Genomic DNA, 55337 nt, shown 5'->3' with positions numbered 1-55337 from the left:
GCCGTTTCCAGAGCAGGAATGATGCCTTCGGTACGGCACGTAACATGGAAGGCCGCCAAGGCTTCTTCGTCGGTGATGCTGACGTATTCGACACGCTTGATCTCATGCAGCCAGGCATGTTCCGGGCCGATGCCAGGGTAATCCAGCCCGGCGGAAATCGAATGCGCGTCGTTGATCTGGCCGTCTTGGTCTTGCAGCAGGTAGGTGCGGTTGCCGTGCAGCACGCCCGGCACACCGCCATTGAGGCTTGCCGCGTGCTGCTTGGTGGTCACGCCATGGCCGCCAGCTTCCACGCCGATGATCCTTACACTGCTGTCGTCCAGGAAGGGGTGGAACAGGCCCATGGCGTTGGAACCGCCGCCCACGCAGGCCACCAGGCTATCAGGCAGGCGACCTTCCTTCTCAAGCAGTTGCTCACGGGTTTCCTTGCCAATGATGGACTGGAAATCCCGCACCATGGCCGGGTAGGGGTGAGGGCCGGCAACGGTCCCGATCAGGTAGAAGGTGTCTTCCACGTTAGTAACCCAGTCGCGCAGTGCTTCGTTCATGGCGTCTTTAAGGGTACCGGTGCCTGAAGTAACCGGCACGATCTCGGCGCCCAGTAGCCGCATGCGGAATACATTGGCCTGCTGGCGCTCAATGTCGGTAGCGCCCATGTAAATCACGCACGGCAGCCCGAAGCGGGCCGCCACGGTAGCGGTTGCCACGCCATGCATGCCCGCGCCGGTTTCAGCGATCAGCCGCTTTTTACCCATGCGCTTGGCCAACAGCACCTGGCCAATGCAGTTGTTTACCTTGTGAGCACCGGTATGGTTAAGCTCTTCGCGCTTGAAATAAATCTTCGCGCCACCGCAGTACTCAGTAAGCCGTTCGGCGAAGTACAAAGGGTTGGGGCGGCCAATGTAATCACGCTGGAAGTACGCCAGTTCTTCCAGGAAAGCTGGGTCCTGCTTGGCCGCCTCGTACTCGCGGGCCAAGTCCAGGATCAGCGGCATCAGCGTTTCAGCGACATAGCGGCCGCCGAAACTGCCAAATAAGCCATTGGCGTCGGGGCCGTTGCGCAGGGTGTGAGCGTTCATGGCAAGCTTCCAGGCAAATGTCAGATGGGTAGACTTTAACCACGACAGTAGCGATTGAAAACCGATAAGATCGCATCAACCTGTAAGGAAAACTCACAGATCATGAGTCGCGACCTCCCCTCGCTCAATGCCTTGCGCGCATTCGAAGCCACTGCCCGCCTGGGTAGCCTAAGCCAGGCCGCACGGCAGCTGAACGTTACCCATGGCGCCATTAGCCGACAGCTCAAGGCCTTGGAAGCTGAATTGGGGATCGCCTTGTTTAACAAGGAAGGCCGTGGCCTTAAGCTCACAGACGCAGGCCTTCGTTTGCGTGATGCCAGCACTGAGGCATTCGATGGCCTGCGTGAGGTGTGCGCCGAATTGGCCGTGGATGAGGCCAGCGCGCCTTTTGTGTTGGGGTGTTCCGGTAGCCTGCTGGCGCGTTGGTTTATTCCCAGGCTCGGGCGCTTGAACGCAGACCTGCCGGATTTACGCTTGCACCTATCAGCGGGAGAAGGCGACCTGGACCCTAAAAGCCCCGGGATTGACGCCCTACTGGTGTTCGCAGAGCCGCCTTGGCCAGCGGATGTACTGGTTTACACATTGTTGCCCGAATATGTAGGCCCGGTACTCAGCCCTCATTACCGGGGGAGCGCCGCGCTAACGGATGCATCGGCAAATGCGTTGATGAACGAGACGTTGCTACAAACCGCGTCTCGACCGCAGGCATGGCCTAATTGGGCGCGCGCCCAAGGGCTTGAAAGCGATGAGCTGGTGTTCAGCCAGAGTTTCGAGCATTTGTACTATTTGCTTGAGGCTGCGGTCGCGGGGCTTGGCGTGGCCATTGCCCCGCGCGCCTTGGTGGCTGATGACCTGCAGGCCGGGCGGCTGGTGGCGCCTTGGGGTTTTTCGCAAACCCCAGCCAGCCTGGCCCTGTGGGTGCCACGCCGCCGAGCTGGGCGCCGCGCCGAGCGCCTGGCTGGATGGTTACAGCTGGAACTGGCGCGTCAGGCCGCTCAGTTGGAGCGCTTGCACATCAGGTAGGCAGCCAGCAGACCCGCGGCGCCAACGGCGATGCCAGCGGTGGTCAGCGGGTGCTCTTGAGCATATTCCTTGGTGGCAATGCTGGTTTCACGGGTCTTGACCTTCACGTCTTCATACACGTCAGCTAACAGGCTGCGGGAATGCTTGAGCGCGGTTTCAGCGTTGGCTTTGAGCGCCTTCAAGGTTTTGCGGGACTCTTCCGAGGTGTCGCCCTTGAGGCCTTCCAGCGAACGAAGCAGGCTTTCGATTTCTGTTTCCATGCTTTGCAGCGACGCTTTACGCAGCGAATTATTAGCCATGTCTTACACTCCTGCTTGGTAGTTGCGGTGTAAAGGTCCGACTACGCCGCTTCGTAAAAGTGCGGCCGTCGTGAACTTTTGCCTGTGTTGAGCGAACAGATGTAAACGTAGCCATCAGCCCTTGCCGGTGGCAATGCTACTGACCTAGGAGCCGCATATGAGTGATCATCACACCTACAAGAAGGTCGACATTGTTGGGTCGTCCACCACCAGCATTGACAACGCCATCCAAAATGCGATTGCAGAAGCGTCCAAAACCATTGAGAACATGCAGTGGTTTGAAGTGACCGAAACACGCGGCCACATTGAGGACGGGAAAGTGGCACATTTCCAAGTCACCATGAAGGTGGGCTTCAAGATCGAAAACAGCTGATGGGTACCGGCGCAGCCGGCTTTGTTCAAATCGATTGAAGGATCATGACGATGAAAAAAGTATTGTTGGCAGCAGTGATGTTCAGCCTGACTGGCAGCGCCTTGGCCGCGGGCAAATCGTGCGATGAGCTAAAAGGCGAAATCGACGCGAAGATCCAGGCCAAGGGGGCCTCGGGCTATTCCCTGGAAGTCGTCGACAAGGGCAGCGCAGCCGATGGCAAGGTAGTTGGCAGCTGTGAAGGCGGTACTAAAGAGATCGTCTACAAGCGCTAATGTGCTAGCCGCCGTTATGCCCGGGTTAGGGCTAACGGCGGCGGTCGTCTTAACCCCGCATTACGTTGGCGAGTAGCTCATAGGACTTCACACGGTCTGCATGCTCGTACAGGTCACAGGTAAAGATCAGCTCGTCTGCCTGGGTTTGCTCTAGCAGCACATCAAGCTTGGCGCGGATTTTTTGTGGGCTACCGATCATTGCCATCCCTAAGAAGCTTCCTACCGCATCCTTTTCGTGTGGCAACCACAGGCCCTGCATCGTCTCGACTGGAGGTTGCAGCATCAGCGTCTCGCCACGGATCAGGTTCAGGATGCGCTGATACACTGAAGTGGCCAGGTAATCCGCGCGTTCGTCCGACTCCGCCGCCACCAAAGGGATGCCCAGCATTACGTAGGGCCTATCCAGCACGGCGGATGGCGTGAAATGGTCTCGATAGACCCGGATAGCTTCATGCATCATTCGCGGCGCAAAATGCGAAGCAAAGGCATAGGGCAAGCCGCGCATACCAGCCAGTTGAGCGCTGAACAAGCTTGAACCCAGCAGCCAGACCGGCACATGGGTACCAACGCCCGGTACTGCTACTACCCGTTGGCCAGGCGTGCGCTCCCCCAGGTAATGCATCAGCTCTTCGACATCCTGTGGAAAGTCATCGGCACTGCCGCTGCGCTCGCGGCGCAATGCCCGAGCCGTTAGCTGATCGGAACCTGGCGCGCGCCCTAGGCCCAGGTCGATTCGGCCAGGATAGAGGCTTTCCAGCGTGCCAAATTGTTCGGCGATCACCAGTGGCGCGTGGTTGGGCAGCATCACACCCCCGGAACCGATACGAATGCGGCTGGTACCACCGGCAAGATAGCCCAGTAGTACAGAGGTAGCTGAACTGGCGATACCGTCCATGTTGTGGTGCTCGGCTACCCAGAAACGGTTGTAGCCAAGGCGTTCGGCGTGTTGCGCCAAATCCAGTGAATTACGCAACGCTTGGGCAGGCCCGGTCTCTTTGCGAACGGGTACCAGGTCCAGCGCAGAATATTTAACCTCGGATAATGCTTTCATAACGACTCCAAAAAGAGACACCCCCGCGCCTTTTCTTGTCTGATAACACAGTGAACGTTTTGATCCGCTTTCGCAAATCCGCGCTGAACTTGCCCAGGCCGTTCCCCTCTGAAAATGAGACAGCTCTAAATAGCGAGGATTCTAAGCATGACCATCAAGAAAGCATCAGCGGTGTGGAAAGGCGACCTGAAGACGGGCCAGGGTGAAATCTCGACTGAAACCGGTGTACTGAAAAGTGCCCCGTATGGCTTTAAGGCTCGTTTCGAAAACGGCCCTGGCACCAACCCTGAAGAACTGATCGGTGCAGCCCATGCGGGTTGTTTCTCCATGGCGTTGTCGATGATCCTGGGTGAAGCAGGCTTGACCGCAGATGAGATTAAAACGAGCGCTGACGTGACCCTGGATAAGCAAGCAGACGGCTTTGCAATCACCAAGGTTCACTTGACCCTTGTTGCTACCGTACCCGGCGCAACCGAAGAGCAATTCCTTGAATTGGCTAACAAGGCTAAGGAAGGTTGCCCGGTATCCAAGGTACTCAAAGGCGCGGAGATTACCCTCGATGCCAAACTGGCCTAAGGGTAACGAACCGGGCACCCTTGCCAAGGCCTTGATAGCTGGGGCGTTCGCCCTGGCTGCTACCAGCGCTATGGCAGCGCCCAAGGACTGCACCGAGTTGAAGGCTGAGATCGAAGCGAAGATCCAGGCCCAGGGCGTGGTGGCCTATACCCTGGAAGTAGTCCCCGCCGCCGAGGCAAAAGACCCCAGTATGGTGGTAGGTAGCTGCGATAACGGCACACAACGGATTCTTTATCAGAAGAACGATATCTAGGGCGGCTGTCTGTGATCCAGCCCATCCCGCTTAGGGATTTCTAGAACAGACAGTTCACATTGTCTTCTGTTGCCACCTTTTTGCCCTGTGGGTCATAGAGATACGCATAGGTCTGGAACGCCATGTTGCGTGCCTCCAAGCGGTAACGCTGGCCGGCCTGGAAACCATCGTAGTGCAGCGTGATATAGCAGACGCGCTCTGATGGTTGTCCCAGGGGCAACATGGACTGAATCACCTCATAATCGAAGCGCACCATCAGTTCGTGGGGCCCAGGGGCCACCTGAAAGTAGCGCCCATCGTTCAAGCGCTGGCCATCCAGCCGCTCGGCCATAACCAGCTTGCCCGTTCGAGTGAAAAACTCGATCCAGGCCTTGCCAGGGTCGTGGGCGGGTAGAGGGGTGTTAGCGCACCCAGTGAGTAACATAAGTGCGCCGATCAGGGCATATGGGTACATAGAACGGCCTCCTTGGAGGCATGGATGATACCCCGCCCCTTTGCCTTAGGCGCCCTGACAACCTGCAGGTTGCGCCCGGCCTACCAAGCGGCGTTGCTGATCATACAGTTTGGCCCATGGGGTGAAGCCAAGGCTGCCGGCTTCTAGTTGATAGCGTTCACCGGCATTGAAATTAGCGTATTTGATGTTCAGTTGGCAGTCCCGAGATAGCGGCGGCGCCTGCGGACCGATGTTGTCGGGCGCCACAGTGAACTGATAACGCACGGTCAGCTCATGACTACCTGGCTGCACTTCGAAGTAACGTGGGTCATCCTGGGCTTGCGCGTCTACCTGCTGTGCGTGCAAGGCATTGGTTTCCGGCACCTGCAGGTCAACCCAGGCTTGGCTTGGGTCGGGTTTGGGCAAGCCCATGCAGCCAGACAGCGTTAACAAGGCGGCGAGTACTAAGATTTTACGCATTTAGGAGGCTCCAGCAGGCATGATAGGCCCTTGCGAAACCCCTCCCTGGGCGACTCGAAGACGGCCTGCCATATGTTCGCGATTGTTGTCAGGCGTTCACGCCACGGCTCACTCGACCGCTTTTATCGGGTGTTGGTTCCCCTGCTCAGTGCCTTTCTGCTCAGTGGTTGTACCACGGTTGAGTACTATCAGCAGCTCGCCGCGGGGCAATTATCCTTGCTCCGTGCCCGCGAGCCTGTGGCCCAAGTGATCGCCGACCCCCGCCGCGATCCAAGCCTGCGAGCTCGCCTTGCTGAGGCAGAGCGTGCAAGGGCATTTGCCAGTGAACACTTGGCCTTGCCAGATAACCGCAGCTATCGGCTGTACGCAGACCTTCATCGTCCCTTCGTGGTATGGAACCTCTTTGCCACGACGGAATTTTCCCTTGTCCCGATCCAGCAGTGCTTTCCCATCGCTGGCTGCGTGGCCTACCGTGGTTATTATCAGCCAGGCCGTGCCCGTGGCGCCGCCGCGCTTTTGCGCCAGCAAGGGCTGGACGTTTATATCGGGGGGGTAGAGGCTTACTCCACCCTGGGTTGGTTCGACGACCCTATTCTCAGCACCATGCTGGGCTGGGGTAGCGAGCGCCTGGCAACGCTGATCTTCCATGAGTTGGCTCACCAACGCTTTTACCTGGCCGGGGATACACCCTTCAATGAGTCCTTCGCCACCTTCGTGGAGCAGGAAGGCACCCGCCAATGGCGTGCCGCGCGGGGCTTGCCACCTCTGGGTGAAGCCCAGAACGGCCGCCGGAAAGCCTTTGTGCAATTGGTGCTTGGCCTGCGTCAGCGCCTTGAAGCCCTGTACGCCCAGCCTCTGGCGCCGGAGGTCATGCGCCAGGCCAAGGCCGAGCAGATCGAGCGCTTGCGTCGGGATTATCGCCAACTTCGTGATAGCCAGTGGGGGGGCGAGGGGCCGTTCGATGCGTGGGTTCAAGGCCCTATCAATAACGCCAAGCTACTGCCTTTCGGCCTTTACGAGCAGTGGGTACCCGCCTTCGCCGCCCTCTATAACCAAGCCGGGCGCGATTGGCCCAGGTTTTATCAGGCAGTACGAGCGCTGGGCAAGTTGCCCGCGCCTGAGCGTCAACAAGCCTTACAAGCGCTGCTCGATAAAGGCCCTGTTTAGCCCGGCCAGGGTGTGAAAATAAAACGCCGGCGCCTCGGCGTTCAACGCCTCGAAGTTGCCCAACCCCTGGGTGGTGCCGTCGCGTGGGCCGGTCAGGGTACCGTCCAGGTCGAACAGGATTGTGTTGTAGCGCATAAAGGGCTCAGGCGAGGGGTTGATCGAAGCCTTCGGCCAAGTGCTGTCCCTTGAGCTTGACGTAGTTACTCGCGGTATAGCTGAAGAAACCGCGTTCTTTATCGGTCAGCGGCCGCGCCTGTTTGACTGGGCTACCGATATATAAAAACCCACTTTGCAACACCTTACCAGGCGGTACCAGGCTGCCCGCGCCAATGATCACGTCGTCTTCGACTACCGCGCCATCCATGACCGTACTGCCCATGCCCACTAGAATCCGGTTGCCCAGGGTACAGCCGTGGAGGATGACCTTATGGCCGATGGTCACCTCATCACCGATGATCAGCGGGAAACCACCCTCGTTGTAGGGCCCGGCATGGGTGATATGCAGTACGCTGCCATCCTGCACGCTGGTCCGCTTACCGATGCGGATCTTGTGCATATCGCCACGAATCACGGTCAGAGGCCAGACGGAGCTATCCTCGCCGATGTGCACGTTTCCAATGACCACCGCGCTGGCGTCGACAAAGGCGCGTGGGCCTAAAAGGGGGCTGGCCCCAGCGAATGTGCGAATCACGATAGTCTCCCTCTCTGCTCATGATAGTACCCACCGGTGCTGCGGAGGGCGGTGTTTGTAATAAGATGACCGGTGTTTCCTTTCAAGCCAAGGTGTGTGACCGTGACCGAGACCAATCCGCTGCTTCAGCCTTACGACCTGGCGCCGTTTTCGGCGATCCTTCCTGAGCACGTGCAGCCGGCGATCGAGCGTATTCTTGCGGACAACCGCGCGGCGGTTGGCGCCCTGCTTGAACAGCAAGGCCGCGAGCCCACGTGGGAAGGCCTGGTCCTGGCCATGGACGAACTCAACGACCGCCTCGGTGCCGCGTGGAGCCCGGTGAGCCACCTCAATGCCGTCTGCAACAGCCCCGAGCTGCGCCAGGCGTATGAAGCCTGCCTGCCGGCCTTGAGTGCCTACTCCACCGAGCTTGGCCAGAACCGCGCGCTGTTCGATGCTTTCCAGGCGCTGGCCAATAGCCCAGCCAGCCGGCACTTTGACGTTGCGCAAAAAACCATCATCGAGCATTCCCTGCGAGACTTCCGCCTGTCAGGCATCGACCTCCCGCCAGAGCAGCAAAAACGCTATGCCGAGGTGCAGAGCAAGCTGTCCGAGTTGGGCAGCAAGTTCTCCAACCAGTTGTTGGACGCTACCCAGGCCTGGACCAAGCACGTAACGAACGAAAGCACGCTGGCTGGCCTGACGGCCTCTGCCAAGGCCCAGATGGCTGCCGCGGCCCAGGCCAAGGCGCTTGACGGGTGGTTGATCACCCTGGAGTTTCCTAGCTATTACGCGGTCATGACTTACGCTGAAGATCGCGCCCTGCGTGAAGAGGTGTACACCGCCTATTGCACGCGCGCCTCCGACCAAGGGCCCAATGCTGGCCAGAACGACAATGGCCCGGTGATGGAAGCGATCCTCAGCCTGCGCCAAGAGCTGGCCCACCTGCTGGGCTTCGCCAACTTCGCGGAACTGAGCCTGGCTACCAAGATGGCGGAATCCAGTGACCATGTGCTGGGCTTCTTGCGTGACCTGGCTCAGCGTAGCAAACCCTACGCAGCCAAAGACCTGGAGCAGCTCAAGGCCTATGCCGCCGAACAAGGCTGCCCAGACCTGCAAAGTTGGGACAGTGGCTTTTACGGCGAAAAGCTGCGTGAGCAGCGCTATAGCGTGTCCCAAGAAGCCCTGAGGGCTTACTTCCCGGTGGATAAGGTTCTGGGTGGGCTGTTCGCCATCGTCCAGCGCTTGTATGGAATCGAGATCGCTGAAGTCACTGGCTTCGATAAGTGGCACCCAGACGTACGCCTGTTCGAGATTAAAGAAAACGGCGAGCATGTGGGCCGTTTCTTCTTTGACCTCTACGCACGCGCTAACAAGCGTGGTGGTGCCTGGATGGACGGTGCCAAAGACCGCCGCCGTACCGCCAGTGGCCAGTTGCAAAGCCCCGTGGCCAACCTGGTGTGCAACTTCACGCCGGCCGCGCCGGGCAAGCCTGCATTGCTGACGCACGATGAAGTGACCACCCTCTTCCATGAGTTTGGCCATGGCTTGCACCACCTGCTGACCCGTATCGAACACGCTGGGGTGTCAGGCATCAATGGTGTGGCGTGGGACGCGGTAGAGCTGCCGAGCCAGTTCATGGAAAACTGGTGCTGGGAGCCTGAGGGCTTGGCGTTGATGTCCGGGCACTATGAAACTGGCGAGCCCCTGCCTCAAGACCTGCTGCAGAAAATGCTCGCGGCCAAGAATTTCCAGTCGGGCCTGATGATGGTACGCCAACTGGAGTTTTCGCTGTTCGACTTCGAGCTGCACGCGACCCATGGTGATGGACGTAGCCCGCTGCAAGTGCTTGAGCAGATTCGCGACCAGGTTTCGGTCATGCGCCCGCCTGCGTATAACCGTTTTCCTAACAGCTTTGCGCATATCTTCGCTGGGGGCTATGCGGCCGGCTACTACAGCTATAAATGGGCTGAAGTACTGTCCGCCGATGCGTTCTCCCGCTTCGAAGAAGAAGGCGTGCTCAACCCGGAAACGGGCCGTGCGTTTCGTGAAGCCATCCTCGCTCGGGGCGGGTCCCAGGCACCCTTGGTGCTGTTCACGGACTTCCGCGGTCGGGAGCCTTCCATCGATGCCTTGCTTCGCCACAGTGGGCTGGTGGAAGGCGAGGCGGCGTGATGGAGGGTGTGGTGAAAACCCAGAAGCGGTTTATCGCTGGGGCGGTATGCCCGGCGTGCAGCGAAATGGACAAACTCATGATGTGGAGCGAAGACGACGTTCCGCACCGTGAGTGCGTGGCCTGTGGTTATGCCGACACCTTAAATGCCCAAGGCCAGTCCATTCCCAAGGAGTTGGGTACCCGGGTTAACCAGGGGCAGCCCAAGCCTCCGCAGCCCAAGGTGCAGACCGTGCAGTTCTTTCCGAATCCGAAGCTGAAAAAGCCCTAGCCAGTACTCTCAAGCGGGATTGTAGGAGCCGTCCCGCCGCCAAGGCGCCGCGCTGTCGTTGCCCTGGCGCCGCTCGCCCGCCATCCCTGGCGGACGCCCAACTACGCCGCACCTGCACTCGGCCGATCCGAGGCGCAGGCTGCGGTGCCTGCGAGCCTTGTGTACTGGGACGGCTTCGCCGTCCAACGCGCATAGCGCTAGTTAAGCAGTATGATTTTAGCTCTTTAAAATCAAATGGTTATTTTTTGTTTGATGAGAGCCCAGCGACAGCTGGCAAACAAGGCGTCATTGGTTGCCATGTCGTATGTTCGCGAGCTTGCGCTCATTCCTACAGGCCATAGGCGGCCCGATATGCTGCAACGGATTGCAATTGATATCTGGCTCTCTATACTGGTTGCACATACAGTATCGAGGTTTCGTGTATGCAACCAAAAGCCCCTGAGCGCGGGCGAGGTACCGTCAGCAATCCGCACAACCGGTTCCACGGTCGGCACTCAACGGTAGAGGACGACGGCTGGTATCGGGACGTACTTCCCAGTGTGCATACCGAGGTGCGGATAGAAGCCGCCAAAAGCATCATCACTCGCAATACGTCCCCAGACATCCCCTTCGACCGCTCCATCAACCCCTATCGGGGCTGCGAGCACGGCTGTATCTATTGCTTCGCACGCCCAACTCACGCGTACTGGGACATGTCCCCAGGGTTGGATTTCGAAACCCGCCTGATCGCCAAAACCAACGCTGCGCAGCGCTTGGCCGAAACCCTCGACAAGCCCGGTTACCAGTGCGCGCCTATTGCCTTGGGGGCCAATACCGACCCTTACCAGCCTATCGAGCAACAGTACCGCATCACTCGAGCGTTGCTGGCCGTACTGCTGCGCTATCGTCACCCGGTGACTATTACTACCAAGGGTGCCATGGTGCTGCGCGATCTGGACGTGCTTCAGGCCCTAGCCAAGGAGCGCTTGGTACGGGTAATGATCAGCCTCACCACCTTGGATAACGAACTCAAGCGTACCCTGGAGCCCAGAGCCGCGGCACCTAATGCACGATTGAGGGCTGTGAAAGTATTGGCCGAAGCAGGGGTGCCTGTGGGGATTATTTGCGCGCCAATAATTCCGATGATCAACGACCATGAATTAGAAACAATGATCCAATCGGCCAGCGAAGCCGGTGCCACTAGTGCGCACTACGTGCTACTACGCTTACCACTGGAAGTGGCTCCATTATTCGAAGAGTGGTTAAACGTCCATTATCCACAACGGGCAGCCCATGTACTGAGCCTGATCCGTCAGAGCCGGGGCGGTGAATTGTATAACGCCAACTTTGGTGAGCGCATGAAAGGCGAAGGGGTTTTCGCTCAGCTTATTGCCCGTCGCTTCGCTGCCGCGGTCAAGCGCGCGGGCCTTGGCGACCGTGAGCGAAGCGCCCTGGACTGTTCCAGGTTCTGCCCGCCGGGGCGGCAGTTGTCATTGCTGTAATGGAACGATAGTCACAGATACTATTTAGTCAGCCTGTTTGAAATATAAACCAAGAAATCATACTGCCATTAATGGCCAGCAACTAATGGCAGTTAGCCGCTTGTCAGCCTTCTGGGTTAAGGGTCAGCGTTCAGCTTTAATTAAGGGGCGCCCTCTACGTTAAGAATTGTCTTATCTGGTCACAGTTTCCCTAACGCAAGACTTAAAGCTTTCGGTGTAGGATTTTTCGCCTAACCACGTGGGACTTCCCCTACCGTTAAGAGGATCGAATATGAATTCAAAGGACCAACCCCTAGCGGACACTACCCCTGAACCGGGCAGCACCGAGGAGTCGCTCAAGTACATCGTCGATGGCTTCCGGCATTTCAACCAGGAGGTATTCCCTCAGCAGAAAGAGCTGTTCAAGAAGCTGGCGACCGCCCAGCGCCCACGGGCGATGTTCATTACCTGTGCCGACTCCCGGATCGTGCCGGAGCTGATCACCAACAGCTCACCAGGTGACCTGTTTGTAACCCGCAACGTAGGCAACGTGGTGCCACCTTATGGCCAAATGAACGGCGGTGTGTCCACGGCCTTGGAATATGCGGTCATGGCCTTGGGCGTGCAGCACGTGATCATCTGTGGCCATTCGGACTGCGGCGCCATGCGCGCGGTGCTCAACCCTGACACCCTGGAAAACATGCCTACGGTCAAAGCCTGGCTACGCCACGCGGAAGTGGCAAAAACCGTGGTACATCAAAACTGCAACTGCGCCACCGAAGGCGAAACCATGGCGGTACTCACGGAAGAAAACGTGATCGCCCAGCTTCAGCACCTGCGTACCCACCCCTCCGTGGCCGCGCGTTTGGCCAACGGTCAATTGTGTATCCATGGTTGGGTCTACAACATCGAGACCAGTGAAATCAAAGCGTACGACGCCGAGCGTGACTGCTTCCTACCGCTCGATGGCCCGCAGCCTACGCCCAGCGCAACCCCAAGGGGCCGCTTCTAAGCCGCGTGGGTCCAAACGTTACAAGGCCTCTATAGGCTACGCCTTCGTGTAGTCAGGCCGTTTCCGTTTTCAATAAAAACAATCATAAACGGGCTCATATGTACCTCTGAACAACGGGTAGTCTCTGGCTGCGCGTCAATAAGGTACAGGATGCCTGTTGCAACGGTGCGGCCGCGGCCTGTTCACTTTCAGGAGGAAGCGACGTGAATATTTCGCAGATCAAAGCGGCTTTGCCCCGTGAGTTGATGGCTTCGGTCGTTGTGTTTCTGGTTGCGCTGCCGTTGTGCATGGGCATCGCTATCGCGTCGGGCGTACCCCCTGCCAAGGGTCTGGTAACGGGCATCATTGGCGGCTTGGTGGTGGGCTTCCTTGCGGGTTCCCCGCTGCAAGTCAGCGGGCCGGCGGCAGGCTTGGCGGTCTTGGTATTCGAACTGGTGCGCCAGCATGGCTTGGCCATGTTAGGCCCCATTTTGCTGTTAGCCGGCTTGCTACAGTTCGTAGCCGGGCGCTTCAAGCTGGGGTGCTGGTTTCGGGTAACCGCCCCTGCGGTGGTCTATGGCATGTTGGCCGGTATTGGCGTGCTGATTGTGCTGTCGCAAATCCATGTAATGCTTGACCAGTCTCCCCAACCTTCAGGGGTCAGTAATCTGTTGGAGTTTCCCGGCGCCGTAGGTGAGGCCCTGCCGGCGCTCGGTGGCGGTTTAGGCTGGCAGGCCGGGCTTCTCGGGTTATTGACCATTGGCATTATGTGGGCCTGGGAGAAACTGCGCCCTGCCCGCTTGCGCTTCATTCCGGGCGCGCTGCTTGGCGTAACGGTTGCTACCACCCTCAGCTTGCTACTGCCGTTGCAGGTCAAGCGGGTGCAGGTGCCAGCCAACCTTACAGACGCCATTGACCTGCTCAAGCCAGCAGACCTTATGGCCTTGGCCGACCCGACCCTGCTGATCGCCGCCGTTGCTTTGGCTTTTATTGCGAGCGCGGAAACCTTGCTGTCTGCCGCCGCGGTTGACCGTATGCATAACGGCGTACGTTCGGATTTCGACCGGGAACTGTCTGCTCAAGGCGTAGGCAATATGCTGTGCGGCTTGCTAGGCGCGCTGCCCATGACGGGGGTAATCGTACGCAGCTCGGCCAACGTACAGGCCGGTGCTCAAACCCGCGCCTCGGCTATCTTCCATGGGGTATGGCTGCTCGGGTTCGTGGTGTTGCTCTCCAGTGTGCTGCAGAGCATTCCGGTCGCCAGCCTTGCTGGTGTACTGGTGTACACAGGTATCAAGCTGGTGGACTTCAAAGCCTTCCGCGGCCTGGGGCGCTATGGACGCATGCCGATGTTCACCTACGCGGCCACGGCGCTGGCGATCATCTTTACCGACCTGCTGACCGGCGTGCTGCTAGGCTTTGCCCTGACCCTGCTCAAGCTAGCCTTCAAGGCCGCGCGGTTGAAAATCGCCTTGGTGTCAACAGGTGAAAAACAGGTGGAGCTGCGCCTGACAGGCGCCGCAACGTTCCTCAAGGTGCCAGCCCTTACCAAGGCACTGGGAAGCATCGCACCTGGCACTGAGGTGCATGTGCCGCTCAATGGATTGAGTTATATCGATCATGCGTGCCTTGAACTGTTGGAAGATTGGGGCCGCGCCAACCAGGCCAGTGGCTCGCGGTTGATCATTGAAAGCCACGGCCTCAAGCGCCGTACCGAAGGCCGCTTACGGACTAGCAGCGGCCTGGGAGCCAGTTCTTAACGCTAGGTCATGCTAATGCCGATACCCAGCTGCCGGGACATACAAGGCCAACGCTTCCACAGCGCGCCTGTCTCGGGGCTGGTAAGGCGATCTTTGTAGGTTTGCACGGTTTCCTGCTCAAAGGCTTCATCGTCCAGCAATTGGTCGATGGAATGATGCACCACCTCGTCCAATTCATTAGCGAAGGTTTCGCCGATCAGGTTATGGGCGATCAGGTTAGCCATGGTGGTGTCTTGGGGGATCAGCGGCTGGGCGAAGTGGCGGATGTATAAGTCATTCACCTCTTCCACCAGCCGGTGCGCCAGGTAGGCTTCATCCAGCAAGCAATCCAGCCCCTCATGGCCCTCCATGATCTTGGGCGGGTGAATAAAATACTCCAGGGCGATATTCAAGACGGGTTGAATCTGCTGAGCAATACCCGCCTCGCGCGCAACTTCAGCAGCGGCGTCTATTACGTCAGGCACTTGCCTAATGTAGGCATCAACGAACCGATGCAGGCTGCCTTGGGGGTCGCCTTCGCCGTCGGGTAACGTGATGGAGCGGTGCAGGTTGGCAAGCCGTCCAGCCAAGGCGGCAGCCAGCTGCCCGCTTTGGGTTTCATGCAGATGAGCACGGTCGATCAGCTCGCGTAGTGCGGCGGTATTCATGTTGACTCCAGCTAATCCAGTCACGCAAAGCCCCTACGCTAGCTGCCGCTGCGTAAAGGGCCGGATGAAAACCTCATAACGAGAGTTGGCTTATCGCCTGAGGTTATGCCAAGAGGCCATTATGCGGCTTCTTTCAGGGTAGCTCAGTGGAGAGCGGGCTGCTTGCGCCAAGCGGGATCTGCTTTTACTTTGTGAAGCCGTGATTCGAGTGAGCCTGATGACCCGTACCTTCAAACTTGCCGCTGCCTTGGTGACTGTCGCTGCCCTAGGGGTGGGCTGGATGCTGCCGAGGCTATTAAAGCAAAGCGACTTGGCCCAACAGCCGGAACTGCTCGAAGCGGGGATCGTATTCCTACAGCAAGGCAGGCCAATGCCTGCACTGAGCCTAACCAACCAAGACGGCCAAGCCTTAGCCATGGATACACTCAAGGGGCGGTGGAGCCTGCTGTTCTTTGGCTATACCTTTTGCCCTGATATTTGCCCAACGACCCTGGCGCAGTTACGGGAAATTCAGCGTCAGCTGCCGACAGCCGCTGCTCAGCGGTTACAGGTGTATTTCGTAAGCGTGGACCCACACCGGGACACGCCCGCGCAATTGAAGGACTATCTAAGCTATTTCAACAAAAGCTTTATCGGCCTTACAGCCCCCGAGGCGGTGTTATTACAGCTGTCCACCGCCATAGGCGTGCCCTACTTGCCACCGGATACCAGTAAGCCCAACTATACCGTTCAACACAGTGGCAACCTGGCGATCGTGGGCCCTGAGGGGCAACTGCGCGGGTTTATCCGCGCGCCTTTTAATACCACTACGCTGTTGAAGCAGTTGCCAACGGTGTTGAATAGCCCGTAAGGCTTAAGCTATGCAAGAGCCTAGAAAGCGGGCAATACCGCGCCTTTGTACTTCTCCAGAATGAACTGCTTCAGTTCTGGGCTATGCAAGGCTGCAGCCAGTTTCTGCATGGCAGGGGCGTCTTTATTATCAGGGCGGGCCACCAGAATGTTGACGTAGGGCGAGTCGTTACCCTCGATCACCAGCGCGTCCTTGGACGGGTCCAGCTTAGCGTCCAGCGCATAGTTGGTATTGATCACCGCCAGGTCTACCTGGGTGAGTACACGAGGCAAGGTAGCAGCTTCCAACGCACGGATTTTCAGGTCTTTCGGGTTTTCCACGATGTCTTTAGGCGTGGCCAGAATGTCCCGAGGGTTCTGAAGCTTGATCAGCCCAGCGGCTTGCAGCAGCAGCAAGGCGCGGCCACCGTTGGTGGCATCGTTGGGAATCACCACATTGGCGCCGCCAGGTAGCTCGGCGAGCGTCTTGTACTTGTTGGAGTAGGCGGCCAGAGGCTCCAAGTGAACGCCGGTAACCGCGACCAGGTCCGTGCCTTTGCCGTTGTTGAACTCATTCAGGTACGGTTGGTGCTGGAAGAAGTTCGCGTCCAGGCGCTTCTCGGCCACCTGTACGTTGGGCTGCACGTAATCAGTGAACACTTTCACTTGCAGGTCTACGCCTTCGGCAGCCAAGGCCGGTTTGACGAATTCCAGGATCTCTGCGTGAGGCACCGCGGAGGCGGCCACGGTCAGGGTATCGTTGGCCTGGGCGGTCAGTGCGAATACGGCAGCAAAGGCCACCAACAGTTGTTTCATGGACAAGCTCCTATGGGCCGCGGATAGAGGCGGCCCTACTACTTATTTACGGGAAAAATGTACAACCAGGCGGTCGCCGACGCTTTGCAATATCTGCACCAGCACCAACAGCAATACCACGGTGACGACCATCACGTTGGTTTGGAACCGCTGGTAGCCAAAGCGGATCGCCAGGTCACCCAGGCCGCCAGCCCCGACCAGGCCTGCCATCGCGGTATAGGACACCAAGGTAATCGCGGTGACGGTGATGGCCGCGAAAATACCTGGCCTCGCCTCAGGCAATAAGGCATTGAGGATGATCTGCCGAGTGGTGGCGCCCATAGCCTGGGTTGCCTCGATGATGCCCCGGTCCACTTCACGCAGGGCGGTTTCAACCAGGCGCGCAAAGAACGGCGTGGCCCCCACCACCAGCGGTGGAATGGCGCCGGCGATGCCCAAGGACGTACCGGTCAGCAGTATCGTCAGGGGGATCATTACGATCAGCAGAATGATGAACGGCAGTGAGCGCAACACGTTTACCAGGAACGACAGCAAGGCATACAGGCCCCGTTGCTCGAACAACTGGCGTGGCCCGCACAAGAACAGCAGCACCCCCAAGGGCAGCCCGAGCAACACAGTGAACAATAGCGAACCGCCCAGCATCACCAAAGTATCCAGGGTGGCGAGCCAGATTTCACTCCAGTCGATAGTGGCGAAAAATTCCATCAGCGCAGAATCTCCATATGAACGTCGGCTGCGGTGAAGCGCGCGAACGCAGCGTCCAGGTCGCCACCGGTGATGGCCAGGGTCAGTTGCCCATAGGGGGCATCCTTGATGCGGTCGATACGACCCGCCAGGATGCTGTAATCCACGCCGGTTTCGCGGGCCACGGTCCCTAGCAGAGGCGCGTAGGTGGCTTCGCCCTGGAAGGTCAGGCGCACGATACGGCCTGGCACATGGGCAAAATCGTCATGCTGTTCGTGTTCGTCCACCTGTTCGTCTTCTTGCACGAACCGCTTGGTGGTCGGGTGTGTGGGGTGCAGAAACACTTGGGCTACAGGCCCCTGCTCGACGATACGCCCGGCGTCCATGACCGCCACTTGGTCGCAGACCCGGCGGATCACGTCCATTTCATGAGTGATCAGCACGATGGTGAGGTTTAGCTCGCGGTTGATCTCCGCCAGCAGGCGCAGCACCGATGCGGTGGTCTGAGGGTCCAGGGCACTGGTGGCCTCGTCACACAACAGGATTTTGGGCTGGGTAGCCAGGGCGCGGGCAATGCCGACCCGCTGCTTCTGCCCGCCAGACAACTGCGCCGGGTATTTGCGCGCATGCTCGCTCAGGCCTACCCGTGCCAGCAGCTCGGCAACGCGGTTATCGATATCGCGCGAGGAGCGTTCACCGGCCAGGCGCAGCGGCATGGCCACATTGTCAGCCACGGTTTTAGACGCCAGCAGGTTGAAGTGCTGGAAGATCATACCGACCTGCTGTCGTAGCCTACGAAGACGATCCGGGCCGTAGGCGGTCACGTTCTCTCCGTCGATGTGGATCGTGCCGCCGCTGGGCTGCTCCAGGCGGTTGATCAAGCGCAACAGGGTGCTTTTGCCTGCCCCAGAATGGCCGATCAGGCCGAATACCTGGCCGGCCGGAATCACCAGCCGGGTAGGGTGCAAGGCAGGGATTTCCTTGCCTGCCACCCGGTAGGTCTTGTGGACGTTGTCAAATTCGATCACGGGTCACCTGCGTGCCACGCACCCCAAGGTGCGCATGAAGGGCGAATGGCCAAAACCGCGTATTTTAGCCTGAGCGCGGCCTTGACTTCAGCATTTGTTTGGCCATGGCTTACTCGCGCCCTGCTTGGGCTTCTCTCAGGTCAAGCTCGGCAAGCACTTCCCGCAGCACATCGTCTCCCACGTGTCGGCGCCTGTGCATGGCATACAGCTCCAGCCGCTGGGCCTTGAGCGCCATCACCCGCAGGCGTCGCTCCCAGGCATCGGCCTGCTGGGCCAAGGCTTGGGCTTCTGCCGAGTCCTCGAATACGTCGAGCAAGTGGCGGTATTCATTCATCACGCGGGCCTTGGCTTCGGTAGCCAAGGCTGCCTGAGCGGCGTCATTGTCGGTGCCCTGGTCTTCTGGCTGCATCGTTTCCAAGGCTTTGATGGCCGCGTGGGCGGTGGATTTCCAGGTGTCGCGCAACGCTTGGCGATGGCGGTCATCCTCGGGTTGCACCAGGCCTCTCAGCAACAGGGGTAATGCCACGCAGGCGGCGATCAACGACATCAGGATCACCCCCGCAGCGATAAACAGCATCACGTCTCGCTGGGGAAACGCCTGGTCTGGGGCCAGCATCAGCGGTACCGACATCACACCGGCCAAGGTGACCGCGCCCCGTACACCGCCGATCGATAGCAGCCAGGCGGCGCGCGGGGTAGGCATCTGAGCAATGGCATGCTCCCCGCGCCACTCCCGAATTCGCGCCAGCGCCCGCCACGAGCCCTGCACCCAGGCAAAGCGCAGCAATACCAACACCACGAAGATGGCTACCACTTCGAAAATCCGCAGAGGCAGCACTTCCCACAGCCCTGCTTCCCCCGCGACGGCCCGAACGATGCCGGGCAACTGCAAGCCCAGCAGCAAGAAGATCAGCCCGTTGAAGGCAAACTCCAACAGCCCCCAGACACTGCGGTTGAGCAGCCGGGTGCTGGTTTGACGTGGCAACAGGTCGACCCAGCTTTGCATCATGCCTGCCGCTACCGCGCCGAGAATCCCGGAAACGCCAATGCATTCAGCCAGCACATAGGTGGCGAATGGCAGCAGTAACATCAGCACTACATGGGTGGCCGGGTCATCCCAACCGCGGGCGATCATCCAGCTGCGGCCACGGCCCACCAACCAACTGGCGGCGACCCCAAGGGCTAGCCCGCCAACGGCTACCAGCAGGAATGACAGGCTGGCCTCGGTGAGCGAGAAATACCCCGTCAGGGCAGCGGCGAGGGCGAATTTGAACGTGACCAGGCCGGAGGCGTCGTTCATCAACGCCTCCCCTTGTAGGATGTGCATCAGAGGAGCGGGCAGGCGATCTCGAGCAATGGCCGATACCGCTACCGCATCGGTAGGCGATAACACCGCTGCCAGGGCGAAGGCCGCGGGAAGCGCAATGGCGGGGATCAGCCAGTGGATAAAGTACCCAGCCCCGACCACGGTAAACAGTACCAGGCCCACCGCCAGGGTAAGGATAGGCGTACGCAGCCGCCACAACTCCCGTTTGGGCATGCGCCAGCCATCGGAAAACAACAGCGGCGGCAGGAACAGGAAAAGGAACAGCTCCGGATCCAGCGTTACATGAAAGCCAAGGCTGGGCCACGCCAATAAGGCGCCCGCAAAGATCTGCACCAACGGCAGTGGCAAGGGAATCAGGCGGGAGGCGAGCTTTGAAGCGCTGACCAGCATCAGCAGAATAAGAACGGTATAAGCGGTTTGCATGGCAGGCAAGGGTTTGCGGAATGAGGTGCCAGGGTACCCCAAGCGAGCGGCCTGCCCTAACGCGGCAAGGTCGCACCCTTGCCAGGCACCCCTTCAACGCCCGGCCCGGCCCAATGGGCCAGGTTGCCCGAGCCTTTCAGATCAAGGCTTGGCTGGACTGAGGATAATGATCGCTGGCTGCCGCTGCTCGATACGGTGGCTGAGTTTCCACTGCAAGTCAGGGGCACGACGCTTGACGCGGCTGCGCAACAGGGCTTCGAGCCAGGGGATATCTGCCTGTCGCGGTGCCTGAACCACAACGTCGCAGTGGTAATTGATGATATCGGTGGTGATGTCGTCCAGCTGGGCCCACAACTGATGTTGATTCTGGGTCGCCAGCACCACCGGCGTGCTGTTGGCGGTAGGGTCGATCACGCGCGCGATGGGCTTGGCCTCGGCGGCCCGCAGCGCGGCTTCGGCTTTTTCCAGCTCGGCCTTGCGCGCCTGGGCAATAGCACCATTCACGCCGCCGGTCAGGGCTGGCGCCTGGGGCATCAGGGCACGCGCCCGCGCCAAGGCTGTAGCGGCCGCGTTTACATCGCCCTTGAGCAATACCACTTGGCTGCGCTTAAGGTAAGCCTCGGCCAACTGGCGCTGAAGGTTTTCAAGTTGCGGGTCGGCCGGGGTGCGCGACTGCAGGGCCGCCAACTGATCCTCGGCGGTGGCCAACTCGTTGCTGTCGATGCTTTGCTGGAGCAGTTCCAAGGCGCTGGGCGGCGGCGGTGCCGCTACCGGCGTGCTCTGGCAGCCATTCAGCACAAGGGCAAAGGCTAGGCTCAGCAGACAACGAGACGTAAAAGGCTTCATTGCGCCACTCTCTTTATGGGCAAAATCGAGCAAGTTTACACGCCCAAAGGGCGCCGAAAAAAGCCCCACGGGGCAGGCGGCGTTTAGGCGCGGCGCGGTAGAACGTAACTGAACAGGAACAATGCCCCGGCACACACCACAATGGACGGGCCTGCGGGCGTATCCTTGAACCAGGACAAGGCCAGGCCCGCACACACAGCCACTACCCCCAACAGGCTGGCCCCCAGCGCCATCTGCTCAGGCGAACGGGCGTGTCGCTGGGCCGCCGCAGCCGGAATGATCAATAACGAGGTGATCAACAGCACGCCAACGATCTTCATGGCTACGGCAATCACAATGGCGATCAGCAGCATAAGCGCCATGCGCAACGAAGCGACAGGCAGCCCCTCCACCCGGGCCAGCTCTTCATGAACGGTGATGGCGATCAACGGCCGCCAAAGCACGCCGAGCAGCACTAACACCAAGGCGCTGCCGCCAAGAATCCAGGCCAGGTCTGGCGCGCTGACCGCCAGCAAATCACCGAACAGGTAGCCCATCAGATCGATGCGCACATCGCGCATAAAGCTCAAGGCTACCAGCCCTAATGACAGGGTAGTCGGGGCCAGGATGCCCAACAGGGTGTCGGACGCCAAGGGTTGGCGTTGCTGCAGCGTTACCAGAATCACCGCCAAGGCCAGGCAGCCTGCCGTCACGGCCAGGGCCGGGCTGATTTGCAGTGCCAAGCCCAGCGCCACGCCTAATAATGCGGCGTGGGACAGGGTATCGCCAAAATAGGCCATGCGCCGCCACACCACGAAGGAACCTAGCGGGCCAGCGACCACGGCCAGGGCCAGGCCTGCCGCCAGTGCATACAAGAGAAAATCATCCATGCTTGCAATGCGCCCCGTGCTGATGACCCTGGCCTTTGACCACTTCGCCATGGAGGGTGTGCGCGTGATCGTGGTGATGGTGATACACCGCCAGGCTGGGAGCGTGTTCGCCGAACAGCTCGATAAAGGCCGGGTCCTCGCTGACCTGTTCGGGATGGCCGGAACAGCACACATGGCGGTTCAAACACACCACTTGGTCCGTGGTGCTCATCACCAGGCGCAGGTCGTGGGAGACCATCAGCACGCCACAGCCATGGCGATCCCTAAGGCGTGTGATCAAGCCGTACAGCTCGGCCTGCCCGGCCACGTCCACCCCTTGCACGGGTTCGTCCAATACCAGCAGTTGCGGCTCACGCAGCAATGCCCGGGCCAGCAATACGCGCTGCATTTCCCCACCGGAAATGCTCTGCACCGGTTTGTCGACCACCTGGGTGGCGCCTACTTCGGCCAATGCCGCTTCGGCGCGAGCGCGGTTGACCCCAGGCAGCAAGCGTAAGAAGCGCAACACGGAAAGGGGCAGGGTTTGTTCTACCTGAAGCTTTTGCGGCATATAGCCAATGCGCAAGCGAGGCTGGCGCCATACCGAACCGCTGGTCGGTTGCAGCAGGCCAAGCACCGCGCGAACGAGTGTGGTTTTGCCTGCGCCATTGGGGCCGATCAAGGTTACGATTTCACTTGGACGGACTTGCAGGTCTATGCGCTCCAACATGGCCTGGCCGCTGAACTCGACCGTGACCTGTTCGAGCGTGATCAACGCATCGCTCATCAGGCCGCCTTGCAGCGGGCGCACAGCCCGACGACTTCTACGGTTTGAGTTTCGACCTCAAACCCTACACTGACGGCGCTGTCGTTGATCGCCTGGGTCACGGCGGGGTATTCCAGTTCGACCGCTACATGGCAGGCACGGCAGATCAGGAATTGGCCTTGGTGCGCATGCTCAGGGTGAACACAGCCCATGAACGCATTGAGTGATGCAATGCGATGGACCAAGCCGTTCTCCAGCAGAAAATCCAAGGCCCGATAAACGGTAGGCGGTGCTGCCCTGCGGCCATCCTGCTCGCTGAGTACGCCCAGGATGTCATAAGCCCCCAGAGGCTTATGGCTCTGCCACACCAGTTCGAGTACCCGCCGCCGCAGCGCTGTCAGGCGCAGGCCCTTGCGCGCGCAGAGGGTATCGGCCTCGCTCAACGCAGAGTGCACGCAGTGGGCATGATCATGGGGCCGATTGGCCAGGGGCATGGTGGACATAAGCAGGACGCATCTGAGGGGAGACGTTATTATGTTACCCCTTTCTGCGGTTTGAGGTGCCCATCGTGTTTCGGCTTTTTTTATGGAGTGTGTGTTGCACCCTGGGCCTTGTGTTCAGCCCCCTGGCCAGCGCCGAGTTGAAAGTGCTCACCAGTATCAAGCCGCTGCAGTTGATCGCGGCGGCTGTACAAGATGGCCTGGGGACCCCTGATGTACTGCTGCCACCAGGCGCCTCGCCACATAACTACGCGTTGCGGCCGTCCGAAGTACGCCGCGTGGCTAATGCCGACGTGCTGTATTGGATAGGCCCAGACATGGAAGCCTTTCTGCAGCGCCCCTTGGCATTGCGCAAGGGGCCGAACGTGGTGGTGCAAACCCTGCCGGGGCTGCACTTGCGGCATTTCAGCGAGGATGGCCACGCCCACGGTGAAGCGGCCGACGAGCACGACCATGACCACCGCCCTGGCTCACTGGATGCGCACCTGTGGTTGGAACCGGCCAACGCCAAGATTATCGCCCAGAAGATGGCGGCGGACTTTACCCAGGCCGACCCTGCTAACGCACAGCGTTATAACCAAAACCTTGCAGCCTTCCAGAAGCGCCTGGATCAACTCGATAGCCGTTTGCGCCAGCGCTTGGCCAAGGTAGCGGGCAAGCCGTTTTTCGTGTTCCACGAAGGCTTCGACTATTTCGAGCAGGCTTACGGCTTGCAGCACGCTGGGGTGTTTACCCTGGGAGGCGAGGTACAACCAGGTGCCGCTCATGTGGCGGCCATGCGTGCCCGCTTGAGCGAGGCCGGAAGCAGCTGCGTGTTCAGCGAGCCGCCAGCGCGCCCTCGCCTGGCTGAAACCCTTACCGCCGGCCTGCCAGTGCGATTGGCCGAGTTGGACCCACTGGGCGGCTTTAGTGAAGCCAGCCCAACGGGCTATGAAACCTTGCTGGAGCGGTTGGCGGACGGGCTGGCGGGCTGTTTGGAACAGTTGTAAGGCGCGTTTTATAGCGCGATGGGCAGCACCACCGTGGGTGCAAGGCGCTGCGCCAAACGCCGCTCGAACTCGGCAGGGTCGTGAATCAATACATCTCGGCCGGCGAATGACTGCGCGGCGATCAGCCGCGATAGCCAGAACCGCACGCAGGCGATGCGCAGCAGCACTGGCCAGAGTTGTGCTTCGGCGGGGGTGAAGCGGCGCAAGCGCGCGTAGCCGGCCAGCAGTGCGTTGGCCAGGGGCAGTTGCAGGCGCCCGTCGGCGGCTGAGCACCAGTCGTTGAGGCTGATGGCCACGTCATAGAGCATGGGGCCAGCGCTGGCGTTGTAGAAGTCGATCACACCCGTCAGGTGGCTGCCTTCAAATAAAGCGTTGTCGCGAAACAGGTCGCCGTGCAGGTTGGCCATGGGCAGCGCCAGGATGGCTTCGCGGTGCTCGCGGATTTCCGCCAACACACTATTGAGCAAGGCTGCGGCCTGGGGCGCCATGCCCTGAGCCAGCCGCTCGCCTTCTCGAAGCATCCAGGTCATGCCCCGGTCCGTGCGCCGGTGCAGAATACACTCTTGGGTGGCCAGGTGCAGGTTGGCCAGAAACGCCCCCACTTCGCCGCACTGATGGGCGTTAGGCGTGCCGATGTGCTTACCCGCAAGCCTAGGTTGCAGCAAGGCGGGCTTGCCGGCCAGTTCACGCAGCCCTACTCCATCACGCCCCGCAAGGGCGAAGGGCACGGGCAGTTGCGCCTGGTGAAGCACTTCGAGCAGTTCGACGAAAAACGGCAAGTCTTGGGTTGGCCCCCGCTCTACCAGCGTTAATACGTACTCGCCCTGCTCCAGGCTTACGAAGAAGTTGCTGTTCTCGGTGCCTGCGGCAATGCCCTGAAAATCGATCAGCCGCCCCAGGTCGTAGATTTCGAGGAAGGTTTCGAGTTGCGGACGCGACAGCGGGGTAAACACGGACATGATCGATCAGGCCTGAAGCGGCCCCCATTGGTGGGGCAGGGTTGAAATTAGGCTGGTGAGTCTACCACTTGAAGATTTCCCATTGGGGAATGAGCATGTCGGGCTGGTCGGAACGAATGAAGTTGGGGCTGGTGCCGTCGGCGCGTACGAGAAAGTATGGCTTGCCATGCTTGGGCGTCACTTTTACCGCATAGAGGAAGCCATTTTGCCGGTATTCCTGGATCGTCTTGTCGCCGTCCTGGCGGATGGTTACGTCTGGGTCGGCCGAGGGTGCGTCATCGGCGGCCAGGGCAGCGAAGGGCGCGGCCAGTAAGATCCCGGTCAGCACCAAGCGTTTGAGCGAGCACATGATAACCTTGTCCTTTTGTGGTCCATTGAACCGACAGTTTAACGTCGGCCCCGCCCAAAAGGTTGATTTCGCTCATGAGCCAAGCGCCCCTCGTCCTCGTGGACGGTTCTTCTTACCTGTACCGTGCCTTCCATGCCCTCCCCCCGTTGACTACGTCCAAGGGCCTACCCACAGGCGCGGTCAAGGGCGTGCTGAATATGTTGCGCAGCTTGCGTCGGCAGTACCCCGAAAGCCCCTTTGCCGTGGTGTTCGACGCCAAGGGTGGCACCTTTCGCGATGAGCTGTTCGCCGAATATAAAGCCAATCGGCCGAAGATGCCTGATGACCTGCGGGTCCAGGTAGAGCCGCTGCATGCGGCGGTATTGGCCAGCGGCTATCCACTGTTGTGTGTCGATGGGGTGGAGGCCGATGACGTAATCGGTACCCTGGCACGGATAAGCGCCGAGCTAGGCCGCCCCGTGGTGATCTCCACGGGCGACAAAGACATGGCCCAATTGGTGAACGAGCACATCACCTTGGTTAACACCATGACTGGTAGCGTGCTGGACATTCCTGGTGTACGAGAAAAATTCGGCGTGGGGCCGGAGCACATCATTGATTACCTGGCCCTGATGGGAGACAAGGTCGACAACATCCCAGGCGTGCCAGGCGTGGGTGAAAAAACCGCCCAAGGCCTGCTGCAGGGGATTGGCGGCGGCCTTGCCGAGCTTTACGAAAACCTCGACAAGGTTCCCGCGTTGCCTATCCGTGGGGCCAAGTCACTGCCAGCCAAACTGGAAGAACACCGGCAGATGGCATTTCTTTCGTATGAGCTGGCAACCATCAAGACCGATGTGGTGTTGGACGTAGAGGTCGACAAGCTGGTATGCGGCGAGCCGGACCGGGAAATGCTGATGGCCCTGTACTCCGAGCTAGAGTTCAAAAGCTGGCTGGAAGACATGAAGCGCGAATCCCCTGCCGCAGGCGCGCCTTTGGTCGAAGCCGAGGTTGCGCCGACGGCGGAGCCAGCGTATGAAATCGTGCTGGAGCCTGAACAGTTCGAGCGCTGGCTGGAAAAGCTGAGTCAGGCCGAGCTGTTCTCCTTCGATACCGAAACCACAGGGTTGGACGCTCAGGTCGCTGAGCTGGTGGGCCTCTCGTTCGCGGTACAGGCCCACGAAGCAGCCTATATCCCGCTGACCCACTCCTACATGGGAGTACCGCGGCAGCTAGACCGGGACACCGTGCTCCTGGCCTTGAAGCCATTGTTGGAAGACCCAGAGAAGCTCAAGGTCGCGCAACACGCCAAATACGACATCAACATTCTGGCCAATTGCGCCATCGGTGGGAACTTGGGCAACGGCATTACCGTGCGCGGGGTCGCCTTTGACACCATGCTCGAATCCTATGTGCTTGACTCCACCGCTACGCGGCATGACATGGACAGCCTGGCGGCGAAGTACCTGGGCCACCAGACCATCCTGTTCACGGATGTAGCCGGCAAAGGCGCCAAGCAGGTGACCTTTGACCAGGTGCCCCTGGAGCAGGCCGGGCCTTATGCCGCTGAAGACGCAGACGTAACCCTGCGGCTCCACCAGGCCCTGATGCCTCGCCTCAATGCAGTACCCAGCGTAGAGCAGGTGCTGCATGACATCGAAATGCCCCTGGTGCCCGTGCTGGCACGAATGGAGCGCAATGGCGCCCTGGTGGATGCCAACCTGCTGGGGGTCCAAAGCGGAGAGTTGGGCGAGAAGCTGCTGGTGCTCGAACAAGAGGCCTATACCATTGCCGGCGAGACCTTCAATTTGGGCTCCCCCAAGCAGCTTGGGGTCATCCTCTATGAAAAACTGGGCCTGCCGGTCCTGAGCAAAACCGCCAAGGGGCAAGCGTCCACCGCCGAGGCGGTGCTGGCGGAGCTGGCCGAACAAGAATACCCGTTGCCGAAGGTGTTAATGCAGTACCGCTCCTTGAGCAAGCTTAAAAGCACCTACACCGATAAGCTTCCTGAGCAGATCAACCCGCGTACCGGGCGGATTCACACGTCTTACCAACAGGCGGTAGCGGCTACCGGGCGGCTGTCCTCCAGCGACCCGAACCTGCAGAACATCCCTATCCGCACCGCCGAGGGCCGGCGCATTCGCCAGGCTTTCATACCCGCGCCTGGCTACAAGCTGGTGGCGGCGGACTACTCGCAGATCGAATTGCGCATCATGGCTCACCTGGCCCGGGACGAAGGGCTGTTGCATGCCTTCCAGAACGACCTGGACGTGCACCGTGCCACTGCCGCCGAAGTATTCGGCGTCGAGCTGGCGGCGGTAAGCAACGATCAGCGCCGAAGCGCCAAAGCGATTAACTTCGGCCTGATCTACGGCATGAGCGCGTTCGGCCTGGCCAAGCAGATTGGCGTGGACCGCAAGCAAGCCCAGGACTACATCGACCGCTATTTCACCCGCTACCCCGGGGTATTGGGCTATATGGAGCGCACCCGCGCCCAGGCGGCGGAAAAAGGCTTTGTGGAAACCCTCTTCGGGCGGCGCCTGTACGTGCCGGATATCAACGCCAAGAACCCCTCCTTGCGCCGTGGCGCCGAGCGCACCGCGATCAACGCCCCCATGCAGGGCACTGCCGCGGACATCGTCAAGCTCGCCATGGTCGCGGTGGATAACTGGCTTACCCACAGCGGCTTGGATGCGCGGATGATCCTTCAGGTACACGACGAATTGGTGTTAGAAGTGCGGGAGGATGTGGTAGACCAGGTGCGCGAGCAGATTCAGCCCCATATGGCCGGTGCCGCCCAACTGGACGTGCCGCTGTTGGTGGAGGTAGGGGTTGGCAATAATTGGGATGAGGCGCATTGATCCTATCCGCGGTATGAGCTGTTCGCTGGCTGGCGCCAGCGCCTACAAAAATTCAGGTTATGAAACCTGGCCGCGATTGGGATTTATTTGCATCGGCCAGGAACTAAGTTCGTGAATTGGCGCTCAGAGGCTCTGAATGGCTGCGAAGCCCTTCAATGCTCCTATGTTGTGTTAAGTGTTGGCAGATATCCGGCCCGTGCGAGCGGCCCGGAACTTAGACCCTGAACTTCTCCCTCCCCATTTGAAGTTTGGGGTTTTTTTTGCCTTGGCAAAATCACCCACGGTTTAGGCTTCAGCGCTGGGGGCTTCGGCTTCTTCGGGCATCAAATCAAGCCAGTTGGCCAATACTTGATAGGCGTCGTCCAGCCCACTGCGCTTGGGCGCGGAGAACAACTGCAAGGTGACTCCGGTGCCCCAGCCCTTGCGGATTTCGGTCTGTACCTTGAGCAGGGTGTTCTTGGCCGCGCCGTAGGTCAGCTTGTCCATCTTGGTTAGCAAGATATGCATGGGCATGCCGCTGGCCACCGACCAGTCCAGCATCATCTTGTCGAAGTCCGTCATTGGGTGGCGTACATCCATCAGCAGGATGATGCCTTTGAGGCTTTCGCGGCTCCCCAGGTAGGCTTCCAAGTGGCGCTGCCAGTGTTGCTTGAGGGGAATCGGCACCTTGGCGTAGCCGTAACCTGGCAGGTCGACCAGGCGGCGGCTGTCGTCGAGCTGGAAGAAGTTAAGCAACTGGGTGCGGCCTGGGGTTTTCGAGGTGCGCGCCAGGCTGGCGTGGGTCAGCGTATTAAGGGCGCTGGACTTACCGGCATTGGAGCGCCCGGCGAAGGCAACCTCGAAGCCATGGTCCTCAGGGCATTGGTCTACCTTGGCGGCGCTGAGCATAAACGAAGCTTGCTGGCAGAGGCCCAGCACGGGATTTTTGAACGACATAAGAATCCTGGAGGCGCGGGCGCCGTGGCACGATGCGCGGCAGTATATCGCCTTGGCTTGGCCGCTGTCGTTGCCGTAAGGCGGTGGCTGATTTACATCCACGCACGTATTGTTACTTGCCATGCCCAACGTGGCACTGTATTGAAGGCCATCCCCAAGCACTTAGGAGTCAAGCATGCGAAATCTGTTCATCGGCGCGGTAATGGCGCTGGCCAGCCTGTTCGGCGTCGCCGCCCACGCGGATGACATCCAGGCCGGTAAGCAGTACACCGTACTGGAAAGCCCGGTTCCGGTATCCGAGCCCGGCAAGATCGAAGTGGTAGAGCTGTTCTGGTATGGCTGCCCCCACTGCTATGCGTTCGAGCCCACCATCAACGGTTGGGCAGCCAAGTTGCCAGCAGACGTGAATTTCCACCGCGTTCCGGCCATGTTCGGTGGTATCTGGGACATCCACGGCCAGATGTTCATTACCCTGGAAGTCATGGGCGTTGAGCACAAGGTCCATACCGCGGTGTTTGAAGCCATCCACAAAGATCACAAAATGTTCAAAACCCCGGAAGAGTTCGCCGATTTCGTAGCGGGCCAGGGCGTGGACAAAACCAAGTTCATGGAAACCTATAATTCCTTCGCCGTTAAGGGCTTGGTGAAGAAGTACAAGGACCTGGCCGTAGCCTATGGCGCTACCGGCGTACCGACCATGATTGTGAACGGCAAGTACCGCTTCGACCTGGGTTCGTCGGGTGGCCCTGAAGAAACCCTGCATGTGGCCGATACGCTGATCGAGAAAGAACGCGCGGCCAAGGGCGCCGGCCAATAATCCCTCCGCGTGACCTTTCCCGTACCCCCGCCTGCCGGGGGTACGCGGAACCCTCCTGATTTTTCTTGCACGCCGGCCTCGCTTGCCATGACCGATGATGCTCAGCGCTGGAAAGAAAAGTACCTCAAAAGCATAGAGGACCAAGAAAAGCTCGAACGGCGCTGGAGCGCCCGGCTCGACTTGCTTCGGCTGTGCCTGGTGCGCAGTACCCTGGCTGCCGAAGGGGCGGATACGGCGGTGGACGAGTGCATGAAAGAGATGCGCGAGGCCGTGCGCGCCGAGAACATGGACGCTGCGCTGGCCAATCTCATCCCTCGCCTGGAAAAAACCGTGCTCGCTTCCGAGCAGCGGCGCGAGGCGCGCACGGAGCAAGTCAGCGCCGCCGTCACCGCGTTGGTCGATCAGGTGCAAGGCCTGCCCTTACCGCGAGACGCAGCCAAACCCTTGAAAAAATTCGCCGGCAGCCTGGATAAACGCCTGGGGGAGGCGCGTGAACTGCCGCTGCTGCTTAGCGAATTTAGCGTATTACAGGGTAATGCCCTGGCTACCCTAGGGAGCGGGATGGAGCATACCCGGCCTGGGCTGCTGGAGCGGCTGTTCGGTGCCAAGGAGGCCGCCCCTGAACCCTCAACTCCTTCGGCGTTATCCGAGCCATTTGCTTCGCCCGTTCCTGCGCAGGTGCCTGATAGCCTGGTAGAACATCAGCCTATGGTAGAAGTACCGCCGTTACCACAAGTGAGCACTCCCTCTGCCGAGCCGCCCAGCTCGCCAGCCTGCGCTTTGGTGGACATTACAGAGCGATCTTCTACCCCGGCAGACCCTTTGCCGCCGTTGCCCGTGCTGGAGACCGTGCCTCGCCTGAAGCCCGCCTTGCCCGAAGCTTTGCCAGAGGGCAACCAACCGACCAGCCTGCCCTGGGCCGTGCTGTTGGACATTCTGCCCTTGCCCCACGCCATGGCCGAGGGCATGGCTGCCACAGCGGAGCCTGCCGATTCGCAAGCTGTGACCATTGACCTGCCTGCCAACCTGGAGCCTACCTACAGCTCGGTCGCCGCCCATATCGAAGGCACTCTGCTTAAGATGTTCGATGACTTGGTTCTGCCCCAGCGCTTATCGGAAAACGCCGAATCCATGCGCGAACGGCTCACTAACGGCTTGAACTGGTACGAGTTGTTGCCCTTGCTGGATGATCTGGCCGTGATGATATTGGCGATCAACGATAACGGTCAGCAAGAGTTACAACGGTACCTTCAAGACATCAACGAGCGCCTTACCGGGTTCCAGGCTCAGCTACACCAGGCCAGCCAGGACCAGGCCGATACCCAGGACGAAGCCCGGCAGTTGGACACTGAGCTACGCGAACAGGTAGGTGGGCTGCACCACAGCGTGGCGGCGGTCGATGATGCCGCTGGCCTCAAGCGGCTAGTGGAGTCACGCCTCGACGGACTACTGGGCTCGATGGATGCCCACCGCCGCAGCCGTGAGGCGCGGGAAGAGGAAGTGAGCGAGCGCATGCGGGGCCTATCCGAGCGCGTAGCCAATATGGAGCAAGAGGCGCAAACCTACCGTGACGTACTCGAAGTACAGCGCCAGAAGGCATTGTTGGACCCGCTCACTAGCCTGCCAAACCGCGCGGGGTGGAACGAGCGGCTAGAACGACTGGCTACGCAACGCCTCGAAGCTGCCCTGCCTGTGCAGGTCGCTATCATGGACCTGGACCACTTCAAGTCTATCAATGACAGCTATGGCCATTTGGCCGGTGACCGCGTGTTGAAGATCGTGGCAGACAAGCTGCGAAAACAGCTGCGCGACGGTGACTTTATGGCAAGGTTCGGTGGCGAGGAGTTCGTGGCGCTGTTCCCAGCCTCCACCCCAGAGGCAGCACTCGAAGTGTTAGAGAACATGCGACGGGTTATCGAAGACTGCCCTTTCCATTTCAAAGGCGTGCGCATCGTGGTCACGGTATCTATGGGCGCGGCCACGGTAAGTATTGGCGAACCAGTGGAGGCGGCACTCAAGCGGGCTGATCAGGCCTTGTATATGGCCAAAGACACAGGCCGTAACCGGATCGAGCGGGCCTAAGCGGTGATTTGCCGAGTGGCGATGTAAACTAAGGCTTTATCCCGGCCTGTTGAAACCCCTATGAGCCTGCGAACCCTCGTTATTCTTGCCCTGGCCACCCTGCTGGGGGGGTGCGGTAGCAATAGCCTGCGCATCGATACCAGTCACCCGTCCGCCAACTATGACAGCAGGGTCCAGTTTGTTGTGCTGCATTACACGGCCGCGCCGTTGGAGCGCTCCCTGGCTCTGCTGACCCATGGCGAAGTGAGTGCCCATTACCTGGTGGGCGATGGCCCGGCCACGGTGTATCGGCTGGCAGGCGAGCAATACCGCACCTGGCATGCTGGAGAAAGCGAGTGGGATGGCCGCACCTGGCTGAACTCCAGCTCTATCGGGATCGAAATCGTAAACCCTGGCTATCGTGATACCCCCACCGGCCGGGTGTGGTACCCCTATAGCGAAGCTCAGGTGCAAGCGGTGCTGGCATTGCTTCGCGATATTCGTACCCGCTACCCCATCGAGCCTCGCTACGTGGTAGGGCATAGCGATATCGCACCCTTGCGCAAGCTCGATCCGGGGCCCCTATTCCCGTGGGAACGCCTTGCCAAGGAAGGGTTTGGGTTATGGCCAGACGCCGGCGCGGTAAGCCGGGCAAAACAACGGTTCGAAACCAACCTGCCGAGCATTGGCTGGTACCAGGAGCAACTGGCCCGGGTAGGGTATTCGGTGGTGCGTAGCGGTGAGTTGGATGTCACCACCCGCCATGTGCTCGCGGCCTTCCAGATGCATTACCGGCCTACACTGTTCAATGGAGAGCCCGACGCGCAAACCGCAGCGTTGTTGCAAGTGTTGGTGGGCATGCAATAACACGCGGGCGTAGCCCTTTCGCTACTGGCCGAGCTGCTGAGTTAAACCGGCAGTGTCATGTAGAACTGAGTGCCCTGCCCAGGCCTTGAGTACACGCCCATGCGGCCCCCGTGCAATTGCACGATTTCCTTGCACAAGGCCAGGCCCAAGCCGGCGCCGCCTTTCTTGCGGCCCACCTGAACGAAAGGCTCGAAAATCCGCCCCTGTTGCCCATAGGCGATGCCTTCGCCGTTGTCTTCAACGCTGATGATCACACGTTCCGCGTGCCGCCTGGCCTGAAGCCGGATATGGCCGTTACTGGAGGTATGGCGTAGGGCGTTATCCATCAGGTTGTCCAATACCCGCTCAAGCTGCGCTTCATCAGCGTGCAGGCGCGGCAGGTTTTCTTCCAACTCGATAGTGAGTTCCGTGCCCTGCGCCGTGGCTGGGCTGTTGTATCGGTCACGGGTACGTTGAAGCAAATCATCGATGCTGCAAGGGGCCAGGGTTAGCTTCTGTAGGCCGCTTTGGTAGCGAGAGAAATTCAGCAAGTCGTTGATCAGTTGCATCAACCGCTGCATTTCTTCATTTACCGTCATGAACAGATCGGCTTCGCGAGTATCTGCCGCGAAGTGTACCCGCTCCTGAAGCAAGCCGAAGGCCATGTGCATGCCGGTAACAGGCGTACGAAGCTCATGGGATGCTCGCAGCACAAACTCACTGCGTACCCGCTCGAATGCCCGCTGTTCGGTAACGTCGTGCAAAACCATGACAGCGCCGAGGATATCCCCCTGAAGGTGGCTGACTGGAGTCAAGCTATAGGCAAGCAGGCGGGTTTCACCATCGATCTCGAAGCTCAGGTCCTCGGGTGGCCGTTCCAAGGTACCGCCGCGCAATACAGTTTGCAGTTGCGCGTCCAGGTCTGACCTGCCCAACGCTTCACCCAGGCTAAGGCCCTTGCGGCCGCTGTCCCAGCCGAGCTGGCGTTGAGCGACCGGGTTAAGGTGTTCCAGCAAGCCTTGGCGGTCGATCATCAGCAGGCCGTCATCGATGCTGTCCAAAACCGCCTGCATACGTTGCTGCCCGGCGATCAGCTCATTGACGTTGGTCGCCTGATGGGTACGCAAGGCCTGTGCCATGCTGGTGAAACTCTGGCTAAGGTGGTTCATTTCCGCTGCGGCGGAAACGGGTAAATTCACATCGTAATGGCCCTGACTGATGTTATCCGCCGCTGAAGCCAGGGCCTCGATTGGCTCACCAAAACGCCGAGCGATCCGGTGTGCGGTCACGAAGCCTACGCAGAGGATCCCCAGCCCTACCAGCCCGAGCAACGCAGACACCAGCACCGCCTGGTTATGGGCGCTTTGCTCATTGGCGGTCACTGCGGTCAGCGCAGCCTTGTGGCCTTCGATAAGATCGTTGCGTACCGCATTGAAGGTGCTGCCCAACGCTTCGTCGGCACGCGGATCAACGCGGTTGCGCAACACTTCGTTAAACCGTGTCTTGAAGGCTTGGTAATGCTCACTAACGCGGTCCAGGCGGCGCTGTTGTTCGTCCGGAGCGCCGATTCGAGCCTGGTCGATCGCCTCTGCGAACGCCTGCTGGGACTTGGCCAGCGTAGCAGGGTCTGGCCGCTCGGCCCAAGACATGACCAACTGATCCCCCAGCAACTGGCGCAGCTTCAGCCCACTTTCCAGGGAATGGAAGCTGCCTTCCAATAAGCTTTGTTGGCTGGAGGCCATGTGCATCACGCTTACCAGCCCCAGCACCAGCCCAAGCAGTGCCACCGTCATCAAGGCAGAAATGCTCAGGAACAGGCGGGTACGCAACTTCATCCAATACATCACAGGTTGTATTGCTTGCGTTTTCGATACAGCGTAGAGGCATCGATACCCAATGTTCTCGCTGCTTGGTCCAAGGTGTCGCTGTTGGCCAATACCGCGCCGATATGGGCTTTTTCCAGCTCGTCCAGGCTCAACGCGGCCCCGACCCGAGGTGCATTATTGGTGGGTTGCTCCGCCATGCCCAAATGGTTGACCTCTACCCGTTCCTGCGGGCAAATGATACTGGCCCGCTCAATCACGTTGCGTAGCTCACGGATGTTGCCTGGCCAGCGGTAATTGAGCAGGGCCGAGCGGGCTTCTTCACTGAACGTACGTGCGGGGCGGGCGTATTCCTTCACAAAGCGCGCCAAAAAGCGATCAGCCAAGGTGAGGATGTCCTCGCTACGCTCACGCAGGGGCGGCAGGTGTAGGGTGATGACATTGAGGCGGTACAACAAGTCTTCGCGGAAGCGGCCTTCTCTGACCATGTCTTCCAGGTTGAGGTTGGTGGCCGCAAGAATGCGTACGTCAGCCCGGCGTGTGACAGGGTCACCTACCCGTTCGTATTCCTTGTCCTGGATAAATCGTAGCAATTTAGGCTGCAGCGCCAACGGGAAGTCGCCGATTTCGTCGAGGAACAAAGTGCCGCCGTCGGCCTGGTTCACACGCCCCAGTGTGCTCTCGCTGGCGCCGGTGAAGGCCCCCCGGCTATGACCGAACAGTTCGCTCTCCATCAGCTCGGCCGACAGCGACGGGCAGTTGATAGTGACGCAGGCCTTTTTGGCACGCTTGCTCCAGCCATGGATCGCACGGGCCAATTCGCCTTTACCCGTACCGGACTCACCCAGGATGAGAATGTTAGCGTCGGTATTGGCCACCTGGCGGGCAGTTTCCAGCACCACCATCATGGCCGGGCTGTGGGAGTCCAGGCCGTCCTTGGGTTTGCGAATTTGCCCCTCAAGCGCCTCTAGCCGTTGCGAAAGCTGCCGTACCTCAAGCTGTTTCGCGGTAGCCAAGCGTAGCTGGTCGGGGCTGCACGGCTTTACCAGGTAATCAGCTGCCCCCGCCTGAATGGCGTCCACGGCTGTGTCTACGGCAGAGTGCGCAGTGACGATCACTACCCGCATCCAAGGTGCAAGCGTGCGCATTTGTGCCAGCACATCCAGGCCGTTGTCTTCACCCAGGCGCAGGTCAAGGAAGCAAAGGTCGAACACCTGCCGTTGCAATAGCGCCTCGGCCTGCGCCGCGCTGCTTGCCGTGGCCACGTTATAGCCTTCGTCTTCGAGGCAATAGCGGAAGGTGCGAAGGATGGCCGCTTCATCATCAACCAACAATATACGGCCTTGATGATCCGCACCAGATTCCATTTTCCTAAGCTCCTTAAAAAAGATGTTCTCTTAGTCCGAGAATTATCGGGCAAGTTGCAAGGTCAATTCTGAACGATTTCTTCCACCGCAGGGTAGCGCTGGCTCTGGAGTGACGATGATTTGCCTGAAAAAAACGCTGAAAGGTTGGATTATTGCTGTTGTATTAGCTAGCACGGCCCCTGCCGGCATAGGGCTGGCTTATGCCGACACCTTGGACGATGCTCGCAAGGAAGGTGCCGCCGCCATGGCATTGGCCCTCAACAGTCGGTTGGGCAGCACTCCTATTCACCTTAAGCTCACGGGCAACCGCGTAACGCTGACCGGGGCGGTGGAGAGCGAAGAAGATAAAACCCTTGCTGGGCAATTGGCCCAGGTCGTCAGCGGCGCTACCCAGGTGGATAACCAGTTGACCCTGGACCTAGCGCTTGCCGAGCGGCCACCCGTAAAGCCACCACAGCAGATCCAGCTCGATGACCTGACACTGGCAGCTGTTATCCGCGGGCGCTTGGCCTGGAACAGTGACACCGCAGATTCCGATTTTGACGTAAGCGTGGATGGCGGCGTGGTCACCCTTAAGGGTCAGGCCGCCACTGCCCAGGCCAAAGAGTGGGCAGGTGTGTTGGCTATCAATACCGATGGGGCCATCGTGGTCAATAACCTGATCAGCCTGCGCGCAGCTGACACTGGCACCACCCAAGCCCAAGCCCAGGCCCGGAGTACCGACACTGCGGTGACCGATGCCTGGATCGCCAGCAAGGTCGTCAGCAGCTTCCAATATGATCGCAACCTAGACGCGTTGCGCTTGGAAGTGCAGGTAAAGGCCGGCCTTGTCAGGTTAACGGGCGAAGTGGACAGCAGCGCCAGTAAAAAACAGGCAATGGAGGTGGCAAGGCGCCTGCGTGGGGTGCGTGGGGTGGATGGAGATCTGCTTAAGATTGCAGTTCCTCTACAGCCCTGAAAAGCCATTCGTGCAAAACGCCCGAGAGCATGATGGCCATCGTGCAGGTTGCTCGTTGCGCCATCATTTTGAAGCCTCGCAAACCCCCGAAATATAAGACTTTTCCTACAAATCAAAAGCTGGCATGAGCTCTGCAATGTCACCCTCACATGCATCCTAGCTTGATGCCGCACGTTTTGAAGGGGGTAAACATGAAACAGCCAGGTCAGCACACTGCGTCGGTCTCTTTCCTGGCTACCCATCATGTTCGCCAAGGCTTGTTCGCTTCTTTGGCGTTGATGCTGACCCTTCTGGCTACCCAGCAATATCACTACTGGACCCAGCCGGCTGAGCCGCTGATCCATACGCTCCATTCCATGCGCGCGCCTGCCGTGAATGCTGTGAGCGCATCGGCAAATCAGGCTGGCCGCCTGCAGCCGGTGGAAGAAAGCGATCAGTTCAAGCGCCCCAGTGAAACCCGCTGGGTGTTTTGACGGTCAATCAATCACACTATAAAGGAGTATCACCATGTTGAGCTGGGCCATTACCTTCCTGATCATCGCAATCATCGCAGCCGTTCTGGGCTTCGGTGGCATCGCCGGTACCGCTGCTGGTATCGCCAAGATCTTGTTCGTAATCTTCTTGGTGCTGTTCGTTGTGTCCTTCTTCTTCGGTCGTCGTGGGCGCCCGTAACATGAAAGGCGCGATCCGCAGTGTGTTGCTGGTAGCTGCTTTCGCTGCCGCAACGCCGGTTTTTGCCGACAACGATGGCCAAGACCGGGCAAGCAATCTCATTTCAACGGATATTAAGTCCCGCCAAGCCTGGCAGAAAGCTGTAGGGAAAGAAGAGCGCCTTCCCGACTGGATCTTGAACCTGTCCGGAGCCTCCTCACCCATGACTGCCGTTACGGAGGACGGTGACAAGTACTTGGTAGGGCAAGTCTGTGAAAAAGCCGATGATTGCTTGCACAACCGCGTGATCGTGGCATTTGACTGGGATAAAACTAAAGCCTATGCAGTGTGGGTAAAGGTGCCAGCTGAATTGCCAGAAGGTAAAGACCCTTCCAAGCATGCGGATTACCACTGGTTTGGTAAGCCTGATGAGGGGTTGCAAGGTATGTTGATGGAACAACTGAAGAATGATCCCAAGTGGTACTGACCCCCGGGCATGCTTAAGGTGACATCGACCTGTATAGCCCGATGAAGGCTGTACATGACCAGGGGGCTGGGACGTTTTGACGGTTGTAGCGTCGGAGTGACCTAGGGGTACATGGAGTGCCCCCGAAGAGAGCCGGGTCCGGGAAAAGCCCCGTTGAGCGCGTGTAGTGCCTATGCAGGTACTATCTAGGCCCAACGGGGCTTTTTAGTACCCATTGGTCGCTGAAACTTCACCTAGCCAATTTTTTTAGAAGGGTCGGAAATCCGAACGGCTCGAAGTTCTATCCGGATTTCTCCAGCGTTTAGGGCAATAACTTCGTTCGGCATACCGAATCCAGTACCTCGGTCCTTCTCTCGTCTAACAAACTGGCATCACGCTCATGCCGAATCAGTATAACTCAGGCGGAACAGGCATTAGACTGACGCTGGCCATCTCATGATAGTCCATGTGTTCACTGCCAAAGGTTAGGCCTCTTGGCGGTGCTCCATCGGCCCGCATTTAAGCGTTTGGCCTCGATGAACTTGACCCCCAGAGCAGAATAATGACAAAGCCAAAACTCAGCCTTGCGTGGCAAATTCTTATTGGGTTGGTACTGGGCATTGCCCTGGGTGCCGTCCTAAACCACTTCAGCGCCGAGAAAGCCTGGTGGATCAGCAATGTACTGCAACCGGCTGGCGATATTTTCATTCGCCTGATCAAGATGATTGTTATCCCTATCGTGATTTCCTCGTTGATCGTGGGTATCGCAGGGGTAGGTGACGCTAAAAAGCTGGGGCGCATTGGTGTAAAGACCATTGTGTACTTCGAGGTGGTTACCACCCTGGCCATTGTGCTTGGCCTGGTACTGGCCAACTTGGTACACCCTGGCACAGGTATTGATATGAGCACCCTGGGCACGGTGGACATTTCGCAATACCAGAAGACCACCGCCGAGGTGCAACACGACCATGCGCTGGTTGCGACCATCCTCAATCTGATCCCTTCGAACATCTTCGCAGCGGTTACCCGCGGTGAAATGTTGCCGATCATTTTCTTCTCAGTGATTTTCGGGCTAGGGCTGTCGAGCCTGGCGGCGGAGACCCGCGAACCCCTGGTTCGGACCTTCCAGGGCATCTCGGAAACCATGTTCCGGGTTACCCATATGATCATGAATTACGCCCCTATCGGTGTATTCGCGTTGATCGCAGTAACGGTGGCGAATTTTGGTTTCGCCTCCCTGCTGCCTTTGGCGAAGCTGGTCGTGCTGGTTTATGCGGCTATCCTGTTCTTCGCTCTGGGCGTATTGGGGCTGGTGGCCAAGCTATTCGGCTTCTCGATCTTCAAGCTGATCCGCATCTTCAAGGATGAACTGATCCTGGCGTATTCCACCGCTAGCTCTGAAACGGTGCTGCCGCGAATCATTGAAAAAATGGAAGCCTATGGCGCGCCTAAGGCTATCAGCAGCTTCGTGGTACCCACGGGGTATTCGTTCAACCTGGACGGCTCGACCCTGTACCAGAGTATTGCCGCGCTGTTCATTGCCCAGTTATATGGGATCGATATGCCTATCAGCCAGCAAATCCTGCTGGTGCTGACCTTGATGGTGACCTCCAAGGGTATTGCAGGCGTTCCAGGTGTGTCGTTCGTGGTGTTGCTGGCCACCTTAGGCAGCGTGGGTATTCCTCTGGAAGGCTTGGCGTTCATCGCGGGCGTTGACCGCATCATGGACATGGCCCGTACCGCGTTGAACGTGATCGGCAACGCGCTGGCTGTGCTAGTGATCTCTCGCTGGGAAGGCATGTACGACGACGCCAAGGGCGAGCGGTACTGGAACAGCCTGCCCCACTTGCGCCAGCGCGGGGCTGTTGGCGAACCCGTTACCCGCCACTGACAGGGAAGGCTTGCTCGCAGGCTACTTTTGCCTCCCCCCGCCGAGCCGACTATGATGCCGGCTCGCGCAATGTGGGGGTTTATATGCTCAACGGCCTTTGGCTTGGCTTTTTCCTGGTGGCGGCGGTGGCAGGCCTGGCCCAATGGCTGGTGGCAGGCAACAGCGCTGTGTTCGCTGCCATGGTCGAGGCCATTTTCAACATGGCCAAGCTGTCTGTCGATGTGATGGTACTGCTGTTCGGTACCCTCACCCTCTGGCTAGGGTTTTTGCGAATCGCCGAGAAGGCCGGCATCGTCGACTTTTTCGCCCGCTTGCTAGGCCCGTTGTTCGCCCGCTTGATGCCCGAGGTGCCGCGCAGGCACCCTGCCCTTGGCCTGATCACCATGAATTTCGCGGCCAATGCCTTGGGCTTGGATAACGCGGCCACGCCTATTGGGCTGAAGGCCATGCGCGCCTTGCAGGAGCTCAACCCGCATCCCACCGTAGCCAGTAACGCGCAGATCCTCTTTCTGGTGCTCAACGCCTCGTCACTGACCCTGCTGCCGGTCACCATCTTTATGTACCGCGCCCAGCAAGGCGCGCCGGACCCCACCATGGTCTTCTTGCCCATACTCCTGGCCACTAGCGGCTCGACCCTGGTAGGGCTGTTGTCGGTAGCCTTTATGCAGCGACTCAGGGTATGGGACCCCGTGGTACTGGCTTACCTGCTGCCGGGTGCGTTGCTGCTGGGGGGGGTTATGGCTTTCCTGGCTGGGCTCTCGGCCACGGCGGTCGCCAGTTTGTCGTCCTTGCTCGGCAACCTGACCCTGTTTGGCTTGATTGTGATGTTTTTGCTGATCGGTACCCTGCGCCGAGTGCAGGTGTACGAAGCCTTCGTGGAAGGCGCCAAGGAAGGTTTCGATGTGGCCAAGGGGCTGTTGCCCTACCTGGTTGCCATGCTGTGCGCGGTTGGCGTGTTGCGGGCATCAGGTGCACTGGACTTGGCCCTGGAGGGGATTCGCCATCTGGTGCAGTGGGTCGGGCTGGATACAGGCTTTGTAGATGCCCTACCCACCGCCCTGGTAAAACCCTTCTCGGGTAGCGCCGCCCGGGCCATGTTGATCGAGACCATGCAGACCAAAGGGGTGGATAGCTTCCCGGCCCTGGTAGCGGCGACCATTCAAGGCAGTACGGAAACCACCTTTTACGTACTTGCGGTGTACTTCGGCGCCGTGGGTATCCAGCGCGCCCGCCATGCGGTGGGCTGCGCCCTGCTGGCAGAGCTGGCCGGGGTCGTTAGTGCTATCGCCGTGTGCTACTGGTTCTTCGCCTGAGCCCCGCCTTGGGCTGCATCGCCGGTGATGGTAAAACGCAACGCACCGATGATCTGGCCGTCTTCGGTTTCCACCCTGACCTTCCATTTGCCTGCGGGGTTGGGAGGGAAGTTCTGCTTGCGGGTCCAGGCGCGGTAGCCTTCCTTGCGCCCACCGTGAATGTCCAGGGCGATGCGGTCCACCTCGTTGCCGTTGAATTCCCATACGTGGAAAATCCGCTCGTCCAGCCCCCGCGGCGCGTTGATCGCGGTATAGGCGAATACGCCGCCGCGGGCCTGGCTGACGCTCAATTGGTCGGTGTTTTGGCCAGGGGTGCGGTTTTCGTTGTCCAAGGTAAGGGTGATGGCGTCTTCGGTCATCCATAGGGTAGCGGGCGGCACCCAGGTACGCAGTACCCAGCCGGCCCCGCCGATAGCTAATGCAAGCGCGATCAGGCCCAAGCCCCGCTGCCAGTCTTTGAGGGGCACGCTGGCGGCCAAGCTCGGGAAGGACAGCACCACAGCCACGGCCAGTGCGATCTTGAAGGTCTCGGCCGTGGTGAGGTGAAGAATGATCGGCATGGCCGTGAGCATGGCGGCGAACAGCGTGAGCGTATGCAAAGCCAGGTACAGCCAGCGCCGCGGGGCTACCCAGTGGTAGTACAGGGGGTCGATGATCGATACCAACCCGGCCAGGGTCAGTAGGCCGGTGAACACCAGTTGGCCGCTGTTCCAGGTGGTGGTGACATAAAAGAACGGCAGTACGAAGAACAGGCTTTCCTGATGGATCATCTGCGTGGCATAGCGCATCAGGGGCGCGGGTATCTCACGCTTGAAGAACCGGCTGAACAAGCGATTGAAGCTGTTTTCCAGCATCAGCCATACCCAGGTCACCAATAGAAGGACGGCAATGGGCGTGGCCAAGCTGGCCTGGCGGTCTACCAGTACGAAGCTCCCCAGCCCAGAAAAGAAGCCAAAGGCTGCAACTATTCCGGGGTAGCGTTTGATCAGGTCGATGATCTTCAGAACGAAAGGTGGCAGTGACTTCATAGGGGCGGCACAGGCAAGGTAAGGCTCAAGGATAGCGGCTTCATGGGTGGGGTGCTTGCTCAGCCGCCAAACGCTTACGGCGCCGCGCTATCAGTACACAGGCGCCTAATCCTAATACCACGGCCAGGCCGCAAGCCGCTGTAACAACGCTTTCAAGCTGGTCATACCCAAGCAAGGGTTTTTCTATCCGTACATAGCCAGGGTCGGCAAACAACCGGCGTACCGCTTCGTTGGCCTGGTCCAGGGTAACCTCGCGCAAGGCTTGAGCCGGGTCGGCGAAGCGGCCATCGTCGTAGTCGCTCAAGGCCCCCCAGTAATAGTCCGCCAGACCGCTGTCCCCTTGTACCGCCCAGGCCAAATGAGCAATGGCTGCCGCCTTGAGGCGGTCGAAAGTAGCGCGATCCAGACCTTCGCGGTGCAACTGGGCAGTGAGGGCTTGCACCGCCTGTCGAGCGCGGGCGATGTCATCGCGGTCTAGGTCGGCATTCAAGCTCATCAGGGTGCTGTCACCGAAGGGCTCGTTTTGGCTACCAGGGCCGTAGGACAGCCCTTCCTCCAAGCGCAGCTTTTTATACAGGGCCCAGTTCAGGTAACTCTGTAAGAGGTCCCACACCCCAGGCGGTAGGCTTTCCAGGTCGGGCTCAACGAAGTACCAATGCAACCGTGCACCCTCACCTACCCAACCGCGTACCAGGGTACGCTCCCGAGCCGCCGAGTGTTGTTCAAGGGTCGGTGGCGTGTGATCGGTCGGGGCAACCGCGGTCAGTTGGCCGTAGGTTCGCTCAAGGTAAGCCGGGAGCAGCTTATCCAGCTCCCCTACCACGATGAGCGTCATGTTATTGGGCGCGTACCATTGCTGGCGCACCGCTTGAACCTGGGCCAACGTCAGCCCGGCCGCCGAGGCACGGTCGGCGCAACGGAGCCCTAGCTCGATGGCCAGTTGGTTGCTGGCATCTGTGCCCAGGCTTTGATGATCCAGCCAGCGTTGCAGGTGCGAATAGTGGCCGCCATCTTCGCGCTCGACGATGCGCCGGGCCGTATCGAGCTTGGCGTCGGTCAATTCGGTACGGGTAATGGCGGCCAATAGCAGGTCCAGTACCTTGCGCTGGTTGCGTGCCGGGGCTTCGATCACGAAAGTGGTGTCGGTATCGCTGGTAAAGGCGTTCCACTCGCCGCCCAAGGCCTGCATGCGCTCTTCGAGGCCGCCCTCGCCGCTCTCATCCACCCCGCTGAACAGCAAGTGTTCCAGCAAGTGCGGGGTTTCCTGTTCGGCGCAGCTAAAATCGCTGAAGCCCACCCCGACTACCAAACGAATGGCGACATGATTGCGGTCGTTGCCTGGCTTAAGCAGCAATTGCAGACCATTGGGCAGCAGGTACCCTTCTGCCTGCAACCGATCTAGTGCGGTGCATGGCAGGGCTAGCAAAAATAGACAGGTGAACAGCAGGCAACGCATGACTGGCTTCCTTGCGCGTATCAGAAAGAACATGCCCGTTGCGTTGGGCAGGCGGGCAAGTAACAGACTGTCAGGTAGCGCTACCGTTCAGGTAGGCGACGATGTGGGCGTTTCCTCATCCACTACCAGCGCCCCAGTACTTCCGAAAAGGCCACGCACGGGCTTGATTGCCAGTTCAAGCCTGCGGCTTGCGTTTCTTCGCCACGCTAGTACGCATCTTGATGTTGATGGCTTCCACCGCCAGCGAGAACGCCATGGCGAAGTACACATAACCCTTAGGCACATGCACGTCGAAGGCCTCGCCAATCAGCACCGTGCCGACCACCAGCAAGAAAGACAGCGCGAGCATTTTCAGCGAAGGATGCTGGTCGATGAAGCGGCTGATGGTGCCGGATGCCAACATCATCACTAGTACCGCCACGATGATTGCCGCGATCATCACCGGGACATGGGACACCATGCCGACGGCAGTGATAACCGAGTCCAAGGAGAATACGATGTCGATAATCGCAATCTGAATGATGGTGTAAAGGAAATTACCGCCTTTGCCAGAGGGCTCATCGCCGCCTTCTTCTTCGCCTTCCATGCCATGGTAGATTTCCTGGGCACTCTTCCAGAGCAGGAACAGCCCCCCAAAGAACAGGATCAAGTCCCGCCCGGAAATGCCTTGACCGAAAACCACGAACAAGTCGGCGGTCAGGCGCATCACCCAAGTGATCGACAGCAATAGCAGGATTCGCGTGACCATGGCCAATGCCAGGCCAAACAGCCGTGTACGCGCCTGCATCTCTTTGGGCATGCGGCTCACCAGGATGGAAATCATGATGATGTTGTCGATGCCTAAAACGATTTCCAGCGCGGTGAGGGTAAAAAAGGCGACCCAGAGTTCAGGGCTGGTCAACCATTCCATTGTTGTTTCCTTCGATAAGCGGGGCGCGCCTTAGAGCGCGGCCTGGGCGTTAATGTATTAGAGGCTGCCGACCAGTGGAAAGATCCCCAGCAGCAGGGCGGCGAGCATTATGCACAGGCATACCAATACTGCCCACCTGAGGGTGAAACGCTGGTGGTCGCCAAATTCGATACCGGCCAGTGCCACCAGCAGGTAAGTAGATGGGACCAACGGGCTGAGCAAGTGCACGGGCTGGCCAATGATCGAAGCCCGGGCCATCTCCACCGCAGTGATCCCGTAATGAGAGGCCGCCTCGGCCAGCACAGGCAGCACGCCATAATAGAAGGCATCGTTGGACATAAAGAACGTGAACGGCATGCTGACCAGCGCGGTGATCACCGCCATGTAAGGGCCCAGCGCCTCGGGAATGACCGCCAGCAGGCTTTTGGACATGGCGTCCACCATGCCGGTACCGCTCAGAATACCGGTGAAGATGCCCGCGGCAAAAATCAGACCGACCACCGCCAGCACACTGCCTGCGTGCGCGGCAACGCGGTCCTTTTGAGCTTGCAGGCAAGGGTAGTTCACAATCATGGCGATACTGAAGGCGATCATAAACAGCACTGGCAATGGCAGCAGCCCATTGATCAGCGCCACCATCAGCGCCAACGTGAGCAAGCCGTTGAACCAGATCAATTTGGGCCGACGGGCTTCTGGGAACTGCGACACGCTGATATCACTGTCAGGCAGGTTATCACCTGGCAGGTGCAGTTCACCCAGGCGGGCGCGCTCGCGCTTGCCGTACCACCAAGCGATCGCCAGGATCGCGACCACGCCGGCCACCATGGCAGGGATCATGGGTACGAAAATGTCGGACGGGTCCACATGCAATGCGCTGGCTGCTCGGGCGGTAGGGCCACCCCAAGGGGTCATGTTCATCACGCCGCCCGCCAGGATGATCAACCCGGCCATGATTCGCGGGCTCATGCCCAGCCGGCTGTACAAGGGCAACATGGCCGCGCAGCAGATCATGTAAGTCGTGGCGCCATCGCCATCGAGGGACACCACCAGGGCCAGTACGGCAGTTCCTACCGATACCTTCAGCGGGTCGCCCTTGACCATTTTCAGGATTTTACGAACGGCGGGGTCGAATAAACCCGAGTCGATCATCAGGGCGAAATACAGAATAGCGAACATCAGCATGACGCCGGTGGGCGCCAGTTTGGTGATGCCTTCCAGCATCATGGGGCCGATCTTGCTGGCAAAACCACCGAAGAGCGCGAACAGAATAGGAACGATGATCAGGGCAATCAGAGCGGACAGTCGTTTGGTCATGATTAAAAACATGAACGTCACGACCATGGCGAAGCCAAGGAAGGTGAGCATGGTGAGTCTCTTGTTGTTGTCTTTATTGATTTCGAGCAAGGCGCTCGTTACAAGAGGATGCTAAGCAGCTTCGCTTTCAACTGCCTTTCAGGAAGAAAGGCGAATGTCGTGGGTTTGTAACCAATAGCGTATCGCGCATTGGCGTACAGGTTGGCCAGTCATGGCAGTACTAACCCACCACTGGCCTTATGCAGGTCACGCAAATGTTGGCCGATCAACGTAAGGTTTTCTTCGCTGGCGGCGATGGCGCTGGCGCGCTCAGGGGTTAACAAAGCGCGCACTTCTTTGTCCAGGTCCACGCTTAGCTTTTGCAACTGCTGCTGGCGTTCGCTAGACACTTGCTCAAGGCGCTCGAGTTCATCTTCCTGGGGCAAGCCGTAGCCTCCAGCCCCGAGCAACTCCGCTGGGCGGCTTAAGAAACCACTGTTCGCCAAGATCGCCTGCAACGTTTTATTGGCATTGCCAACGCTGCTGTCTCCCGCATCCCGGGCGCCCAGATAACGCTGTTTGACTTCTTCCTGAGCCAGCAGTAGTTCGCGTCGGTAACTGGCCTGCTCCAGCAGCAGTATGGCCGCGCTCGCTCGCAGATCGGCCTTGGCGAACCAGCTTCGACGTTTGCTGGCTGGCTGCTCCAGCCAGGCTTCCACACTCTGCTGAGGTACCGGAAGCTGCTGACGCAGGACGGTAAACATGGCTTGGTAGCGGTCGCGGAAGGAGTCGAACAAATAACCGCGGCGCAATGCCTCACGTTTGTCGTTGAGCACGCTGCCGTCAGCCAGGCCCCGCCCTTCAAGCATGCTCAGCAACCCATTGGGGACGATGCTGTCCAAGTCATGCAAGCGAGGGTCGTGCGTTCCGGCCCGTAATAGCTTCAGGGTTTCTACGGCACAGTTATTCGACAAAAAGTAATAGTTGCCATCGTAGCTCCAATGCATTTCCGCCGCGTGGCGCACCAAGGCATTGATACCTGCTCGGTCAAGCGTCAGCGGGACCGAGGCCAGGCTGCGCAGCTCGGTCTTGGTGTACTCGTCGATCACCTGAGACAGTGGCAATACGAACAGGCGTGAAGGGTAGGCGCCATTTAGCCCGCCCCAGGTAGACAGTTGCACGTCATCGACAAAGGCACGGAATGACAACACCAGGCTGTATTCCAGGTCCAGGCGGCAGTCTGGCCCTCGTGGCCTGCCAGGCGCGCAGATCACCAGCCGCAACATGCTATGGCCCCAACGGCTGACCCAGTTCTGATTGGCCTCGGCCAGCAAATAGTCCACTTGGTAAACCCGCTCGGGGTCGATCATACCCAAGGGTTGGCGACCGAAATCGCTGCCTGCGTTAAGAAAAGGCAGCGCGTTGGCGCACGACGCTTGCGCAGGCGGTGCCCAGCCAAAGTGCCCCTTAAGGTAGGCATATAGCTCTGGGCGCCTGCAACCGTAGGAAGGGTCCAACAGGAAGTACTCCATGTTGACCGCAATAAATTCCTTCGGGTTACTGGTTTCGTATAAATCCGGGCTACGCGCGACCTGGCGGTTATTCTGCTCACGGGCACCCCGCCGCCCCACGGCTTGCGGCCAGCCAGCCAGGTCGAGCAGGCGCGGGTCGTCGCTCAACGTGAAACGCCGTTCGGCTTGTCCACGGCAGATGTCTGGCAGCCCCACCGCGCCCAACGTGGCCTGTTGTTTCCGGCAGCGGGCCAACAGCTGGCGGTCAGCGGGCGACCATAGGCGCGCACGGTCGTATAGGTGGGTCAGCTCATGCAGCACCGTGGCCAATAACTCTTGGCGCACCGTGCCGTGCGGGCGACCGGTTTTCGTAGTGGCCGCGCTGCCATCCACCAGGCTCGGCAGCAGTTTGCGGTTAAGCTCCAGGGTAGACACCAGCGATGCCTGACCATAGGCCTCGGCAGGCATGTTGTCTGTCCAGCTGACCCTTACCTCTCGATCCATTGCCTTGATAAACGCAGGCGGCAAGGCGGCCATGGCTTGGCCCAGTAATGCCTGGCTGGCTTCGCGCTCTGTGGCGGTCAGTTGAGAGTCATCGAGCAGCAGCCGCAAATCGGCGTTTGCCGTAAGGCTGGCTAACAGAAGGCCGCCGGCCAGCAGCCAGGCGGCCAGGGCTCTCACAGTGCGAGGATAGCTTCGGCCAAGGCCTGATCGCTAGCGCCTTGGGCCTGCGGCAGATGTGAGCGCAGGGTCACGAGCGCGGCTTCCAGTTGAGCACCCCTAATGGCCCCGTCGCTGGCTACGAAGCTTGCCGCGTCGTCCTTGGCTTGCAACACCACCTTGGCGTCGCGGATAGAGGTGGTGGTATCAGAGGTAAAGTCGATCGACCGGCCGAATGCGCGAACGATGATGTTACTGGTTTGCACCACAGTGTTGGCTTGGGCTGCACCAGCCAGGGCAACCAGGCCCAAGGTAGTGGCGATCAAAATGTTGCGCATCGGTATCTCCGGAAAACAGGTATAGAAGCTGACCTATTGGACGAGGATCGCCTGTGCCAGTTCAAGGTCACTGGCGCCTAGAGCCGGCGATTGATGGCGTAAAGCCTGTAAGGCTGCTTCCAGCCTTACACTGCGATCACGCCCCTGGCTCGCCACGAACGCAGCGGCGTCGTCACGGGCGTCGAGGATTAGTTTTTGGTCAAAAGGTGCTGTCGTGACTTGGCTGGTGACATAGCCGCTGACCACCAAGCCTTGGGTAGAGGTATCAAAAGCCTGGGCACTGGTGACCCCTAACAGGCAAGCAAACAACGAAAGCAGATAACGCATTTTTTAGGCAAACACTACCGAACGAAACGGCAGAGGCTAGCGCAACCGGGCGCTCTGGGCTAGAGCGCCTGGACTACCAACCACCGATTTCATCCAGCGTGTAATCAGCTACCCAGAATGGCTTGTGCCAATTGCGTATCTGACGCTTGCATCTGGGGCAGTTGGCCGCGAATCCAGGCTAACGCACTTTCGAGCCGCGCCCCACGGATTTCACCATTGCTGGCAACGAAGCTGGCGGCATCATCCCGGGCTTGCTGCACGATTTTATTGTCACGCAAGGACGACGATACGTCGGAGGTGGCATTGGTACTGGCGTTTACCGCCCTGACTAGCGCATCAGTGGTCACCACAAAGCTTGACGCTTGGGCTCCGCCGGCTAACGCGAGGGCGGCCGCGCCCAGTGCGCAACGCCATAGCTTACCTGCTTGCATGTTGATTCTCCTGATAACAGCCACCGAAATAGTGACCACGAGCGATGTATTAGAGCCTGGCCGCGCAAAAGGTTCCAGCAACGAAAGTAGTACAGTTTTAGGAAATTAAGAATGCGGCATAACTGTTTTTGCTGAATGGCAGGCAATAAAAAACCCGCCATGATGATGGCGGGTTCTTAGGTGCTACGTTGTTACACGCTTAGCGCCAGAACGGCTTGCTCAGCTCTTCGTAGCGTTGGGCTTCGCTGATACCAGCGTCAGCCAGCAAGCGAGAGTCCAAGCGTGCCAGTTGATGGCGGCTGGCAAGGCGACGCTGCCAGAGGCTGACATTGGCCAGTACACGCAGTGGCAAGGAAGCTTTGGATTCAGTAATCGTGTCGTTAAAGCGCAGGCCGGAACTCAGGGTACGTTCCATGGTTTACATCCTTCCGCTTGTGGCGGGATTTAAGTGTGATCTGTTGATGGAGCAAATAATGCGCTTCAGCGAACGGTTTTCATATGTACAGTTAACAGTTAAGAGTGGCATTCAGTTATCTGTTTTGTGCCACTGTTGTGCTCTCAATGGTGCAATCTGTACTGGTATGCACGTATTTGGTGCATTTTTTAGAAGTTCTACTCCTTCAGAGTATAGAAACAACCAAATGTGACCAGTACAGCAATACAGTTTATGGAAAAACTGCTGATGTTTACCAAGTGCCGTTTCACTGCTTTGGCATTCAGTACTACTGATCACTGCGCCAGCATCCGCCCTGTTTCTTCTGCATTGATATGCCACGCAAAGGCCTCCCTCAAATCATGAGGGGTATGCCCACCTTTAGCGCAGGCTGCTTCAAAGTAAGCTTCAAGCGCGGGCCGGTAGGTGGGGTGGACACAGTGCTCGATTACCACGCGTGCCCGCTCCCGTGGGGCCAAGCCCCGAAGATCTGCCAAGCCTTGTTCGGTCACCAGAATGTCCACGTCATGCTCGGTATGGTCCACATGGCTCACCATGGGCACCACGCTGGAAATTGCTCCGCCTTTGGCGATGGACTTAGTCACGAATATCGCCAAGTGCGCGTTGCGGGCGAAGTCGCCAGACCCGCCAATGCCGTTCATCATCCGGGTGCCCGCCACATGGGTGGAGTTCACGTTACCGTACAGGTCGAACTCCAGCGCTGTATTGATCCCAATGATGCCCAGCCGGCGGATCACTTCCGGGTGGTTGGAGATCTCCTGAGGCCGCAGTACCAGCCGCGCTTTGTACCGTTCCAAGTTGTCGAATACCTGTTGATGCTTGCGCGCTGACAAGGTGATGGAACTGGCGGAAGCGAAGCTAAGCTTGCCGGCGTCGAATAGATCGAAGGTCGAATCCTGAAGCACTTCGGAATACATGGTCAGGTCGTGGAAGGGAGAGTCCAACAGGCCATGCATTACCGCGTTGGCGATAGTGCCGATGCCTGCCTGTAGGGGCATTAGGCGGTTAGTCAAGCGGCCCAGCTTCACTTCGTGTTTGAAGAAGGTGATCAGGTGATCTGCGATCGCCTTGGTGTCGGCATCTGGCGGCAGCACGGTTGAGTTCGAGTCAGGTTGGTTGCTGATGACGATGGCGGCGATCTTGGCCGGGTCAATGGGGATGGCGGTGCTGCCAATGCGGCTATCGGTGGCCACCACTGGGATGGGCGTGCGGGTAGGCCGGTAGGTAGGTATATAGATATCGTGCAGGCCTTCGAGCACCAGAGGCTGCGCCAAGTTGATCTCTACGATCACTCGCTTTGCCAGGATAGCGAAGCTGGCGGAGTTGCCTACCGAGGTGGTGGGGATGATGTGCCCTTGTTCCGTGATGGCAACCGCTTCGATCACTGCCAGGTCCACAGGCTTGAGTTGCAGGTTGCGCAGTTGCTCGACGGTTTCCGACAGGTGCTGGTCGATAAACATCACCTGGCCTTCGTTGATTGCCTTGCGCAGGGTGCTGTCGACTTGAAAAGGCATGCGTCGGGCCAGCACGCCGGCTTCGGTCAATTGTTTATCCAGGTCATTACCCAGGCTTGCGCCTGTTATCAGGGTAATCTGCAAAGGGTTCGTCTTGGCATGCTCGGCAAGGGCTTGAGGCACCGCTTTGGCTTCGCCCGCGCGGGTAAAACCACTCATGCCGACAGTCATGCCATCTTCTATAAGGGCAGCGGCTTGGGATGCCGGCATCACCTTGCTGTGAAGGGAAGCCAGGCGAATGCGATCAGCATACATGGGATAAAGCCTCTTTACGGCGGGACCGGACAGCGAAGTCTAGTCAACAAGTGGCCAGGAGGGCCTTGGACAAAGGTCGAAGAAAAGCCTCTAGAAAGGGGATTTTAACGTAAAACACTGTTGCGGGAATGGTAAAGGGCTGAGCCGCGGCCCTTGCAGGTATTGGGTGGTGGGCCATGCTAGCTTTTCGATGCGTAATTGTGCGCCACGCTGAGCAACCAGTCTCGAAAGGCTTTTAGCGAAGCGGACTCTACTTTTCTTTCCGGAATCATCAGGTGGTAGGCGCGGGCGTCCGAAAACGCATGGTCATAGGCCAGTACCAGTTCCCCGCGAGCCAACTCCTGCTCGATCAAAAAAGGTGGGATAAGCGCCACGCCCATTTGGTGGATGGCCGCCTGGGCGAGCATCGAGAAAAGCTCATAGCGAGGGCCTGTCAGGTCTCTCGGCACGTTCAAGCCCGCCGAAGCAAACCATTGGCGCCAAGCGTAAGGCCGAGTGGTCTGTTGTAGCAAGGGCAGCTCGGCCAAAGCCGCTGGGCTATGCACGGGGGTATTGGCCAACAACGCTGGGCTGCACACCGGTACCGAGCGTTCGGCCATCAGGGGGTGGGCATGGGCCCCCGGCCATTCACCGTCGCCAAAATAAATAGCAGCGTCGAAGGGGGTGTCGGCGAACATAAAGGGCCGCGTGCGGTTGGTAAGGTTGACCGTCACCCGCGGGTGTAACTGCTGGAAATCTTTGAGCTTTGGCAGCAACCAGCGGGTGCCAAAGGTAGGCACCACGGCCAGTTCGAGGGCGACAGCGCCTTGCTGGCCCATCACCGATAGCGTATCGCGCTCTACCGCATCTAACTGCGCAGCCACCTGACGGCTATAAGACAACCCTGCCTCGGTCAACTTCACGCCTCGGCGAGAGCGGCGAAACAGTTCTACATTCAAGAACGCTTCCAATGCCGCAATCTGCCGACAGACCGCGCCTTGAGTGAGGGACAATTCCACTGATGCCTTGGTGAAGCTCTCATGCCGCGCAGACGCCTCGAAACAGATCAACGCCGCGGTGCTGGGGATTTTCCTGCGCATGGCTCATGACTCCCTAAGGGGTTTAGGGCTTTTTGAAGGTTTTGAAGTGAGAAATCAACACAACAGCGTGCCAAAAGCTCGTTTGAGTACGGAGCCTGCGGCTTCTAGGCTTAGACCACTGAAGTTTAGCTCTCGAGGACCCTCGCACCATGGCCGTTAAAGCAACCTTCAACTGGATCGACCCCCTGTTACTGGACCAGCAGCTGTCGGAAGAAGAACGTATGGTGCGGGACAGCGCCGCGCAGTTCGCGAAGGCAAGCCTGGCCCCGCGCGTGACCGAGGCTTTCCGCCATGAACGGACTGACCCGGCTATTTTCCGTGAAATGGGCGAGATGGGGCTGCTAGGTGCCACCCTCCCGGAGCAGTACGGCGGCAGCGGGCTGAACTACGTGTGTTATGGCTTGATTGCCCGTGAGGTCGAGCGCGTGGACTCGGGGTACCGGTCCATGATGAGCGTGCAATCCTCGCTGGTGATGGTACCGATCAATGAGTTTGGTACCGAGGCGCAGAAGCAGAAGTACCTGCCACACCTTGCTAGCGGGCACTGGGTTGGTTGCTTTGGTCTGACCGAGCCTAACCATGGCTCTGACCCAGGCGCGATGATCAGCCGGGCTAGAAAAGCCGAAGGGGGCTATCGCCTCAGCGGCAGCAAAATGTGGATTACCAACAGCCCTATAGCGGATGTGTTCGTTGTATGGGCCAAGGATGACGCCGGTGAGATTCGCGGCTTCATTCTCGAGAAAGGCTGGGAGGGGCTCAGCGCGCCCGCCCTCCATGGCAAGGTTGGGCTACGTGCGTCCATTACCGGTGAGATCGTGATGGATAATGTGTTCGTACCCGAAGAAAACGCCTTCCCGGATGTACGCGGGCTGAAGGGCCCCTTCACCTGCCTTAACTCCGCCCGTTATGGGATTTCCTGGGGCGCGCTCGGCGCGGCGGAGGACTGTTGGCACACCGCTCGCCAGTACACCCTGGACCGGCAACAATTCGGGCGGCCCCTGGCGGCTACTCAGTTGGTGCAGAAAAAGCTCGCAGACATGCAGACCGAAATTACCTTGGCGCTCCAAGGCTGCCTGCGCCTTGGCCGTATGAAAGACGAAGGTACGGCCGCGGTCGAGATCACCTCGATCATGAAACGCAACTCCTGCGGCAAAGCCCTGGACATAGCACGCATGGCACGGGACATGCTGGGCGGTAATGGCATCTCCGACGAGTTTGGCGTGGCCAGGCACCTGGTCAACCTGGAAGTCGTCAATACCTATGAGGGTACCCATGATGTGCATGCCCTAATCCTTGGCCGCGCCCAAACCGGCATCCAGGCCTTCTATTAAGGAGCAGTACTCATGGGGGCCTTGTCGGATTTAAAAGTGCTAGACCTCTCGCGGGTACTGGCTGGGCCTTGGGCTGGCCAGATTCTTGGCGACCTCGGAGCGCAGGTCACAAAGGTAGAGCGGCCGGGTACAGGAGACGATACCCGTGCCTGGGGCCCGCCTTACCTAAAGGATGGCCAGGGCAACAGTACGGGCGAGGCGGCTTACTATCTAGCCGCCAACCGTAACAAGGCCTCATTGACGGTAGATTTCACCCGGCCAGAGGGCCAGGCCCTGGTGAAAGCCCTGGCGGCGAAGTCCGACATCGTTATTGAGAACTTCAAAGTAGGCGGATTGGCGGCCTATGGGCTGGATTACCCGTCGCTTAAGGCAATCAACCCCAGGCTTATCTATTGTTCCATTACCGGCTTTGGTCAGACCGGGCCCTACGCCAAGCGCGCGGGCTATGATTTTATGGTGCAAGGCCTGGGCGGTTTGATGAGCCTGACAGGGCGCGGTCAGGGTGAAGCCGGCGAGGGCCCGATAAAGGTGGGGGTTGCCCTGACGGATATTCTTACGGGGCTGTACTCGGCGGTGGCCATACTGGCGGCGCTGGCTGAACGTGAGCGCAGCGGTGAGGGCCAATATATAGACATGGCGCTATTGGACGTACAGGTGGCATGCCTGGCTAACCAGGCCATGAACTACCTCACCACCGGCATCGCGCCCCAGCGCCTGGGCAACGCTCATCCTAATATAGTGCCCTATCAGGACTTCCCTACCGCCGACGGCGACATCATTCTTACCGTGGGCAATGATCAGCAGTTCCGTAGGTTCGCCCGCGTGGCGGGTTGCGAGGCATGGGCAGACGACCCTCGATTTGCGACCAATGCCGCCCGGGTTGCAAATCGTGCCGTGCTTATCCCGCTTATACGGCAGGCTACGGTTTTCAAAAGCACGGCTCAGTGGGTAGAGGCCTTGGAGCATGTCGGCGTACCTTGCGGGCCTATCAATGATCTGGAACAGGTATTCAGCGACCCTCAGGTAGTTGCTAGGGGGTTAGCTATAGCAGTGGAGCATCCCTTGGCGGGTGTGCTCAAGCAAGTTGCCAGCCCCCTGCGCCTGTCTCGAACGCCGGTAGAGTACCGATGTGCGCCACCGTTGCTAGGCGAACAGACTGAAGCTGTGCTGGTTCGAGAGCTAGGGCTGGGGCTCAATGCGATCGCCGCACTCCGCTCTAGCGGTATCATTTGAACTATTTGAAATAAGGGTTGACGGCCTTCTGAAACCCTTTATACTGCGCCCCACTTCCAGCGGCAACGGAACGGCAAACTCCTTGAGTATCAATGGGTTAGCCGGTTTGAAGGGGTTGGAAGCGGCTTCGGTTTCCGGATCGGCGCGGTGAAAAAGGCAGTTGACAGCAGGTTGTAGTGCTGTAGAATTCGCCTCCCGCTTCGAGAGGTT

57 protein-coding genes (1 of these 57 running past the window's edge) are annotated in these 55337 nt (G+C 59.1%); 25 read left to right on the top strand and 32 right to left on the bottom strand.

The features are described 5' to 3' along the window. Window positions 1-1079 carry the 5' portion of a tryptophan synthase subunit beta gene (trpB, locus tag ACWKV4_RS14005; RefSeq protein WP_483832687.1) on the bottom strand. Its footprint begins 142 nt before the window's first position, so only the first 1079 of its 1221 coding nucleotides appear in the window; it begins with the start codon at window positions 1077-1079; the stop codon falls past the left edge of the window. A gap of 54 nt (window positions 1080-1133) precedes the next feature. On the opposite strand from trpB, the gene ACWKV4_RS14000 reads away from it, so the two are divergent. After that, the gene (locus ACWKV4_RS14000) at window positions 1134-2102 is read left to right on the top strand and encodes a LysR family transcriptional regulator (protein WP_483832686.1); all 969 of its coding nucleotides are present in this window, start codon (window positions 1134-1136) and stop codon (window positions 2100-2102) included. Here ACWKV4_RS14000 and ACWKV4_RS13995 read toward each other — a convergent pair. Then, window positions 2075-2401, bottom strand: coding sequence for an ElaB/YgaM/YqjD family protein (locus tag ACWKV4_RS13995; protein WP_483832685.1), 327 nt, complete (start codon window positions 2399-2401; stop codon window positions 2075-2077). The two genes, ACWKV4_RS14000 and ACWKV4_RS13995, sit on opposite strands and share 28 nt — an antisense overlap. 157 nt (window positions 2402-2558) lie before the next feature. On the opposite strand from ACWKV4_RS13995, the gene ACWKV4_RS13990 reads away from it, so the two are divergent. Beyond that, window positions 2559-2774, top strand: coding sequence for a dodecin (locus ACWKV4_RS13990; protein ID WP_483832684.1), 216 nt, complete (start codon window positions 2559-2561; stop codon window positions 2772-2774). A 50-nt stretch (window positions 2775-2824) separates the two neighbouring features. Next, window positions 2825-3046, top strand: a complete 222-nt coding sequence (locus tag ACWKV4_RS13985; protein ID WP_483832683.1) for a DUF1161 domain-containing protein — start codon at window positions 2825-2827, stop codon at window positions 3044-3046. Window positions 3047-3095: 49 nt separating this feature from the next. Here ACWKV4_RS13985 and ACWKV4_RS13980 read toward each other — a convergent pair whose 3' ends face one another. After that, window positions 3096-4097, bottom strand: a complete 1002-nt coding sequence (locus ACWKV4_RS13980; RefSeq protein WP_483832682.1) for an LLM class flavin-dependent oxidoreductase — start codon at window positions 4095-4097, stop codon at window positions 3096-3098. Between the two features lie 147 nt (window positions 4098-4244). Between ACWKV4_RS13980 and ACWKV4_RS13975 the strand changes: the two genes are divergently transcribed. Beyond that, window positions 4245-4673, top strand: a complete 429-nt coding sequence (locus tag ACWKV4_RS13975) for an OsmC family protein (protein WP_483832681.1) — start codon at window positions 4245-4247, stop codon at window positions 4671-4673. Between the two features lie 70 nt (window positions 4674-4743). Next, window positions 4744-4926 (top strand): DUF1161 domain-containing protein, encoded by a 183-nt coding sequence (locus ACWKV4_RS13970; RefSeq protein ID WP_483832801.1) that lies wholly within the window; start codon window positions 4744-4746, stop codon window positions 4924-4926. A gap of 40 nt (window positions 4927-4966) precedes the next feature. Here the strand turns inward: ACWKV4_RS13970 and ACWKV4_RS13965 are convergent, their stop codons facing one another. Next, the gene (locus tag ACWKV4_RS13965; protein ID WP_483832680.1) at window positions 4967-5380 is read right to left on the bottom strand and encodes a PA0061/PA0062 family lipoprotein; all 414 of its coding nucleotides are present in this window, start codon (window positions 5378-5380) and stop codon (window positions 4967-4969) included. A gap of 45 nt (window positions 5381-5425) precedes the next feature. Then, on the bottom strand, window positions 5426-5839 hold the full coding sequence (locus ACWKV4_RS13960; RefSeq protein WP_483832679.1) for a PA0061/PA0062 family lipoprotein: 414 nt from the start codon (window positions 5837-5839) through the stop codon (window positions 5426-5428). A 72-nt stretch (window positions 5840-5911) separates the two neighbouring features. Here ACWKV4_RS13960 and ACWKV4_RS13955 point away from each other — a divergent pair, with 72 nt between their 5' ends. Continuing rightward, a complete protein-coding gene (locus tag ACWKV4_RS13955) occupies window positions 5912-7006 on the top strand; it encodes an aminopeptidase (RefSeq protein WP_483832678.1) in 1095 nt (364 codons plus the stop codon). On the opposite strand, the gene ACWKV4_RS13950 is transcribed toward ACWKV4_RS13955, so the two are convergent. After that, a complete protein-coding gene (locus ACWKV4_RS13950) occupies window positions 6974-7141 on the bottom strand; it encodes a hypothetical protein (RefSeq protein ID WP_483832677.1) in 168 nt (55 codons plus the stop codon). The genes ACWKV4_RS13955 and ACWKV4_RS13950 overlap by 33 nt on opposite strands. Before the next feature lie 7 nt (window positions 7142-7148). Further along, window positions 7149-7700, bottom strand: coding sequence for a gamma carbonic anhydrase family protein (locus ACWKV4_RS13945; RefSeq protein WP_483832800.1), 552 nt, complete (start codon window positions 7698-7700; stop codon window positions 7149-7151). 99 nt (window positions 7701-7799) lie between these two features. On the opposite strand from ACWKV4_RS13945, the gene prlC reads away from it, so the two are divergent. The 5 genes from prlC (at window position 7800) to ACWKV4_RS13920 (ending at window position 14331) form a co-directional block, all read left to right on the top strand. Next, window positions 7800-9851, top strand: coding sequence for an oligopeptidase A (gene prlC, locus ACWKV4_RS13940; RefSeq protein WP_483832676.1), 2052 nt, complete (start codon window positions 7800-7802; stop codon window positions 9849-9851). After that, the gene (locus ACWKV4_RS13935; RefSeq protein ID WP_483832799.1) at window positions 9851-10120 is read left to right on the top strand and encodes a YheV family putative zinc ribbon protein; all 270 of its coding nucleotides are present in this window, start codon (window positions 9851-9853) and stop codon (window positions 10118-10120) included. Before prlC ends, ACWKV4_RS13935 begins: the two co-directional genes overlap by 1 nt. Window positions 10121-10542: 422 nt before the next feature. Next, window positions 10543-11601: a PA0069 family radical SAM protein gene (locus ACWKV4_RS13930; RefSeq protein ID WP_483832675.1), complete on the top strand. Its 1059-nt coding sequence runs from the start codon at window positions 10543-10545 to the stop codon at window positions 11599-11601. Between the two features lie 271 nt (window positions 11602-11872). Beyond that, entirely contained in the window at window positions 11873-12592 is a 720-nt protein-coding gene (locus tag ACWKV4_RS13925; RefSeq protein WP_483832674.1) for a carbonic anhydrase, read from the top strand. Between the two features lie 245 nt (window positions 12593-12837). Further along, complete coding sequence (locus ACWKV4_RS13920; RefSeq protein WP_483832798.1) at window positions 12838-14331, top strand: SulP family inorganic anion transporter; 1494 nt, start codon at window positions 12838-12840, stop codon at window positions 14329-14331. Between the two features lie 2 nt (window positions 14332-14333). Here ACWKV4_RS13920 and ACWKV4_RS13915 read toward each other — a convergent pair whose 3' ends face one another. Continuing rightward, window positions 14334-14978, bottom strand: coding sequence for a hypothetical protein (locus ACWKV4_RS13915; protein ID WP_483832673.1), 645 nt, complete (start codon window positions 14976-14978; stop codon window positions 14334-14336). Window positions 14979-15195: 217 nt separating this feature from the next. Between ACWKV4_RS13915 and ACWKV4_RS13910 the strand changes: the two genes are divergently transcribed. Next, window positions 15196-15828, top strand: a complete 633-nt coding sequence (locus ACWKV4_RS13910; protein WP_483832672.1) for an SCO family protein — start codon at window positions 15196-15198, stop codon at window positions 15826-15828. 20 nt (window positions 15829-15848) lie between these two features. On the opposite strand, the gene ACWKV4_RS13905 is transcribed toward ACWKV4_RS13910, so the two are convergent. The 8 genes from ACWKV4_RS13905 to ACWKV4_RS13870 form a co-directional block, all read right to left on the bottom strand. Then, window positions 15849-16622: a MetQ/NlpA family ABC transporter substrate-binding protein gene (locus ACWKV4_RS13905; RefSeq protein ID WP_483832671.1), complete on the bottom strand. Its 774-nt coding sequence runs from the start codon at window positions 16620-16622 to the stop codon at window positions 15849-15851. Window positions 16623-16664: 42 nt separating this feature from the next. After that, a complete protein-coding gene (locus ACWKV4_RS13900; protein ID WP_483832670.1) occupies window positions 16665-17327 on the bottom strand; it encodes a methionine ABC transporter permease in 663 nt (220 codons plus the stop codon). Beyond that, window positions 17327-18334, bottom strand: coding sequence for a methionine ABC transporter ATP-binding protein (locus ACWKV4_RS13895; RefSeq protein WP_483832669.1), 1008 nt, complete (start codon window positions 18332-18334; stop codon window positions 17327-17329). The genes ACWKV4_RS13900 and ACWKV4_RS13895 overlap by 1 nt, the downstream gene beginning before the upstream one ends. A 109-nt stretch (window positions 18335-18443) precedes the next feature. After that, the gene (locus ACWKV4_RS13890; protein ID WP_483832668.1) at window positions 18444-20084 is read right to left on the bottom strand and encodes a Na+/H+ antiporter; all 1641 of its coding nucleotides are present in this window, start codon (window positions 20082-20084) and stop codon (window positions 18444-18446) included. 141 nt (window positions 20085-20225) lie between these two features. After that, on the bottom strand, window positions 20226-20930 hold the full coding sequence (locus ACWKV4_RS13885) for a PA5502 family lipoprotein (protein ID WP_483832667.1): 705 nt from the start codon (window positions 20928-20930) through the stop codon (window positions 20226-20228). Window positions 20931-21013: 83 nt separating this feature from the next. Continuing rightward, entirely contained in the window at window positions 21014-21799 is a 786-nt protein-coding gene (gene znuB, locus ACWKV4_RS13880; protein WP_483832666.1) for a zinc ABC transporter permease subunit ZnuB, read from the bottom strand. Next, on the bottom strand, window positions 21792-22565 hold the full coding sequence (gene znuC, locus ACWKV4_RS13875; RefSeq protein ID WP_483832665.1) for a zinc ABC transporter ATP-binding protein ZnuC: 774 nt from the start codon (window positions 22563-22565) through the stop codon (window positions 21792-21794). The genes znuB and znuC overlap by 8 nt, the downstream gene beginning before the upstream one ends. Further along, window positions 22565-23047, bottom strand: a complete 483-nt coding sequence (locus ACWKV4_RS13870) for a Fur family transcriptional regulator (protein ID WP_483832664.1) — start codon at window positions 23045-23047, stop codon at window positions 22565-22567. The genes znuC and ACWKV4_RS13870 overlap by 1 nt, the downstream gene beginning before the upstream one ends. Before the next feature lie 56 nt (window positions 23048-23103). Between ACWKV4_RS13870 and ACWKV4_RS13865 the strand changes: the two genes are divergently transcribed. Then, window positions 23104-24033, top strand: coding sequence for a zinc ABC transporter substrate-binding protein (locus ACWKV4_RS13865; protein WP_483832663.1), 930 nt, complete (start codon window positions 23104-23106; stop codon window positions 24031-24033). Between the two features lie 8 nt (window positions 24034-24041). On the opposite strand, the gene ACWKV4_RS13860 is transcribed toward ACWKV4_RS13865, so the two are convergent. Then, the gene (locus ACWKV4_RS13860) at window positions 24042-24992 is read right to left on the bottom strand and encodes a homoserine kinase (protein ID WP_483832662.1); all 951 of its coding nucleotides are present in this window, start codon (window positions 24990-24992) and stop codon (window positions 24042-24044) included. Window positions 24993-25053: 61 nt separating this feature from the next. Further along, a complete protein-coding gene (locus tag ACWKV4_RS13855) occupies window positions 25054-25341 on the bottom strand; it encodes a DUF2782 domain-containing protein (RefSeq protein ID WP_483832661.1) in 288 nt (95 codons plus the stop codon). A 74-nt stretch (window positions 25342-25415) separates the two neighbouring features. Here ACWKV4_RS13855 and polA point away from each other — a divergent pair, with 74 nt between their 5' ends. Next, on the top strand, window positions 25416-28178 hold the full coding sequence (gene polA / locus ACWKV4_RS13850; protein WP_483832660.1) for a DNA polymerase I: 2763 nt from the start codon (window positions 25416-25418) through the stop codon (window positions 28176-28178). A gap of 285 nt (window positions 28179-28463) precedes the next feature. Here the strand turns inward: polA and yihA are convergent, their stop codons facing one another. Next, complete coding sequence (yihA, locus tag ACWKV4_RS13845) at window positions 28464-29114, bottom strand: ribosome biogenesis GTP-binding protein YihA/YsxC (protein WP_483832659.1); 651 nt, start codon at window positions 29112-29114, stop codon at window positions 28464-28466. Between the two features lie 175 nt (window positions 29115-29289). Between yihA and ACWKV4_RS13840 the strand changes: the two genes are divergently transcribed. The 3 genes from ACWKV4_RS13840 to ACWKV4_RS13830 all read left to right on the top strand — a co-directional run bounded on the left by ACWKV4_RS13840 (window position 29290) and on the right by ACWKV4_RS13830 (window position 32859). Beyond that, a complete protein-coding gene (locus ACWKV4_RS13840; RefSeq protein ID WP_483832658.1) occupies window positions 29290-29931 on the top strand; it encodes a thiol:disulfide interchange protein DsbA/DsbL in 642 nt (213 codons plus the stop codon). An 87-nt stretch (window positions 29932-30018) separates the two neighbouring features. Beyond that, complete coding sequence (locus ACWKV4_RS13835) at window positions 30019-32013, top strand: GGDEF domain-containing protein (RefSeq protein ID WP_483832657.1); 1995 nt, start codon at window positions 30019-30021, stop codon at window positions 32011-32013. A gap of 60 nt (window positions 32014-32073) precedes the next feature. After that, window positions 32074-32859 carry an N-acetylmuramoyl-L-alanine amidase gene (locus ACWKV4_RS13830; protein WP_483832656.1) on the top strand — a complete coding sequence of 262 codons (786 nt, stop codon included), beginning with the start codon at window positions 32074-32076 and terminating at the stop codon, window positions 32857-32859. Window positions 32860-32900: 41 nt separating this feature from the next. On the opposite strand, the gene ACWKV4_RS13825 is transcribed toward ACWKV4_RS13830, so the two are convergent. Both ACWKV4_RS13825 and algB read right to left on the bottom strand, forming a co-directional pair. Next, window positions 32901-34673 (bottom strand): ATP-binding protein, encoded by a 1773-nt coding sequence (locus tag ACWKV4_RS13825; RefSeq protein ID WP_483832655.1) that lies wholly within the window; start codon window positions 34671-34673, stop codon window positions 32901-32903. Between the two features lie 8 nt (window positions 34674-34681). Further along, window positions 34682-36028, bottom strand: coding sequence for a sigma-54-dependent response regulator transcription factor AlgB (gene algB, locus ACWKV4_RS13820; RefSeq protein ID WP_483832654.1), 1347 nt, complete (start codon window positions 36026-36028; stop codon window positions 34682-34684). A 115-nt stretch (window positions 36029-36143) separates the two neighbouring features. Here algB and ACWKV4_RS13815 point away from each other — a divergent pair, with 115 nt between their 5' ends. From ACWKV4_RS13815 to ACWKV4_RS13790, 6 genes are all read left to right on the top strand, one after another. Further along, a complete protein-coding gene (locus ACWKV4_RS13815) occupies window positions 36144-36986 on the top strand; it encodes a BON domain-containing protein (RefSeq protein WP_483832653.1) in 843 nt (280 codons plus the stop codon). 191 nt (window positions 36987-37177) lie between these two features. Beyond that, window positions 37178-37459 carry a hypothetical protein gene (locus tag ACWKV4_RS13810; protein ID WP_483832652.1) on the top strand — a complete coding sequence of 94 codons (282 nt, stop codon included), beginning with the start codon at window positions 37178-37180 and terminating at the stop codon, window positions 37457-37459. A 34-nt stretch (window positions 37460-37493) separates the two neighbouring features. Next, window positions 37494-37658, top strand: a complete 165-nt coding sequence (locus ACWKV4_RS13805; RefSeq protein ID WP_040260491.1) for a DUF1328 domain-containing protein — start codon at window positions 37494-37496, stop codon at window positions 37656-37658. Window position 37659: 1 nt separating this feature from the next. Next, window positions 37660-38124, top strand: a complete 465-nt coding sequence (locus tag ACWKV4_RS13800) for an inhibitor of vertebrate lysozyme family protein (protein ID WP_483832651.1) — start codon at window positions 37660-37662, stop codon at window positions 38122-38124. A gap of 541 nt (window positions 38125-38665) precedes the next feature. Next, a complete protein-coding gene (gene gltP / locus ACWKV4_RS13795) occupies window positions 38666-39994 on the top strand; it encodes a glutamate/aspartate:proton symporter GltP (RefSeq protein ID WP_483832650.1) in 1329 nt (442 codons plus the stop codon). 83 nt (window positions 39995-40077) lie between these two features. Beyond that, window positions 40078-41307 (top strand): nucleoside recognition domain-containing protein, encoded by a 1230-nt coding sequence (locus tag ACWKV4_RS13790; RefSeq protein ID WP_483832649.1) that lies wholly within the window; start codon window positions 40078-40080, stop codon window positions 41305-41307. Here ACWKV4_RS13790 and ACWKV4_RS13785 read toward each other — a convergent pair. The 11 genes from ACWKV4_RS13785 to ACWKV4_RS13735 form a co-directional block, all read right to left on the bottom strand. Next, window positions 41289-42335 carry a DUF5924 family protein gene (locus tag ACWKV4_RS13785; protein ID WP_483832648.1) on the bottom strand — a complete coding sequence of 349 codons (1047 nt, stop codon included), beginning with the start codon at window positions 42333-42335 and terminating at the stop codon, window positions 41289-41291. The genes ACWKV4_RS13790 and ACWKV4_RS13785 overlap by 19 nt on opposite strands. Before the next feature lie 40 nt (window positions 42336-42375). After that, a complete protein-coding gene (locus ACWKV4_RS13780; protein WP_483832647.1) occupies window positions 42376-43791 on the bottom strand; it encodes a M16 family metallopeptidase in 1416 nt (471 codons plus the stop codon). Window positions 43792-43966: 175 nt separating this feature from the next. Further along, window positions 43967-44701 carry a TerC family protein gene (locus ACWKV4_RS13775; RefSeq protein WP_483832646.1) on the bottom strand — a complete coding sequence of 245 codons (735 nt, stop codon included), beginning with the start codon at window positions 44699-44701 and terminating at the stop codon, window positions 43967-43969. 57 nt (window positions 44702-44758) lie between these two features. After that, entirely contained in the window at window positions 44759-46066 is a 1308-nt protein-coding gene (locus ACWKV4_RS13770; protein ID WP_483832645.1) for a CitMHS family transporter, read from the bottom strand. Window positions 46067-46224: 158 nt separating this feature from the next. Continuing rightward, a complete protein-coding gene (locus tag ACWKV4_RS13765; protein ID WP_483832644.1) occupies window positions 46225-48186 on the bottom strand; it encodes a DUF7844 domain-containing protein in 1962 nt (653 codons plus the stop codon). After that, window positions 48183-48503 carry a DUF2388 domain-containing protein gene (locus tag ACWKV4_RS13760; RefSeq protein WP_483832643.1) on the bottom strand — a complete coding sequence of 107 codons (321 nt, stop codon included), beginning with the start codon at window positions 48501-48503 and terminating at the stop codon, window positions 48183-48185. The genes ACWKV4_RS13765 and ACWKV4_RS13760 overlap by 4 nt, the downstream gene beginning before the upstream one ends. A 33-nt stretch (window positions 48504-48536) precedes the next feature. Continuing rightward, window positions 48537-48830, bottom strand: a complete 294-nt coding sequence (locus tag ACWKV4_RS13755) for a DUF2388 domain-containing protein (protein WP_483832642.1) — start codon at window positions 48828-48830, stop codon at window positions 48537-48539. A gap of 104 nt (window positions 48831-48934) precedes the next feature. Further along, complete coding sequence (locus ACWKV4_RS13750) at window positions 48935-49261, bottom strand: DUF2388 domain-containing protein (RefSeq protein WP_483832641.1); 327 nt, start codon at window positions 49259-49261, stop codon at window positions 48935-48937. A 199-nt stretch (window positions 49262-49460) separates the two neighbouring features. Further along, window positions 49461-49676: a DUF1127 domain-containing protein gene (locus tag ACWKV4_RS13745; protein WP_483832640.1), complete on the bottom strand. Its 216-nt coding sequence runs from the start codon at window positions 49674-49676 to the stop codon at window positions 49461-49463. Between the two features lie 314 nt (window positions 49677-49990). Beyond that, complete coding sequence (scpC, locus tag ACWKV4_RS13740) at window positions 49991-51484, bottom strand: succinyl-CoA:acetate CoA-transferase ScpC (RefSeq protein ID WP_483832639.1); 1494 nt, start codon at window positions 51482-51484, stop codon at window positions 49991-49993. 179 nt (window positions 51485-51663) lie between these two features. Then, the gene (locus ACWKV4_RS13735) at window positions 51664-52563 is read right to left on the bottom strand and encodes a LysR family transcriptional regulator (RefSeq protein ID WP_483832638.1); all 900 of its coding nucleotides are present in this window, start codon (window positions 52561-52563) and stop codon (window positions 51664-51666) included. A gap of 149 nt (window positions 52564-52712) precedes the next feature. On the opposite strand from ACWKV4_RS13735, the gene ACWKV4_RS13730 reads away from it, so the two are divergent. Both ACWKV4_RS13730 and ACWKV4_RS13725 read left to right on the top strand, forming a co-directional pair. Beyond that, window positions 52713-53894 (top strand): acyl-CoA dehydrogenase, encoded by a 1182-nt coding sequence (locus ACWKV4_RS13730; RefSeq protein ID WP_483832637.1) that lies wholly within the window; start codon window positions 52713-52715, stop codon window positions 53892-53894. 12 nt (window positions 53895-53906) lie between these two features. Further along, entirely contained in the window at window positions 53907-55127 is a 1221-nt protein-coding gene (locus ACWKV4_RS13725) for a CaiB/BaiF CoA transferase family protein (RefSeq protein WP_483832636.1), read from the top strand. Window positions 55128-55337 lie beyond the last annotated feature (210 nt).

The sequence above is a fragment of the Pseudomonas artemisiae genome, from assembly GCF_057128685.1.
The sequence above is the reverse complement of the archived record's forward strand: the minus strand, read 5'-3'. Positions and strand labels throughout refer to the sequence as shown.

Coding starts and splice junctions, on each gene's coding strand:
- scpC (WP_483832639.1), bottom strand. CDS start 51,484: ATGTATGCTGATCGCATTCGCCTGGCTTCCCTTCACAGCAAGGTGATG.
- ACWKV4_RS13730 (WP_483832637.1), top strand. CDS start 52,713: ATGGCCGTTAAAGCAACCTTCAACTGGATCGACCCCCTGTTACTGGAC.
- ACWKV4_RS13965 (WP_483832680.1), bottom strand. CDS start 5,380: ATGTACCCATATGCCCTGATCGGCGCACTTATGTTACTCACTGGGTGC.
- ACWKV4_RS13960 (WP_483832679.1), bottom strand. CDS start 5,839: ATGCGTAAAATCTTAGTACTCGCCGCCTTGTTAACGCTGTCTGGCTGC.
- ACWKV4_RS13830 (WP_483832656.1), top strand. CDS start 32,074: ATGAGCCTGCGAACCCTCGTTATTCTTGCCCTGGCCACCCTGCTGGGG.
- ACWKV4_RS13995 (WP_483832685.1), bottom strand. CDS start 2,401: ATGGCTAATAATTCGCTGCGTAAAGCGTCGCTGCAAAGCATGGAAACA.
- ACWKV4_RS13920 (WP_483832798.1), top strand. CDS start 12,838: ATGGCTTCGGTCGTTGTGTTTCTGGTTGCGCTGCCGTTGTGCATGGGC.
- ACWKV4_RS13915 (WP_483832673.1), bottom strand. CDS start 14,978: ATGAATACCGCCGCACTACGCGAGCTGATCGACCGTGCTCATCTGCAT.
- ACWKV4_RS13955 (WP_483832678.1), top strand. CDS start 5,912: ATGTTCGCGATTGTTGTCAGGCGTTCACGCCACGGCTCACTCGACCGC.
- ACWKV4_RS13755 (WP_483832642.1), bottom strand. CDS start 48,830: ATGCGTTATCTGCTTTCGTTGTTTGCTTGCCTGTTAGGGGTCACCAGT.
- ACWKV4_RS13950 (WP_483832677.1), bottom strand. CDS start 7,141: ATGCGCTACAACACAATCCTGTTCGACCTGGACGGTACCCTGACCGGC.
- znuB (WP_483832666.1), bottom strand. CDS start 21,799: ATGGATGATTTTCTCTTGTATGCACTGGCGGCAGGCCTGGCCCTGGCC.
- ACWKV4_RS13890 (WP_483832668.1), bottom strand. CDS start 20,084: ATGCAAACCGCTTATACCGTTCTTATTCTGCTGATGCTGGTCAGCGCT.
- ACWKV4_RS13985 (WP_483832683.1), top strand. CDS start 2,825: ATGAAAAAAGTATTGTTGGCAGCAGTGATGTTCAGCCTGACTGGCAGC.
- ACWKV4_RS13835 (WP_483832657.1), top strand. CDS start 30,019: ATGACCGATGATGCTCAGCGCTGGAAAGAAAAGTACCTCAAAAGCATA.
- ACWKV4_RS13775 (WP_483832646.1), bottom strand. CDS start 44,701: ATGGAATGGTTGACCAGCCCTGAACTCTGGGTCGCCTTTTTTACCCTC.
- ACWKV4_RS13725 (WP_483832636.1), top strand. CDS start 53,907: ATGGGGGCCTTGTCGGATTTAAAAGTGCTAGACCTCTCGCGGGTACTG.
- ACWKV4_RS13840 (WP_483832658.1), top strand. CDS start 29,290: ATGCGAAATCTGTTCATCGGCGCGGTAATGGCGCTGGCCAGCCTGTTC.
- ACWKV4_RS13800 (WP_483832651.1), top strand. CDS start 37,660: ATGAAAGGCGCGATCCGCAGTGTGTTGCTGGTAGCTGCTTTCGCTGCC.
- ACWKV4_RS13780 (WP_483832647.1), bottom strand. CDS start 43,791: ATGCGTTGCCTGCTGTTCACCTGTCTATTTTTGCTAGCCCTGCCATGC.
- ACWKV4_RS13790 (WP_483832649.1), top strand. CDS start 40,078: ATGCTCAACGGCCTTTGGCTTGGCTTTTTCCTGGTGGCGGCGGTGGCA.
- ACWKV4_RS13980 (WP_483832682.1), bottom strand. CDS start 4,097: ATGAAAGCATTATCCGAGGTTAAATATTCTGCGCTGGACCTGGTACCC.
- ACWKV4_RS13815 (WP_483832653.1), top strand. CDS start 36,144: ATGATTTGCCTGAAAAAAACGCTGAAAGGTTGGATTATTGCTGTTGTA.
- ACWKV4_RS13750 (WP_483832641.1), bottom strand. CDS start 49,261: ATGCAAGCAGGTAAGCTATGGCGTTGCGCACTGGGCGCGGCCGCCCTC.
- ACWKV4_RS13860 (WP_483832662.1), bottom strand. CDS start 24,992: ATGTCCGTGTTTACCCCGCTGTCGCGTCCGCAACTCGAAACCTTCCTC.
- ACWKV4_RS13785 (WP_483832648.1), bottom strand. CDS start 42,335: ATGAAGTCACTGCCACCTTTCGTTCTGAAGATCATCGACCTGATCAAA.
- ACWKV4_RS13805 (WP_040260491.1), top strand. CDS start 37,494: ATGTTGAGCTGGGCCATTACCTTCCTGATCATCGCAATCATCGCAGCC.
- gltP (WP_483832650.1), top strand. CDS start 38,666: ATGACAAAGCCAAAACTCAGCCTTGCGTGGCAAATTCTTATTGGGTTG.
- yihA (WP_483832659.1), bottom strand. CDS start 29,114: ATGTCGTTCAAAAATCCCGTGCTGGGCCTCTGCCAGCAAGCTTCGTTT.
- polA (WP_483832660.1), top strand. CDS start 25,416: ATGAGCCAAGCGCCCCTCGTCCTCGTGGACGGTTCTTCTTACCTGTAC.
- ACWKV4_RS13735 (WP_483832638.1), bottom strand. CDS start 52,563: ATGCGCAGGAAAATCCCCAGCACCGCGGCGTTGATCTGTTTCGAGGCG.
- ACWKV4_RS13900 (WP_483832670.1), bottom strand. CDS start 17,327: ATGGAATTTTTCGCCACTATCGACTGGAGTGAAATCTGGCTCGCCACC.
- ACWKV4_RS13930 (WP_483832675.1), top strand. CDS start 10,543: ATGCAACCAAAAGCCCCTGAGCGCGGGCGAGGTACCGTCAGCAATCCG.
- ACWKV4_RS13925 (WP_483832674.1), top strand. CDS start 11,873: ATGAATTCAAAGGACCAACCCCTAGCGGACACTACCCCTGAACCGGGC.
- ACWKV4_RS13970 (WP_483832801.1), top strand. CDS start 4,744: ATGGCAGCGCCCAAGGACTGCACCGAGTTGAAGGCTGAGATCGAAGCG.
- znuC (WP_483832665.1), bottom strand. CDS start 22,565: ATGAGCGATGCGTTGATCACGCTCGAACAGGTCACGGTCGAGTTCAGC.
- ACWKV4_RS13935 (WP_483832799.1), top strand. CDS start 9,851: ATGGAGGGTGTGGTGAAAACCCAGAAGCGGTTTATCGCTGGGGCGGTA.
- ACWKV4_RS13855 (WP_483832661.1), bottom strand. CDS start 25,341: ATGTGCTCGCTCAAACGCTTGGTGCTGACCGGGATCTTACTGGCCGCG.
- ACWKV4_RS13745 (WP_483832640.1), bottom strand. CDS start 49,676: ATGGAACGTACCCTGAGTTCCGGCCTGCGCTTTAACGACACGATTACT.
- ACWKV4_RS13910 (WP_483832672.1), top strand. CDS start 15,196: ATGACCCGTACCTTCAAACTTGCCGCTGCCTTGGTGACTGTCGCTGCC.
- ACWKV4_RS13825 (WP_483832655.1), bottom strand. CDS start 34,673: ATGAAGTTGCGTACCCGCCTGTTCCTGAGCATTTCTGCCTTGATGACG.
- ACWKV4_RS13990 (WP_483832684.1), top strand. CDS start 2,559: ATGAGTGATCATCACACCTACAAGAAGGTCGACATTGTTGGGTCGTCC.
- ACWKV4_RS13760 (WP_483832643.1), bottom strand. CDS start 48,503: ATGCGCAACATTTTGATCGCCACTACCTTGGGCCTGGTTGCCCTGGCT.
- ACWKV4_RS13975 (WP_483832681.1), top strand. CDS start 4,245: ATGACCATCAAGAAAGCATCAGCGGTGTGGAAAGGCGACCTGAAGACG.
- ACWKV4_RS13810 (WP_483832652.1), top strand. CDS start 37,178: ATGAAACAGCCAGGTCAGCACACTGCGTCGGTCTCTTTCCTGGCTACC.
- ACWKV4_RS13770 (WP_483832645.1), bottom strand. CDS start 46,066: ATGCTCACCTTCCTTGGCTTCGCCATGGTCGTGACGTTCATGTTTTTA.
- algB (WP_483832654.1), bottom strand. CDS start 36,028: ATGGAATCTGGTGCGGATCATCAAGGCCGTATATTGTTGGTTGATGAT.
- ACWKV4_RS13885 (WP_483832667.1), bottom strand. CDS start 20,930: ATGAAGCCTTTTACGTCTCGTTGTCTGCTGAGCCTAGCCTTTGCCCTT.
- ACWKV4_RS13905 (WP_483832671.1), bottom strand. CDS start 16,622: ATGAAACAACTGTTGGTGGCCTTTGCTGCCGTATTCGCACTGACCGCC.
- ACWKV4_RS13870 (WP_483832664.1), bottom strand. CDS start 23,047: ATGTCCACCATGCCCCTGGCCAATCGGCCCCATGATCATGCCCACTGC.